Genomic DNA, 57671 nt, shown 5'->3' with positions numbered 1-57671 from the left:
CTCAGCATTTTCAAGAGAGTTTGACTCAATTACAAGTTTTTCTTCTAGCATGCTTTTTCTGACATTGTATATAAGTGAGAAACTAGATTGACCAGAAGACACGAACTCTATTCTTAGGACATGATTTCCTTGTGAAATGTTAGAACCATCAAATGTGAAAGTCCACCCTGGCTCTGAATCCATATACTCTGGATTTGCTAAAGAAATTTTATTAGATTCGATGTTTAACGTTGCATCTCCGATTGGATTATCATCTAAATAAACTCGAACTCTTGATTTTGTTGATTTAGATAAGAACCATCCTGTCAAAGTATTACTGGCTTTTATTCCACCAAGGCCAATTCCCGTTGTCATATCTCCAGCCATCCCCGCCCCTTTTCTTGTTATAGCGAGAGTATGGGTTACTTGTCGGCCATTTTCATCTTCGAATAGAAATCTCAAGAGAATATCATCAGTTAAATTAAACGTATTGAAGACAAATTCAAATCCTGCATCAGGTTGATTGTATTCTGGATAAATCTCATGGATGTCTTCTCTGTGTATACCAGTAGTTAAATCGTAGGTTTTATTGTCTATAATAACTTGCTGCCTAACTAACCGTGGGGAGCTTAATGCCCACCCTGTAATAGTTAAGCTATTTCCAACAGATTGACCTGAATAAGGAGAGTCGATGGAAAACAATATTGGTAATTCTTCTTCCAATTTGCACTCCTCCTTATCTGTCTAATACACTAGGATGCATTGGTTGAACTAATACATTGTCGATTGATATAGCTGCGCTTTGTGTTGTTGCTAGTTTTTCAATGATGAGAGATTCTTCTTTGATTGTATGGTCAAAAACGAAATAATAGTTACGGTAAACGCCATCTACAGTTTCATTTGCAAGTATTTGCTGGGCTTGTGAGGAACCTATTCGACATCTGAGGATAGGAGTTGTAATTGGTAAATTAGAAGATTTGTCTACTTTAAATCTTATATTTGCAACATATTTTCCTAAGTGGACATTATTAAGAGAGGTATTAAGAAGCGTACTCAGTAAAGTTTCATGACTTTTAGTTACTTTACCAGTTAATGTAGGGGCTGATACCTGGGAGCAATTAGCATTAATAGCCATGTTATCTGTACTAAATTCTCTGCTATAACGACTATTGAAGGAACCTTCAGCTTCTAGAGCTGCTTTTACTACCCCGCCCTTCGACTTAGATAATTTATCTGCTAGAGAGTTGGTAATCGTTGTAGCATCTGTTTTACTTAATTTAATGTCTGAGGCTAAAAGTCCTGTATCTGATTGTGTCAGATTCAAGTTAGACTTAGGTAATAACCCAGAAATCTCTTGTGTTAAGGAGATTTTTGGCGGTTGGCCATTAGTCCCAGTATGGGAATGTTTTTTTAGAGTGGGTCTTGATTCATTGTTTACCCATCCAGCCCCGCCGTATCTTTCGTCAAAAAGTCCGTTTTCTACCCTTCCAATTCTTTCTGAAACAGATGAATTTTCAATGATTGTTGCTGTATTTGTAGCCCCAGTATAAACCATAGGAGTCACACCTAATGCTCGTTGAATAGACATAACAGCGTCGTATAATGAATTTAGATATTCAGCCATTACAAAATCAGGAACTTCTCCTTCTCCTACGTTCACATGACCTTTCATATTCTTGTTTGAATCTCTTGAATCTAGGTTATTTGGGTATAGTGTCATACTTAAATCTTTGTAGTTCTGTTTATTTGTGAATTTTCCGTTTTCGGAACGATATCCTGCCATTTAAAATTCTCCTTTAGTTTCTAAGATAACCAAGAGTATCTAGATTCAAAGAAATTTTTCCATCTTTGATTAGGATACTATTTGTTTCATAATAGCCAGTTTGGAAATCGGCTGTTGTATCGTATATTTGTTGGAATGCACCATATCCCAATTCTAGTGATGAACCATTTGTACTTATATCCGCATATTTAACCTGGGTGATTGGTGAGCCATCTTTTCCATTTTGCGGATTGAGCCATTTATCACTGGTATCGAAAGCCAGTTTTTTTTCAGTTCCTTGGCCATCTTCGTAGATTATATTTAGTTCTGGAATATTTGGAGACTTGGTTTCATCAGTAGTGCTCATTCTTACTGTGAGTTTCATAATGTTGTCTGTAGTTTCATGCAGGAAATCATTAGATTTGATAAAGTCTAAATCGCTCTCCACAGCTGTAACTGCATTCGGGTCAAAGAAATCAATTCTGTGATTATAATCAAATTCTTGTTCACCTTTGATTTGAAAAGGCTGCTGAACAAGTTCAGAAGCTTCAATCGTGTATTTGAATGGCTGCTCTTTGTAACTTTTGTCGGGAACTTTTCCTTTGGCATAAATTTTATATCTAAATGAAATTTCAGGGTATAACTCTTCTGCATTTTCATAGAACCCCATCAAACCTATGTAAGCTTTAAATGTTCGTTTGTTTTCTTGTTCAATTGGAGGATGGACTAACAGGTCTTCATCTGCTCCTACACCAGATTGAAAAAAGGAATCAGGAAGGACTGTAGTATCAACATCCCATATATGAGGAAGATAGTAAATTCCCAAATTGTCTTGTTCTAGAGAGTACCAATAAGCTTCACCAAAGTTCATTTCGTCATATGTGAATTTTAGTGTTTCATTTATCTGTTTCGCATAGGAAATGAGTCTTTTAGTAGGTGTTCCATCCTTATTAGTTAATGTGTCTAAAAATGCATGGTCTGAAAGATAGTTAACCTGTATTTCTGATTTTGATAAACCTAATTCTCTTGCTAAACCATTTTTTATGCCTGAAGCTGTTGAGTTTGCAGGATTTTTAAAAACATCTAGAATGCGCTCTTTAAATTTTTCATTGGTTTCTCCAAATAGTCGTGAGAGTCCAACTAACAACCCAATTTCATCGAAAGCATTCCATACATGATGAAGAATTAAGTCGTATTGTTTTGTACCGTTGACTTCAACATAGTCGAAAGGTTGGTTTACGTCAGGATAATATTCAAAATTTACTCTCAGATATAACATACCTTGACTTCGGTCTAAAAATGTTCTCGGAGAAAGGAAGTCATCGTATGAGTAAAATTCTCTAATTGTATTGCAGTGCTTAACAGTAGTTATTGTGTTTGTTTTTTCATAGATATTAACACTTATAAAAGAGTCAAAATCTGGTATTTTTTCAGTAGCTAAAGGAATTTTATATAGGATATCAATCATGTCTGTTCTTGCAGTACCAATATAAAAATCATTTACAATAGCATCTAGTTCAATCTTAAATCTTTCTAAGCTCATTCCAAAAACATCTAAAAATTGTGCGCCATTTGATTTTTGGTCTCTAGCCATTTTCATCCATGAAGGAAACTTTTCCATGATATTCTGGGTAAATGGACTTACGTAATTTGTCATATCTGTCATCTCCTCATAACACCGTTATGGTTCCTGGTACAAATCTCTGATTACTTAAAGGAGAGGTATTAGAAATTCGAAGAGGTTTCCCGTTAATAACTAAATTAATTACCCCCATGTCTATAATCTTCTCGGAAGTATCCATAGTTCTTTGAATGATTTCGTTTATAATTAACATTTCATTCTTCTTCATTGAATTTAGATAATTTGTAATTGATGAAAAGACCTTATTTCGTATATCACGTTTCTCCATTTCCGTTGATTTATCAGTAAATTGTAATAAAACTTGTAAGTCTACCACCACCGAAATTGGAACTTCCACTTCAAATGTAATCCCTTCTGATACGGCTTCGGATATGGCGTTTTTAACTTTTTGAACTAAAGCAAATTCATTAGTTTGTCCTTGTTCAGGATAAATATAAACTGTGAAAGAACCAGGACCTTTAGAGTATTTTCTAAATTCGTATTCTGCTACACCAGAAACCGACATTATAGCTTCTTCTATTGCTATGAAATTTCCTCCTGATAAAGTATAAACGGCATTTGTGGTTCTCCTTTTTAAGTTTTCATCAGATTCGAGCTCTTCTCTTGATATTCCTACTAGTTCAGCAAGCTTGTTTAAATATTCTCCTGTAGAGGTTGATACATACGACATATCTTGCATGAATTTTGCTTGTTCATATAAAAAGTAAATTTCTTCGGCTGTTGCATCGACAATAGCTTTAGCAATCGAGCCATCTTGTGTAGTATTGATTCCTAACTTAGATTGAAGGGTTGCATACATTTCTTGAATCATTTCTTCTTTTGTTTTTTGTACTATCATTTGTAAATACTCCCTTCAATTTCATAGTAATTTAGAATTCCAATTTCTAAGTCTAAAACAAAATTATATTGGTAGGTTGTTTGTTCGTTTCTCTGCAACCGAATGTTATACATTATTTTTGTTGGAGATACAGGAACTGAATCAATTTCAAAATCAGTCGTTTTTAGATATCCTGAAGAGGTTAACGCATCTGAAATATTTTTAATTCCCTTTGCAGCTGTCTTCGGAGAGTTTAACTCACCAGCTAAATCAGAAACGTTTGCTCCAATTGTGGGATAAATACTCCAGTCAGGATTGTCGGTTCTCAAGATTGATTGAATCCATTGAAGTTTCTCATCATACCCAAAGACAGTATCAATGTCCCTTATTGGTACAGAATCCGATAAAGGCTCTGTAGTTACGTGTCCATTTGATAGTTGTGCTGAAGAGGAGTAATATAGCAGATTTCCATTATCATCAGTAACTTGCTGGCCCAAAGCTAAGTCTCCATCCGGAGTTAGTTTTAAATCTGACATAGGTATCTCCTTTCTAACCTATTTCTAGGCCTGTTTTTTTATTAACTCTTTTAAGCTATTCGTTTTCCCTTTTTTTCGAGGAAACTCTTGAATACCACTTTCGTTTAATACGTATCCATTAGAAACTAGTCCATTAGCGCTCGTAATATTCTCGACTTGTTTAGCAATAAACTGTATTCTATCCGCAAAGAAAATCAATCGCTTGTCCGATGTAAACCTGAAGCCAGCACCATTTTCAGCGAAAGCATCTATCGAACCATCATCTTTGATTCTTAAGTATGAATGGTTTTTTGGATGTTTAATCCCGACTTCTTCTTCTGTTATTCTTGAACTTTTTTGAGTTTCTTTAAGATAGTTTTTCTCAGTCGATTTTCTGATGCTTTCTATATTTTTTCTCCATTGCGGAATATCAAACGTTATATCTCCATCTTCGAAAGTTCGCTTTTCAAAACCCATGATTTTATTCCTCCTAGAATAGATTTGTAGAAGTCGGAAGATTTTTACCTTTATCAAAAACGAAATCGTAAGAGTTTTGGGCTTTCTTGATTACACTTGCTATGTACATGCTTTCTTTCTTTTGATTCCGATAAGCTAGCTCTACGTAATCCCCGGCTTTTAGACTTTCCGAAAATATACCATCCCCATATCTAGGAAAAGAAATCTTCTTAGCAGTCCTAAGAATATTGTCATTGTCTTTGTAGGTAATGTCTACTTTCCGTTCATCGTGATAAACGACAGTAACAAATCCGACCACTGCATGTTTTACTGCAGAGATAGCAGGGTCAATCAATTTTGATTTTATGTTTTGTTGAATCGAATTACTCATCATAGATTAAATCACTCTCTTCCGGATTATAATCGGTCCAATAAAGTTCATCTAAGAACATTGCTTCGTGATATTCAATAAGTTCCAATTTTTCTTTTATAGTCTGAAAAGAACCAACCAAGTGATAATCAGTTCTTTCAGTTTCAAACGCAGAAACTAAGTAGCAGCCATTAAAGTTACCATATAATAAGTTCATAGATTTTCCTCCTATTTTTAGGACCAAGGACCTTCATATATTCCTGCATTGTATAAAAATATTTCCTTTGGTGATATATCAAGATGGACATAGCCTTGTGATTCTTCGAAATCGCCACCTAGTACTATATTTGGAATACCAGCTCTGAATGCGGCATTGGTTATTTTTCTAGCATGTGTCTTATCTGCTGCTGCAATATCAATAGCTAATCCAGCGTTATGTGCATTTATTCCATATACGAGTGGAGACCTGAAACCATGTATAATATCAAGTATTCCATCACCGTAATATGATAGGAACAATTCAACTGCCTTATGCATATCTAAAGGATAATAATCAAATGTGTCAATGCGGTCTAAATGATTTAGCTGGCTATTATTTAAAGGTTTATACTCAGAAAAATCATCTTTAATAGCTTCTATTATTCTTGCATTTAGATACTCTTTTCTTTCGATAGTGGGAGGATAATATCTACCTAATTCGAAACGTCCTCGTTCGGGATGAATATCTGGGTAAGATTCCTTAATTTCACGATTCTTGACTACTTGCATGCTCATCACTTCCCTTCGATAAAAGATGCTCTGCTAACTACAGATGCGTTAATGACTCTCCATGAAACACGTCCACTTCCTGGGTCTCTTACGTTACATTCAGAAACAAGTACACTTCCATCAGAGTTTATGTGCTCAACAACTGTCACATGACCATACAAGGGGCTACTACCAGCATCACCCGGTCTAATACTCATAGCTGTTCCCACTTTGGGAGTACTAGAAACTTTGAATCCCTTTTGTCTACCAGAATCCCCCCAAAAGCCACCATTGCCCATATAGTCATCTACTTTAGAATTCAATTGGTACATACGGTTGAACACATAGAATGTACATTGACCAAATGGGTACGAACCTGATGTATTATAGTTGAATCCATTGTAGGATTTGAGTTTCAGTTTACCTTTGTACTGTGGAAAGTCTGTTTCAACTTTGTCGATTACAATCTTCATTTTCTTTCCACCACTTGGGTCTTTTCCACCATCCGTTCCTCCAGAACTTCCAGAGCTATCGGCTTTAATACCTTGTAAAGTTTTGTAGTTGTTATTAGCACTAAGTCCAAAACCTTCGTATATCTCTGCAAATGCATCTCTATACTTAGCCCCGTTATTAGCCCCTCTGACGTCGTAACCATTCCATAAGTGAGCTATATTTTTAACTGAAGTGGCTATACCTATGCTTTTGGCAACTGCAGCCTTTCCTTCAGCACATTTCATAAACATCTCGATGTTGTAGTCCGGTTCATATAATTTTTCTGGATGAGGTATGTTTACCCCTACATTTCCTGGTGTTATCTGAGTTAGCCCTCTAGAGTCTGCATCAGAGGCTTGTGTATTTGGGTTTCCCGAAGATTCCATTAAGGCAATAATTTTGACCATCATAGGGTCGATTTTTGCGTTTTTTGAATGTTTCAAAATAATGTCATCAAATTCTGCCATCTTTTTCAACTTTGCTTTTATACCAGATGTAAATGGTCCACCATTTGATGACCATGGGTTTCTAGTTGCAGTAGAGTCTGGTCCTTTGTATTCGTCTAAACCAAAAAGTTTGCTGTTACTAGTTCCTACTGAATCTAGATTTCCATCTGAATCTTCTGTACTTGAACCAGTCGCATTTTCATCTAACAGGTTTAGTTCACTCTTCATTTTAAAAACACCGAGTTCTTTTTCTATGCTTCTATAAGTTGAAGCAAAATCTCTACTTCGTTTGTGAGTATCTTCCTGCTGACTAGTAATTGTTTTTGTGTCTGAAGCAATAACGGATGCAATTTTTACAGTTCCCGTAGATAATATTTCGCTGAATAGGTCAAATACGCTCATAAAATAAGTCCTTTCATTGTTTTCTAGCATAGTTTTAACCACCACAATCTAAAAAAACAAGAGGAAATCCTCTTGTTTATTCAGACATAAAATTTAGTAATTTTGGTATGAAAGTAAATGCTAACTCATCATTCTCAGGATTATCATCCCCAAACTCCGCATTCATCCATCGGTCTCTCATGCTCGCTGCATCTCCTACCACACTTCCCTGGTGCCCATTGATACCTGCTGTTAAGGACGTCCCTTTGTACTTCAGTGGGAATATCATAACGCATTGCATATCTTGCTTAGTTCTTCGCCAAGCCTCCATGAACCCAGAAACAGCTATTTCAATTGCTGTTGAAATAATAATATTCCAAACTGTTCCAGATTTAATGAGAGTCTTCCCAATCATAGCAACCCTTTTAGTTGTCTTAACTGCGGTATTTAAGTGTTTTACGGTTGAAGCGTAGCGTACCTGTTTCTTGATGGTTTTCAAATCATTTAGCGTATCTAATGCATCGTTCATAATTGTTTGTTTTGCTAGTACATTATTAAAACTGTATTTACTGTTAAATGGTAATTTGGTAGAGAGTCCAACTAGTTTTGTTCTAAATTTGGTCGATTTGTAATTCTTTTTAGCTACTTTTACAACATCAGCAATTTCATCTATAATCCCTGCCCTACTCTGTCTCATGCTCGATTGCAAAGCAAGCATTGCCTCATCACTTAAAGAGGATGTTGTCTTAACAGTTCTTACTAGTGAATTGTATTTTTCCATGCTACCTGCTAATGAAGAAGTTCCGTTCAACCCATTTAATGATTTGACAACAGAACCTAAGTATTTGTCAGCTAACCAGTTAGATGCGCTTAAAGCTTTATCTTTGGCAAAGCCACTTACTGCTGTCGCTCCAAAGGACTCTGCCCATGAAGACAGTGTTTTTATTGTGGTAGCGGACAAGTAGTGTCCGACTCCTAGAACTATACTGTATCTTGCTAAATGAGAAGCCATGTTTTTGCCAGCAGAGGACAATTTATCAGCTAGATAAAGTAACTCGTAGTCCCAATTAACCACGTAGGCATCAGGCTCAATAATGGTGATAAATCCAGTCTCTACAGATACTTGATGATGAACGGCTTTAACTAGATGAGTGCCGTGCATATCATTTATTGTATCTGATATTGTGCAAGCATCATGAGGTTTTATAGTTGAGTCGCCAACGACAATCAACTCTCCTTTATACATATCTTTCATAAAATCACGAACTGTAGAGTGCCCATATTTCTGGGCTTGAGCTTCCGTAGTCCAATAATTTGATAGCTTCCATCTAGCTACCAATTTAGCTTCTACTGTTACAGTTTTTTGTTTATCGAAACGAATATCATTATCTGCTTGCACTACAGGTGCTACTCGCCCATCATAAGTGACGATAACGTTGGGATAAACTCCCTCTTCGCTCGCCGTGATATTGTTTTGAATTATGTTATGTGTAGAAGAATAGAAATGATGTTGCATGAATGATTTTCGTTTAGTAGCTACAATCGAACGTTTCCATTGGACGCCATCATTATCACTTCCTGGTTTATATTCGCTTCCTTCTTGAGTGTATTGAGAAAGGTAGCGATAGGTGTAAGGCCAATGTGGTTTTCCAAAGAATAAGGTACTTCTGTATTCGAATGGTACTACAGCTGCAATGTAATCAGAAGAACAGTAGGCAAATGTTTGAACAATATCCCAAACAGTACTTCCATATAAGGAAACAAGAATGTTATCTTCATCATATCCGCTTTTGGCTTCATCCCAATTTCCGCTAAGTAATTCACTCCAATTAGGCATGATGGTTGGTAATAATTTTCCTTCATCTGATTTTTGAGCAATCCATTGTGATGAAGTCCCCTTACCATTTTGGCTATAGACATTTTGCATTGTTTCTCCGTACTCATCAGACCAAAAGTACAAATTACCTTCGGGTGTTACAGCAGATTGTCCGAAATGTGAAATCCCTGTTGGTAATTCCTTATAAAAATTACCATTGCTGGCAGAGTTTACTACATCTTTAAGCCAGTTTCCCCGAGATGTGAGAAGTTTTCCTATAAATCTTGATGGTTCAGTTATAGTCAAAAGACCTTTGTTTGTATCGTCTTCATCACCAGAAATAACATTGCATAATTCAAGCCCATCTCCTTGCGCAGTTAAATTCAATACGTCTCCATAATCAATTTCTGTTATAGTACCGTTGAATAGAACTGGGAGAGCACGTGCGTCTGAGCCATATCCAAGACGTATATGAAGCCTGGCTCCAGTTTCAATATAAACTGATTCGTATAACTCTTTACGTGCCGAGAATACTTCATCTTTTGGTTTGCCCCACAAATATGATTCCCAGAATTCACTAGAGAAAAACTTGGGAAGATTTAAGTCGTCGTAATCCATAGAAGGCCGTTTGGAGGTTAGACCACCATAAACATTTGAAATTGAAACCATTGCAGTATCAGCAGCAATTTTCCTAGAACGGTAAACATCCATCGATAGTATAGCGTTGGTTCCGTAAAAGTTGTCCCAGCTACGAAATTTCGAATACCATTTTCCTTCATCAATTACTTGAACAAGATAGGATGGGAAAGCTCTAACTAAACGACCCACGTTATCATATAGAAGCATATCTGTATGCATAGATTTGAGAAGATTATCAACACCAGTTCTATCTTCTAATAAATCCGTAGAATCGCCAATAAGTGTCCAATCTTGGTCAGAGTCTGTTTCTGAAGATTCTTTTTTAGCTAGGTCTTCAGCTTTACTGTTTTGTGCTTTATCTAGTTCTTTTCCAGTGTACAACTTGTAAATTTCTGGAATTGCTGTTCCGGAAACGTCGTTGTATAGCGCAGGAACGAGAGAGTTTGTTACCGAACTATAAAACCCGCTCACAATTTTATCTAGTTGAGCGAATATCGCTGATGAATCAGGTGATATTTTTCCTCCAAGATAATCCTGAGTATCTACCCGCAAAGCGTCTACTGCCTCTTGACCAAGCTGAGTTGATGTTTGAGAAGCCTTGTCTGTTAAAAAGGGCATTCTGGTTCCAGTCACACTTAGTATTCCGTAATCAAAAGCACGAGCTCTGAACTCCAAATAATCAGATTGTAAGAAATCTTTGTAATGCTTTAAGAAAGTTGAGACAACAAATTTAACATTGTATTTCCAATCCCAAGCTAATTGTTGTGCTTGATATTTTGTTTCGACGTCCCCTAAGTATGCGCCTAAAATTCCTATTCTGTTGGCATTACGGTCTTTATCAGTACCACAGATTTTGGGTTTTCCATCAGTAAATTGCTGCCAACTACCTGTAGCATTCATAATCGCTTTAAAATAAGCCATTGCTCTTTGAAAAGGTACTGGAGGGATTTTTTTATAGCTACTACCACTTCTGATAGCAAATAACTCTTTTACGTCAGAGGGTTCTTTGGTTGGTTTGGAACCATTTTTAAATGTATCTTTTAGTTCTTTATTTGCTTTATGAGCTTTGTAGTAAGCACCATATACATACTGACTGTCATACCAAGAATATTCATCAAGGTTTTTTGCGCTGTCCGAGCGATAATGCTTAGTTAAATCTTGAGTTGATTCTGCTTTGCCAGTTATAGCATTAAATTCTCCAGGAGCAAAAGTCAAATAGTCAGGACCGACTTGCACGCAGAGTTCATATGCTATTCTCTTCCAAACTTTATCGGCTGACAGTTCTTTTCCTACACCTTCTGATAATAGCCACCGTTTATATCCTGATTCGGATTTTTGATAGGCAGCTGGGACATTCGACAAATCCCATAGGTTAAATTCACTATATGAAGGTTGCCGATTGATATCTTCTAAATATTTAAGAACTTCATTATTTAATTCGTTTCTAAAAATGACAACATTAGCCGTTTCCTCTTTTTTGTCGGAGTCCTTGGTCGCTGTACTATTTCTAGCATCACCTAATGTAGTAATCGGGTCACTCCACTCCCAATCTCTCGAATTTACCAAGTCAGATTTCGGTCCGTAAAGCTCATTTACCGCCTTAGTTGCTTCATCAGATAATTGATAAGCAACTCCCTTTTCTTTGGAAATTACAGTTGATGAAGTTGCAGAAACACCGGAAGCATCCTCAAAATCTGTCGCTATACCTAATGTGTTATCTTCGAGCATCTCTTTCAAGAATTTGCGAAGAGTGTATTCGGATGAGACGTAAAAGTCAGGGTCTAAATAAACTTGATTCAATCGGTTTTGCCATTCACCAATTTTATATTCATCTGGGGTATTGGCTTCTAATAGTGGTAAAGCTTTGACTAATTCAGATACAAATGGTAACTCCAAATCAGGGTAAACTTCTAGTTGGCGTAATTGTTTTTCTATGTAAAAGGAATCTTTACGAGGTGAGTATCCTCCATCAAAAGCTCTATTTATTAGTTCATCATCGGGGTTCGCTCCCATAAACTTATATAGCTTTTCTTGTTGTCTTTGAGCAACATCAAATCCTACCAGAACCATCTCAACCATTTTTCTGTCTGGAAAATTAGGAACAGTGCTAGTAGATACTGTTTCGGGAAGAACGTAAGATATCCCAGTCATGTTTATCAAACTGTTTTCTATTTTCATGAAACCAGACACTATGCCTTCTCTATATTGACGAATGTTTGAGGCTATCTGTCTAAACATTGAATCTAACATTGCTGCTCCATCAGTGGTTGTTTCAAATGATAATTGGACTTTGGGTGTACCTCCACCCAAATATTGTAGTGTTGGGCCATCAACATTCTGGACCTGAGCAGAAGAAAAATTATTTTCTAGATGGACATTCATACCTAATGGAATAATATTAGGTATATTCCAAGTATCGTAAATTACATTTGATGCATTCTCTGCATCTCTAACAAGTGCTATCAAATCCGAATACAGTTCATTTGATTCTGCAACCTCTTTTGAAGCTTCTTTGTGCAAATTCGTCAGTTGAGATAAGATAGTCAGATAGTTAAATGAAATTCCTTCAACATTATCGACTGGAATTATGTATAGTGTCGCCCCATCCGCTGTTACGATTGTTGTTTTATATTTTGAACCAATCAATTTGGCTGCTTCTTCAGTCAATATTGGAATCAAAGCGAATCCAAAGCTATTATAAACAGTGCTCGTTTCAGTCTCTTTGATGACAATACTTTTTAGTTCTGGAGACATAACTTTTACCAGATTTGCGAAAGCACTATTAGCAAATGAGTATCCTGACCCGTTTTGAATTAATGTACGATATTCTTTAGGGAAGAACAGGCCCTTATCCTTAGGACTAGATAAAAATCCAGAATAATCCTTAGAAAATCCAGTATTGGACGAGCTCTCTCCGTAGATATCTATTGCATTAGCTATACCAGCTTTCAACCACTCATCAATTTTGGCCTCACCTTTTTTATCTGCAATTGTTGGTTGTAAGTTGTTTTTTTCAGCTTTTCCAGCAACCAACGGGAATCCACGTGAGTGAGATTTCCATTTTTTATTTGCTTTTGCTTGAATAGAAGTCCAATTTGAAATTGCCGAAATAATTTGTTGAGCAGATATACCATCTGAGTATTTTGCTCCTGTTTCAGTCTCCTTATTGGTAAGCTCTGTTTTCATCTCGCTTGGAGTTTTCATGTTTCTTAGCTTGATTAATGCTTCTTTTCTTTCTTGCAGGTAGTCTTCGTTAACAGTTCTAAATGTAAAATCATTTGATAATTTATCTATTTTTGGAAGGTTCGATACCCACTTTTTATTATCTACAGAATCTACTAATAAATGCTGGTAGTACCATCTGAGTAAAGGATAATTGATTCTAGTTCCGAGTTTTTCATTGTCCATCATATAAGCCTCTGAGTGGAACTGCTCTAGAACCATGGTTACTTTTAGGCTCTCTGGATAATCAGCAATGGTTTCTATAGAAATATTCTTTAGGGCTACATTATCGATATGTAAAGTTTCGTTAATATACTCATTATCTATTGGTAGAAAAGGAGCTTTTTTAAACTGAGCAAGTAGTGGTCTTAAACCGTCAACGTACCAAATCGAGTTTTTCTTATCATCCAGAATATTCACAGGAGCATCAATCTCATAACCGTTTATTTCTTGTAGTGTATTGATGTACAAATCAAGTGTAAGATAATTATCGACATCAGTTGACTGAGTTAACAATGTACTTCTTGAGCGCATCACGTTTAGCTCTTCATTTTTATGAACCTTATCAAGACGAATACTTAAAGGTGGGATAGTAAGTAGAACATCACCAATTCTAACTTTGTTCTTATATTCCCATAATTCGTCAGCATAGGTAAACTCGTTATAAATATCATGGTTTAGAAGTCGGTCGTCATATGGTTTTACATATCTTTGGGAGTTATCTACGAAGTGATTAGGAGCTTCTTCAGTATAAGATTTTGAAGTGTTTTCGGCTTCTTCTTTAGAAGCACTAGAAGTAGTTGTAATACTTGGAGAGTCTGTACCTATTTCTTCAGGCCAACCAGAAACATCTATAGACTCTTGATGTTTGGTGTCTGCTACTGTGGCGAAAAGCAATTTTGATTGGTGAGCGTCCTTCTTTTCTGAAACGAGGGAGTCAGACGTTTGATGTGCGCCGCCAGAAAATCTTGCAAATGGAATGATATTTGAACCTGGATAATCAGTCTGAATTTCAAAGTTTACTAATGGATAACCTCGTAACATCTCCTTATTCACATTCAATGCAGTGAATTTCCCGGATGAAAATACTTTTTCTAATTCTAATGTTGAGTCAATTTTTGTTTTATAAACAACACCAATCGGAGTTGATTTAGAAGGATGTATGGCGAATTGTCCATTTGACTTGTACAAGCTTACCGCAAGTATTTTCGAAGTTTTAACTAATCCCATATTTTTAGTTTTAGATTCTTCGGCAGCTAGCTGTAAAGCTTCTACTGGAACCTTATACAATTCTGCTAAAAAGCTATTTGCTTGATATGTGCCTTGAGACTTAGTTACTGGAGCTTGAACTCCCAAATAATTAACTGTAATTCGTGAGCCTATTTCTAAGTTTGCTTTACCTATAGCTTCAGGGATAATCTCTCCTCGAGGCCATAAAAAGCCTGCCACTGTTGCTGTAACGTAATCTCCTGAATCAACATTTGCAGTTGTTCCCTCAAGGAATACCCAATACTCATTAGGCACATCTGAATTTATAGGATTAAAAGAAAAGTCAATATTAGCATTATGCAGTGATGGCGATTGTTGAACAACCTCATAATTTGAAGAAGGAAATGAGATTCCTTCTTCAAAAATAGTTATTGGTCTATAAGAAATAGTTTTAGTAATAAATTTATAAGTCTTTTCTGAAATCTCGCAATAGGCTGGTTTATCACCTAAAAAGTTTAAAGCGATAAATCGATTGGTAATATCTGAAACTTGGTGCATTCCAAACGTGAAAGGATATTTTTTTATATTCGCTGCTGCTTGTGTAAGAAATCGAGCTAATCGTTGTCCCACTGGTGATGAACCAGCAGGACCAATTGTAAAATTCATTGTTGAATTTACTACGTTCTCAATATTTACGCTAAGCAACCAAGGAGATGTTTCTGTTTCCTTTGAAAAAGCGACTATGACCCCATCGGTTACATTCATATATTTCCTCCTAAATTAGAAACCCATAGCATTGTTGACATTTTTCTCAAACCAAGCTTTATTCAGGGTTGTTGTATTGTCATTCACGTTTACGTTCATATTCATAGAGACACCTGTCATTTGGGATATCTGCTCGTTAATAATAGCAGCAGCCTGGTCATGTACTAAGCCACCAGATGAACGTACTTTTAGTGAAATACTCTCTGAATTAGGTGTAACCCTTGCTGTAGGACTCGTCAATAATAATGATGGATTTACTTCAACTTGAGTGGCTTCTTGTTGAGCCTCATTCCCTTCAGGGGTTGGTTCTCTTCTAGCCATTGCTGAGGCAGCCCATATTCCACCAATTACAGCGCCTGCCGTCAAGAATCCACCAGCTGAAGATTTCATTTTGTTAGCACCTGCGGCAACCTTGTCTGCCATATCATTTGCAGCTTGGGAAGATGAGTTCATTATTTTTTTCCCTCTTGAGGAATTTAAAAACTCATTCCAGTTATCCAAACCTGTTTGTTTAAAGGTTGTTGTACTTGTAGATATATTTCTAGAAGAATCTGTAATAATATCAGTATTTAAAATATCTCCTATAGAAATACTATCCGTATTTCCCAAAATGTCTTTTAATCGACTATCAATTCCAGCTATCTGCCTTGAGGGTAAGCTTGTATCATACATCGATGAAATGTCTTTTAAAGCCTCTGTTGGAATTCCCGTTGGAGATAAGAAGTCTTTTCTTATTGTGCCTAAGTCACCATGATATCCTAATTGGGCATTTTTCCCGACAGCTTGATTAGTTAAAGCAAAGTCATTAGCTAGCTCATATAAATGTCCCTTATAGTTTTCAGACGTTACATCTTGAAAGCCACCCTTTTTCAATGCACCTATTAGTTTGTCTTGAGGGAGTAAAGAGTCAAAGTATTCAACTGCCTGGTTTAAGCTTTGCTTATTATTGTATTCCAAGCCTTGGATGGTATTCATGGCCTTAGACATGTTGTTTCTATAATTTATGTAGTCCTCTGAACTAGTTCTTCCAGATTTAAGTAGCTCTCCAACATCTTTTCCATCAAAAATACTGCTCTCTATATGTTTAGTTCCGATTGGCATTTGAGCAAAGACATAATTCAAAGCATCAGTTCTTCTTCGCAAGTCTGCTACTTGAGTATGTGAAAACTGATTAGTCGCTAATAATCTATCAGCTACTACATCAACAGCAGCGTTCTGTCTAGCAGTGAAGTTATTGACTTGTCCGATAAAGCTTCCTTGTTCGTGAGATACAATATTTAGAAATTCATCACCTATGTTGTTGCTTCCATAGTCGTTATACTTAATTCCCGAAGATAATTCTTTCATCAAATCTCCGACAGATGTTAGCTCACTTGAACCTATACTTCCAAGTTCAGAAAGAACATGTTGTGGACCTAATTGTTTAACCATATTAAGTTGATAATTGGAGACTTTTCCTAACTGGTCATTAATTAACTTAGCATTCTCTGGTTTGTTGTACATTGATAACATACTGTAAATATAGTCACCATCAAAGTCACCATTCATCAGTTTATTTGTCATCGGACCAATATTCATATTTGATTTTGCTCCTGACTCCAGAGCACTATCCAAAACTAATCTTCTTGCTTGATAGGAGTCTGAACCAGTTGTTGGTTGTCTTGAGAACATTGCATTCAATACAGCAGTATTTTCTACACCATTACGAACATCTAAAGCTTGTACTATTTCTTTAGTTAAGACGTCTGTATTCATCTTAGATAAATCAGCAACTGATATTCTGTCTTTCAAATCAATTGCTTCAGCAATAGCCAATTCATTCCCTGATATCATTTTTCTGAATTCTTTCGGAGATATAGCCACAGTTGCTTCAGCAGCTTCATTCCTTAAAGAAAGACCAGCAGAAGTTCTTTCATAAGCAATAGATACATTTCTAGAGGAAGCTTTAAATGCGCCAGACATTTCTTGAGAAACACCTATTGCACCCTTTTCGAAACTCCCGGAACCCGTACCAGTTAAATATTTGTTCAATAATGATTGATGCTCCATGATGGAATCATTAAAACTTTCAATAGCTTTTCTGGATATAGGTCCATCTTGATTTAACATTTCAGTAGCATTTTGATATATAGATGCCTGGGAAGTCTGTATAGCTTTTAAATGAATTTGAGTATCTTTATCCAAAACAGAAAGTCTTTCAGGTTTAACATCTATCATCGGAATATATTTGGCGCTAACTCGAGCCTCTTCAGTGGCAATATTAGGAAGTTTCATAAACATAGCTGATTCACTTCTATTGGCTGCAGTCATGTTGGTTGCTAGGTCACCGACAGTTTGCGTACCATTCTCAAGGGTGATATTCATGCTAGAAGGCATCAATATGGTGTTTAGTGCTTCCGAAGTTCCTTGTCCAGGCGTTTGTCCAAAACGTAACTCACTATACATTTTCTTTTTTGTATTGGACATGTCGATATGAACGGCACCATTATAAGAAGTAGCAGCTACTGATGTAGGTGTATCGAGAGGAGAACCGGAATAACCACCTGAGACATCAAATATTATGGAGTTTTTTCGATGAAGTGGGTCTATGCCTTCACGTACAATCTTTTCATGATTTATAATCTGAGAAGCTATTGTTCTAGCTTCCTTGTGAGATTCAATATCCATAATACTTGTTGGAGTTTTGAAACGGTTTAGAATCTCATCAGCAACTTCATTATTAACTCCTGATTTAGACAACGTGTTTTTTATGGCCAGATATTCTTTAGAAGAGGTCTGAGCTTTTGAGGACGCCCCACCCCATATTGCGACGTCATGGAAAGCCACTTCGGTATTCGTAACGTCCCCTCTAATGTTCAAGCCATGTTCTTTTGAAAAAGAATCTAAGACCTGTCCAAATTTTGAAGCCGCTTCTTTGTTTCCAAGTATTCCTGCATTACTAAAACTTTCAACAAGTGATATTCCATTGTTTGATGTCTGATAGGAAATCTGTCCATCCAATCCAAGCTCTCTGAATAATGGTTTCATTGTCTTGTTCAATACATTTGTCTGAACAGCTGTATTGGCTAAGTCTTGAATAGTAGTCTTGCCGATATTTTTTTGTAAGGCACGTGGTAGACTTGATAAAGATTTTCTGCCCTCAGCAACATCTATCAGAGAACTTTGAATTTGTTTTCCAGCCGTGTTAATTAATTCTAACTGATGGACACCTCCAGCGCCTTTTGAGAGGCCCGCTGCTGTTCCAATAAGGTCAATGTCAGAACCAGCAATTGCATCTACAACATAATCAGGTAATATGTTTACGGTAGCCCGTTGACCAGATTTAGTTATAATTTTGTCAGAATTATTTAAACCTAATCTTTCTTCGTATCTAAAAGCTTGGAGTTTTGCATCATAGCCGGTTATTTTGTAATCTTTGGTTTTAATTCTACTTTTTTCTGTTTGATAGTCAGCTGTTTTACCGATAGTTACCTGACCATTTTTATCTAGAAGTCCATACTTATCTAAATAATCGTGATGAAGACCGCCTTTATTAAAGTCTAGACTATTTGTAAAATCATAATCAGTATCTACAAATCCATGTTCTATTAGGAAAGATTTAAAACTTCTATCAATTTCTGTTCCATTTAATTTTATATGTCCTGCATTTACTCTGGTCATAGAATCAGCCATGCTTTTGCGCATAATCATTTGTCCATCAAATGTTGATGCTGCAGATGCTTCATTCAGAATTGCTGATACTTTTTCATATTCCTTTTGTTTAGCAGCAATTTGATGCTTAATAGAAGGATTACTGGTATCAGCCAGCTTCAAAGTATTTATTTCTTCCATAAGCATTGAACGTTTCTTGTCAAAGCCAGCCAATTTTTGACTGATTTGTTCATCATTCATTATACGGTGAGTCATATTTAAATGTGAAGTTTCATTGTCTGCTCCAAAGTATCGACCAGCGTTTGAAACCATACTATTGCCCACAACAGATTCGGCTTGAAGTCTTGAATACTGACGATTAAGCATTAGTCTACTAATAGTTTCTTCTCTATCAATAGTGGCGTAATTTAAAGCTTTTTCTACTCTTTCGTGAGATGTTGACTGGAACATACCTCCAGGAGTTAATTTCCTAACATCTAATCCACTATAGATACCTCTCCCTGCATTTTTTCCACTAGTCCCGTTAACGCTAAGCTTAACGCCATCCTTCGAACCAATATTATTGTTGAAAAAATCTGTAAAACCGAAATTCATTTGACTACGCAGATTATTAAAATCGTTGATAGATAATCCATATTCTTTTGGTGCAACGTCAAACCATTTGTTAATTTTAGGATTGTTCTTTCTTTGTCTTTCAAAAATTGCATTCATTTCAGGATGAGTCTTTGCAAGCCACTCATTAACTGCTTCGCCTGTATCAAGTTGCATTCCCATTTTTGCATTCGACAAAGGGGATGTTCTATGACGCTTATGTTCTGAGCTCTTGTCTCCTAAAAATGCTCTTTCAGATAAGGATTGAGTAGTACTATAAATTTGTCGATTTACTCTTGAATTGGCGACATCCTGATAGGAATTAAATTTTATACCATTAGTTCTTAAGCGATTAATCTCGCTTCTCATATCGTCTGGCAGATATTTCAAATCTTCAAGGAATTTTTGTGATAAGTCTACATATCTTTGGGCAGATTTTTCTCCCTTGTAAAAAAATCTGTTTTGATAGTTGGTACCTTGGAAAGAAACTGTGTTATTGCTAGTTAGAATAGGCAATTCTATCTGAGAAACAGACCTCGAACTTCTCAGGTCTTTTGCCTGCTTACCTACTACTGTTCCAGATTCACCAAAAAATAACATCAAACGATTTGTTGTTTCATCTTGAAAAATTGACGTTTCAAATTTATTTCTGTCGAATCCGTTTAAGATTTCATTTAGTGAGTTAAAGTACGCATTTTTATTGGAATCCTTATACAATCCGTTTACTTTTGAATTGCCCCGAATCATTGCATGCATTTTATCTTGAAAGTCAAAATGGTCTGTAACAAAACTTGCGTTAGCCACTTCAGCAGAAATCCTCGCAGCGCTCGCTCCGAAAGTTCCTGATGAAGAAATTGTACTCATTATTTCTTCTAAACTTTGTGTTGCCCAAGAACCGAACTGATTTTTAGCATAGTTAGAACTTTTTGAGCGGAGTCCATTTGAAAATGCAGTTCTTCTAATTGGTTCTGTAACTTTCTTGTTTATATGTACTTCGTTCAAAGCTGTTGGAAGCTTACTACCATTTTCTTGAATAAAAGTAGATATTTCATTAGCCAATGTTGCTGAGACCTTGTTTTGATTTTTTAAATCTTTTCTTATTCTCGATGTAAAAGATTTGACCTGGTCTTGAGATAGAGCTCCGTATCCAGAAATATCTGTAAGGTAGTCTTCCATTCTCTTCGAAATACTTGCATGATTACCTGAGCTACTTAAGCTGAATATTTTATTTTTTATTGAATCAGTTGTTGTAATATCTAGATAATTTACTTCCCCTCCTACACTCCTTGGTAAGAAAAGACCGTGTCGCTCTTGAACATCATAAATATCTGCTCCATATGCTTCATGATATTTTCCAAACATTGATTCAACTAAAGCATTTCTTTGTTGTTTTGAATTTCCATTCTTTGTAGCGTAGGCCATCGTTTCTTCAGCGAATGGTCTGATATCTGTTAAGGTTTTTTCTAAGTCTACAACACTACGGATTTTGTCGTATGAGTAACGATATTGAAAGTTATCTAGATTTTGACCATCAACTGCTGCTTTATGTACATCTCTTATCGCTCTTTCTTGAGCATTTTTGATTGAAAGGTTTGGTTCGGCTTCTTTAATCTGTGCAAGTCGAGCTTGGTAGTTGTCTAGATTTTCATACATTTTCTTTATATCTGAAACAGCATCATTTGTATGATTATTTTGAGATGGTTTGACAACTCTATCCCATCTTCTTCTGCTATTATCTTTTCTTCTCGATAATATAGAAAGTGCAGAGTCAGTTGAAACATTGTTTGAACTGAAGTATGACCCCAGTTGACCCATCGACTCGGCTACGATAGCTGAATGGTCCCCTGTATCTATATTTTCCAGGACCATCATGTAATGGGGAATTTTATCTGCTCCGAAAGGAACATTTTTTAACTGTTGTTTTATTCGATAAGAATTCCCACCAATAATAGCAGGCTCTCTTCCAGGACGAGACATTTGCCATTGACCATCCTGACCTTTAATCATCGAGACATTATAGATACCTCTGTGATTGTTATAATCTGCACCTGGCGTATTTGTATAAGTTCCAGGGCCCCTCTTAACATGAAAAATTGAATTCGTACTTAGATAATCTTTTTTTGAATTTTTAGCTATTGTTTGTGATTCCCTAATGGATTGATTTACAATGTCAATATTTGCCGAAACATCGACAAATCCTGTATGGGCGCCATCTAGTATTTTCCCAGTAGAATTGAAATAAACGTTACCCAAGTTCATGTTAGACCCTAATGCACTATTCTGGTTGGGTAATAAGTTCATCATCTCATAGGAATCTAGTTTTTTAGCATTTTGGTACGTAGCCCATGTTTGACGTCCTTTATTCTTTGTTTTTTCATTGGACATCAATGATTTTGATAAAGAATAAATACCGAATTGGTCGAAGTTATTGATATTCTGTCCAGCAACACCAGCACCTTTTATCGCTGAATTAAAAATATCAGCTGTAACATCGATGGGCGTTCCGCTTTTAATCAAATTGAAACCCTTTCTGATTGTTGGTAAATCCTTTTTAACAGTTAATGCACTGATTGAAGTTGGGGTTGCACCTGCGCCATCTAATGAAATGTATTCCATTCCGTTAAAAGTTTGTTTAGATGTTTTAGCTTCTCCGTAAGAAAACAGGCGAAGTAACAATCGTCTGTCATCTTGGTCAATAGAACCATTTGTCAATGAAAAAGGGTTCTTATTAATTGTGTTCAATAATCCTTCAATATGAGTTTCCATTTCTTTTTTTGGTTGGATTAATATTGAACCAAAGTCTGAAGTTTTATGGAACCTATTATTTTGAAACTTTGTTTTTTGAAAAGCAAGCTCGGTAGGAGTGAATGGTGAAGGAAGACTAGAAAAATGGTTCTGTTGCGGCATTTTCCCGATTGTTTCAAAATCGTAGAAGACAAAGTCTTCTCCATCAACCATATTGCTAAGTGTTCTTTCGGTTTCAAGTGTGCTTCCAGAGCCTACACTTCTCCTAATATCGCTTGAAAATATTCCTAATGAATTATTATTGTTATCAATATCATTTTTGTTTAAATAATCTAATACTTCAGACATATGTGTTAAGTCTTGTACTGGTTCGATAGTTGTTGATGAGAATATATTTTGTCCACCAAAAATATTTCGTTCTGGGATTTTTACCATCGTTTTTACCTCCTTTAAAGTAAAAATAGAGAGAGCCTAAGCCCTCCCTATTAATTGCTAAATAAATGATTGAAGATTCCTTTTTTTACTTCCTCTGTCCGGTCTTGATTTATATCGACATCTGCATTGAACGATAATTGAGATGAAGGCGCTGTTTGCATAGAAACAAAAACATCTTTCAGGCCCGCACCTCTCAGTGCGTTTTCTAGTCTTCTAATATCAATATTTTGAGATACCGTGGGAGTAAATGGTTCTATCGCTGATACATTACTTTTCGCTGCTCGTTCTACATCATCGTCCCAGTAGTTTGCCTCCGTCAGAGTCATTCCTTCTTGAGACATTACTTTTACTTTGATGTCATCTAAGCTTGTACTCGCTTGCCATCCTTCCCAGTCTCTTCCTGGTAGATAATGGTCTTCAAAGAAGTCTTTTAAATCCTCTTTTTCATCAACTTCCATATTGAACATCTGTTGATAAATCCGCCGTTGGTTTTTAGGAACCATCCGAATGATTTCTTGTTTTTCTTTTGGCGAGGCTTTTAAGAATTCTGTGAAGAACTGGCGGTCTTTTGCTGGTAATGCTCGATAGATTTTTTGGAAGTCTAAAGAATCTTCAGCTCCATACAAAGTTGATTCCATTTGTTCTTTGTATCTTAGAGCCATAGCAGTATATGGGCCAACTTGCTCGAAAGACCTGTCATTATCTATTCCGCCCAATTCAGAGCGAATATACGACAATTGATTGTCTATTAAGTCTTGATTACCATAACCACTTTTTTTATCGATTGACAACCACTTTTTCTTAGATTCAAGGTAATTTTTCTGTTTTTTGTTTCTTTTACCGAATTTTTCTTTTTCGTTTAAGTAAGAATCAAGATTAAATCCTTCTTCAGATTTTGCTAAAAGTTTAGCTTTCTCGTAAAGTCCGCTGTATTTGATATATTTCAGCTTGTCAAAATATTCATCTATATCTCGTTCTTTTTTGCGTCTAGTAGGCAACCATACAGAATCATCGGGACTAGCTGCATGAATTAATGCTCTAGTTGATGCTCCTATGCCTGACAACAATCCTAACCCTAGTCCCCAATAGGTTTTATTACTTCTGGCCATCAGTCTTCCAACGCCATATCCTGTGCCAAATGCTAATAGTGGGTTGCGTGCAATATTTGTTTCTGCCGCAGGAATTACCCAATCTTGTATAGGATGAGCCCAATCTCGCCAAGCCTTCGAGTAGATATCTTTCCTGTATGCTTCTACAGGAGATTGTACTCTCATAAATTTGTCAGCAACGATACCAACAACAGGAATATTCGGTAATAGCCGATGAGTCGTCCACTCGCTTATCTTACCAACAGTAATCTCAGACTTATCATACAGAGCCTTTGTAGCCACCGCAGACCCATCATCTTTTATTGAGACAGTTTCTTTAGCATCCATGTTGGCCAAAGCGTAGTTTAAGTTCTCATTCTTTGTAATACCATACATGCCAAAGTAATTTCCCTCTTCTCCATGAGGGGTATATACAACTGCTCTCATTGTATCCATCATGTCTTTTCTGACCCGTTTGCTTGGGTCTGCATCTAGTTCCACTCGAAGCTTTTGTCCGGGTTTTATGAACTGGTCAATCAAGTTACGTCTTTCAGTATCAGTTGATTTGACTTGGACACCAGCTAGTTTTAACGGATTATTCCCGTATTCTTCAGTTAAGAAAGTATTTGCGTCAATAACTCTTGATACGGTAACAGTTTCTTTAGTAGTTTTTAATTTATCATCTATAAATTTTGTAGGATAAAACAGTCTTTTCTTTTTCTTAGCCGTCACCTGATTCCTAATTTCACGATATTCATCTGTTTCTTCTTCTGAGAGAAGACCGTTTTGAGAAAGCAAGCTAACTTCTCTTTTCGATAATCTGAACTGGTCCGAGTAAGGTGCAATATCCGAAAGTATTCTATAGCGGTCTAGAGCTGAGTAATTTCCCTCTGCATCTTTCTTTACATTGTAGAGTTTCTCGTATGCTTCTCCAGGTAATCTGGCTTCACCATGAGCAATCCTAGAATAAGGGTCTCCATGAAGGAAATCTGTAAAGTATTCAGGACCAGGCATCCATCCAGGCATCGTATTACGTATCGGATTATAGTAATTTCTAGCAGTATCTCGAGGTAAATATCTACGGAATATTTCTGAGATATCACCACCTAATCCTCCGAGCTCCATGTCCCAGAATTTTTTATTATTAGATGACATCAATGTAGAGTCTTGTAAAGTTGGATTTTTTCTTGCTTCTTCCCATGAAAGACCACTTTTTCCTAAAAATCCAAACAAGCCACCCATTTCACTAATGTTATACAATACTTCACGGCCAGAACCAGAAACTGAAAAGGCATTTTTATCAGTGGCAGAACTCAAATCATAAACTGTACCAGGGTCGATTAAACCAGAGGGGCTTGCAATATAAGACCGAGAAGTCATTGTATTTTTAGAAGCTAAGCTTTTGTTCATCTGGGAAATTGCTCCTCTAATATCTCCCTTATATGAACTCATCGCATTTGTTTGTCTCTTAAATGAACGATTTCTTGAAGAACTTGAACTAGCGATAGATTCAACATATCCAGATTTGCCTCCGACTTCTACACCGTCATCTAAGGACTCTTGGTCTATCTCACCATCTTCATCAATTATCTCAGCATTAATTTGATTTCCAGTGAAGCCTATCCCACCACCAGGTGACGTAGAGATAAGTCCACCGGAATCCATAGAAGTATAGCCTTCAATCAACCTTTCATTGTACATTCGAAGATATTCTTCATGAGCTTTTTCAAGTTTTGGATTAATTCTGTGAGGTTTTAATATACCTGACACAAGTGAATCTACAGCTGGGCCAATCAGCGGAATGTTTTGTAATTCAGCAAAACCTCCTGTTATTGCAAAAGGACGGTCATCTTTATGTTTGTTTTCATAATGATACGGGTCTGTAACAAAGTGCTTAATAGGGTTGACCATAGGATGATTTGACCAATATTCAAACTCAGAGCCATAAGCGTTTTCTGAGAACATATAGTCAGATTTCATTTTTCGATACCAGTTTGGTTCATACCTATCAATCTTATCTCCGATATATGGAGAGTTGGACCCTATTCCCCACCACCTACCTTTTCTTATTGCATCTTCTCCTGAAGTCCAATATTTGTTTTCTTCATCTTGGTCCCTGGTTCCAAATGCTCCTAAAGTAAGAAAGTCCGCTGCTTTGCCTAATGGTGTTTCTGTCAGTTGATTTGCATAAGGGAATAAACGTGCTATGTTTTTCTTCATGCCGGTTAACCCAGTAAAGTCACTGATTCCAGCAACATCACTTCTCATGTTCACATAGCCATCTGCAAGATTATCAGATATTCGGTCTCCTGTGATGCCATCTACTAATTTAGCACCTGTTAGGATAGCTGCTGGCATAGCTATTCGTCTCAAGGATTGGTTCATTAAAATACTTTGGAATGAACCTTTCATATGATTTGGCAAACCAAGTCCTACATTCGTTAAGGCTGTGTCTAAACGGTCAGCAAAGAAATATGAACCTGCAGTACTTGTCGTGACAAAATCTCTGTCATGTGCTCCAGCAAAAAATTGTCTGAAATAATCAGCTGTTCCTGCAACTCCAGAGTACCCTTTTGAAAGGGCATCTGTAGAAGATGCATTTACATACTGTTCATTAATAGATTGTATTAGCCCCCTGTGTTTTTTTATCGGTGTGTAAGAAGCTGTATCTCCGATAATTTTTCTAGTCTTTTCATTAGCAGGTCCGTATCCTATAAAAGGGTCGGACTGTCGTAATGTTTCTACGAGGTCTGCCGTTTGAATAAAATCAGATGAATAGTAATCTGAAAACTGTTCTAAACCTTCTAGAGCGATTTGTTCTGTACTAGAATTAATCTTGGAATTGAAATACTTTAATTTTGAATGATGGTTTAGTGCCATCAATTCTTTTTGAGTTTGACCATTAATCCCATAATCTGAGACTAAGTTAGACATCAAGTCTCCGATAGTCATTAAATTACCTTCGGAATCACGAGCACTTGCTATTGCTAATTCTTGAAGTAATCTTTTACTGTCTTCTATAGAACTGACTGTTTTTCGCTGTGATTTTTCGAATGCAGACACTACAGGGCCGCCCAAGAATTGTGGCACTAATTCTCCCGCAGTTTGTGTCTTTCGAGTTCTTGAGTCTTTCAAAAAATCAATTGCATTAGAGTCATACCTTTTTACGGTTTGTGAAATCTGGTCTTCTATATTTCCTATAATACTATGTTCAAATGAATTGGAAATTTTATTGGGGGAATTTTGTGCCAAAGAAATTTTCGCCATTGCACTAACGACTGATTCTTCGTCAAGCAAAGTGTCGAAATTAAGATGAAGCCCATAATCCTGATACTGATTGTTTAAAAAGGAACTTAAACGCTTATTTAAGACGTTTTGAGACTCGGAGGATAAGTTCTCTGCATAATTGTTTATTAACGATTCAGCAGCTCCTACGAAGGTTTTAGCACTATCTATATCCAGGTCTTTTCCTGAAGAAGCGAATAGATTCTTTCCAAGATTTCCACCGTATTCTGGATTATTAAACTTATTGAAGAAACGCTTTGTTTTTCCATACATCGATTCGGCATCTTGCCCTAATCCAAGAACATCTTTAATTGGATTACTTGTATGTGAGTCAGAAGCACCGTTGATTCCCTTTGCGAGTCTTTCATATATGTTTCCGCTAGATGGCGCTAATGTAAGTCCATCCTCAATAAGCAAAGTATCGAGTTTTTCCTGAATCGCGGTATTAGCTTCTTGAAAGTTTTTTGCGCCTTTAATAACATTTGAGTCCATCCGATACACACTATCATGAGAAAATACTAAGTCTTCTGAGATAGGTAAACTTTCAGAACGCATATCTGAGATAAACTCACTCGGTCTTGTAGGCAATTTGCTGGGATTTATGAAGTCGAGAGTTTCACCAGCACGAAATAGTCGGTATGATGGGGCCTCTTTGAGAGAATCAAATGTCCTTGTTTGAGCGATATCATATGGATTGAAATTCATTACTGGAACTTGAAGATTATCTTGTATGAATCCTCTTCTAGCCTTCTTAGCCGCATCTTGTCCCGTAAAGTCTAGAACTTTACCCGTTTCAGGATTTATATAGATTTGGTTTGAGAATACATGTTGTTCTAAATCTGATTCTTTATACCCTAACTTTCTACCTTTAGAATAAAAAGCATCAACGCCTGAATATTCTTTAAAGTTTCCAAGTTTATCTACTTTTTTTAGAGAGTATGAATCTGCTATCGTTTTCCCATTTGGTAATGTGTATTTTGTCGCTTCATCCATACTCACTGGTTTATATCCAGATTCTGACAAGTTCAATGTTCGTTGTGAACGTTTTGCTTCTTGTGTGGATTTCAATAAAGAATTAAACTCTAAAGCTTCCATCTGAACACGTTGAGAAGCATAGGTATTCTTCATGAAATCAATTGTGTTTCCTTCATCACGAGTAAAACTTTTATATTGAGCTACATATTTGTCAGTTTCTTTATTGGCATGATTAATTATTTTCCAGACTTCATCATTGTAGCCTTGCTTGTTATTTGAATAGTCTTGTAGCTTTTTCTTTAGTCCCTCTGAATGGTGTAAAGAGTCTAGAAATTCTGAAACATCTTCTTGTGAAGTATTTTTTGATAGAACTTTTTGTGCACTTCTATTATTTATTGCATCACGTAGTATTTCTGCATCTCTATTAGTTACTGAACTAAAGGCGTTTTCTTTTAATGCTGCATTGATATGGGAGGAAGCCAGACTCTTCATTTGATTCTCTCTGGCGATTATATGGTCTCTAATAGCGGAACCTTGAGTTGCTTGATGAATTCTAGAAACGTCGGTTGGTAATACTCGGTTTGGGCGTGCGTTTACAAGGCCTCTTTGTTTAATTCTGTTGTTCAAAGTTCCATCAGTTAGGCGCCCTCTATTTTGAGCTAAACGAAGTAAGCCAGGGTCGTGACCAAACGTATCGGTAATACCACTACCTATTGCTCTAGTTGAAGTAGCAAGCTTTGACGCTCTAAAAGCATCGTCCACTTGTAATGAAAATTGAGAAGCTTCCGAAAGAAATTTTCTGCCAACGCCCTTCTTGTTAAGAACATTGATTGAAGCTACTCCAATACCAAGTGCTACTGCCTTTTTAAAAGGGCTATCTAACAGCGATGCTTTCTTCTCTTCTTTATTATCATATTTGCCCATTTATATCCTCCACTCTTCCTTGCCTATTTATCACCAACGAGTTCTAAAGTAAATGTTGGATTATCAACATTGATTAACCACTTGGCATACTGGTAATACTCGAACTGCCTTGATAAACTCCATGACCTCAATTCCTCAAATGAATACTCTGGGAATGCTTTTTTTATAGTTAACGGTAAAAGTATTTGTAAAGAAGAAATCTCAGTACTAGCGTTTTCAAGTTTTTGCTTGATTGTTTCTCCGTCCCACCATACTCCTGCATCGTTAATTATCGCTTTAGCAAGGCTTTCTACATAACCAGCGGGAATATTTTCTGACCAGTCTTCGATAACCGGGTCTAAAACATATTCTCTACAAACGGCTTCTTGTAGGTCATAAATATCTGGGAATCGAGTTTCTAGTTTCTTAAAGTCCTCAATTGAAGGAATTCTGTAAATGAAATCTTGGTCATAGATTTGAATGAAATAAACGTCATAATATCTTTTTTTGAATTCATCAATCGCCATCCAGCTCTCTTCGTTAAATGATAAATCTGATTGAGCTGAATTTAAGCTTAAATTTTCCTCTGGATTCATTCAGTTTTCTCCTAACTAAAAAAGGATGGGCGAATGCCCACCCTTCATATAATTGTTTATAATTTCATTGATTGAACATTGTTAGTGAATCCAGATTCTTCAGAAATAACTTCTGACAATAAAGTTGCAATGCCTGCTCTACCTAAGCGGAGTTCTTTTGCAGCATTTTTTGGATAGACTACACATTTTTCACAAATCTTTTCTTCACGGAAGTATGAATCCGCATTTTCGATTCGCATGATTTCTCTATATTCTAGTCGTTTTAATGGTCGCCATAAATAGTAGCTATCAATGATTCGAGTCATAAAGAGTTCTCCGCCTGTTTTTACCTTTAATTCTTCAATTTCTTCTTCATTAGGTCCTCCAGGAAACAAGCGACCATCATCTTCTTGTTCATTCAAATCTTCAACTATTTCTTCCACTTCTTCATTCACACCATCAATTAAATCAGTTGCTTTTTTACTTTTTTTCACCATAATTCTATCTCCTCTTATTATGTAGTTTTTTAAAATTTATATGTGTATTTTTCGTCTAGGGCTGTAGACACTACACCTTCACCATCAACATCTTTTGCTAAGAATGAGTATGTTTCTTGAATAACTTGTCCATCATTTCCAACAACTTGAGAAATATTATAGATATGAACTTCATTCAAGATTCTGTAGGTATGATATGCTGAATTACCTGAACCAAGGTTCCTTAGACTATTTTGAAAATCAACATCATTTGCATCGGGTGAATATTCAATTCTTATATCAAATCCTAATGATTTCAAATCCTCTGTATCTCCTGAATAAAAGTGAGAATCTTGATATCTAGTATTAGATACTGTTGAGTTGTAGTATTTTTCCGAGCCCCAAAGAGAGTTCTTTAAATCGGCTTTTAAGGCCGCAGCTGCTGCTGAATCTTTTGCATTCAGAATCATTTTTATGTTTTCATCTGCACTAGAAACATTGGTGTATGAGGATTCTGTATTGGCTACTCCCTCATCTGTAGTTGAACATAAGGCTTTAAGTATGTCTTGTAAATACCCTTTTGTTACAAAATTCATAGAAAATTGTCCTTGGACTATTCTATTTCCTCTTGCGATTCGGTCAAATGTGTAGGAATTGAAACCATAAATTGGCTGAACATTTTCGTTCATCTGAAATTGAATTGATGTCATCTCTTCAATTTCTTTATTGTTAAAAAACACACGAACATTTGAACCTGAGAAATATTCAGAGGAAGAAGATTTTGACGCATCATATTTATCATTTGAGTAATAGTTCGCCATAGTTTTTCATCCTATCCTTTTTCGTATATATTAGGTTCCATTGCACGAATATCGTCAGCTAAGAACTGTACTGTATTTTCCGTAATCATATCTTCAATAGACATCACTTGTCCTTCTGAAGCTATTTTCGCTCCGTAGATTATCAATTGAGCAGATTGTCCGTATTCATTTAGAAAAGTTATGTGAATATCAAAAGGTGGTAATTCATCGGACAAAATACTGTAATCTAAAAAGTTTGATGAACTATCTTGAAAAGCTTTGTGTAAGGCGGCTACTAAGATATTCCTATCAAATACTGTAAAAATAATTGTGCCTGCTACGGTTCTAGGACCTCTTGTGTGTCCAACAGGTTTTGCCTTACCCAATCGATAAACAGGAGTTGTGGGCCGATATGAGCTATAAGTGATAGTTTGACATTCACCAATAGTAATTGGTCGTCCGCCTTTGAAAACAATACTGACTATTGCATCAGCACCTGAAAAAGAAGTATATGTATTATTTACTGAATAGGAGGCCTCGGTAAACTTGGCATTGTAGCCTTTATTTATCTTCTTTTCTTTTTTATTTGATGTATAACTAGTTGATGCTCCTGTTGAGTCAGTAGATGAAAGCAAAGACATTTTTTGATGATAAGCAAAGTTTTCCCAAGGAGTTTCTCCTTGATTAACTTCTAATCTTTGGTCAATGAGATTGTCGAAAATTGAGTTTTTATCAATCATTTTTCTGCTCCTTTCTAACAAAAAAGGGACCGCTTGGGCCCCTTTAACGGTAGATAATTAATCGATATTTTCGTATTTGTTTTCAGATAAATCTTCGATAGCTCGAGCAACGAATGTTACTGCACGCTCTGTGGTAATGTCATCAACAGACATCCCCATGCCCTCATTTAAGCATTCAACACCGAAAATAATCATAGAAGCTGATTGCCCGTATTCATTCATAAATGTGATTGTGATATCGAATGGAGGAATCTCGTCTGTGTAAACCGGATTTCTTTGAGTTTGCCATTGAGAAACGATACTGTCTAAAGATTTTCCTGCAGCAGCAGACACACCTTCAGGAGCTGTTCCAGTTTTGTGGATAGAGCTAGTATTTAAACCACTTGCATTAATTAAAGATTGGCTTTTAATTTCTTTTAAGCTGTCTCGGTCAAATACAGTAAATACTAGTGAACCTGCGATACCACGTTTTCCACGAGAGAATGATTTTGGATTTGGGTCTCCCATAGTATAAATTGGGGCTTTCTCACGGGTTACAGAGTAAGTAATTGACTGTAATGTACCGATAACTACTGTTCCGATTGTTGCAGTAATGTCAGAACCAGAGAAAGAAGTATATGTTTTAGAGTAATCGCTTGATTGAAACATACTTATATGTACCTCCTATTGAGTTGTTGCGTGGGTTAACCATCGCATTTATTTGTTGCCCAGTGGGCTAAGAATCTCCGCTAAGAGATTCTTATAATTCATTAATTTACTCAGACGTGAAGTTTGTCGGGTCTGACAAACCAATTGTTACTGCGATGTTTCGCAATTCAAATGTTGGTTGTACAGTCAATTTAATAACTATACTGTCAAATTGCTCACCGACAGTTAAAGCAAATGTTGCATCGGAGATTGCACCAATGTTGATACTATTGTCTATTACTGACTTAATGCCAGCTTTTAATGACGAGTAAGTAGGAAAACCAGTAGTGATGCCGATATAGCTTTCACCAAGTTCTCTGATTTCTTTCACTAAAGAGTTAATGGCTCTAAGTGTAGAAAGTCGAGAGTAATCAGATTTCTTAGTTTCTTCACCAATTTTGATGTCTGGAGAAGTCGTAACGGCGTCAACTACAATGACGTTTCCGTTCTTAATAGTAAATACAACGTATTTGTTTCCAATCAAGGAGTCGATTTGACGCTGACTAAACATCCAACGCAATGTACTTACTGATTTGATTTTTTGATTAGTAGGAGCAGTTGTGATAGGTAATTGAGATACTTGGGCAGCATATACTGCCGGACCTAAAGCCCATTTTGCTTTTAAGCTTGTTTCTACCATTACTCCGTGTTGTGGCCCAACGATAACTTGTAAAAATTTAGAGAATTCATTTTTTTGCTCAACCAAAGCTGAAACGTAAGTTGCAATATCTCTAGTACCAAATGCAGTCGGTGGTTTAACTCCAATGTAGCCAATGGTTTCATTCGAAGATAAGCTTTGACGTTCTGCATAGGAAGCAATTAGATGACCCGGTGAGCCAACATATTCAGTAGTTGTTTTACCTTCACTAACTTCTTTTTCAATCGCTACGATACCTGGAAGAGATGGGAAATCTGTCTTATCATCTGGTTGAGTAAAATCTGTAACTGTTAATTTATCCGTCAACTCATCAGCATATAATCCAGTTAACACCACATGGTCGAATTGCAAGTCAATCATGTATCCATTAAGTTGATTGTATAGATTCAAGAATTTTTGTTTAGGTGTTGCACCTTTCAACGCTAACAAGTAGACATTGGCTTTAGATTCATCCATAGCTGCTTGCCATTCAATAGCTAACTGGTTGTCTACACCGTTAACTGAGAAATCTCCGAAGCCGGCTCTTAAATCAGCAACTGTTCGAACTAGAACAGGTTCGTCGGGAGTCGAAACACCCGTTGGAACATCGCCAATAATTAGTAATCTAGTTCCAGAAACTTGTGTTGACGTAGATAGTTGTCCATCGAGTAATGTAATATCTACACCCGGAATGTTTTTGTATGTTGGCATCTTTTTTCCTCCATTTGAGTTTATTTATAAAGATTTCTCTTTATTTTTTTTGGGATGGTAGTTTGTTTTCTTGAGCTAAAGTTTCATAGAGACTCTTTGCCTCAAGGGAGATAGTTTTGATTGAATCGACATTTTGTTGAGTAATATTCTCTAACCGTAAGAAGTATTCTAAATATCTAGTTGAGGTGGTTTCTTTAGTGTTAGAAGTATCAAGCAACTTCGTTCTGTTTTCGAAAATAAGTTCCTTTAGACCTTGTTCTCCTAAGTAACCTTTAAATGTGTCTAATAATTCCATAAAGCGGTTAGTTAACAATTCTGTTTCTTCGTTAGAAGTTCCGTAAATATAAAAACCTACTTTACAGTCCATTATTTGTCCTAAAAATCTTGTCTTTTGACCATCTATCGTTATTTCCTCTCGAAATCTTGGTTTAATTTCTCGTGTATTTTTACCGATACGCCCTGGAACCATAGATTTTAGTTCATACACAATTTGAGGGAATACAGAATTTTTACTGTCGGTAGATGTCGGAGAAGTTTCAGTAAATACACCCCATTCATCTCCCCAAGCGCTATTCAGAAGTACATATATATGGTCGGTGAAATCGTCAAAAGACATTTTCTTTTCGGATTTCAAGAGAGGAGTTTCCATACGTTTACTGCTCCTTTTCTATCTTCAATAGAAAACCCAGCTTGAATACTATGAGTCTCGTTATAAAGTGAGAGATTTACTGAAAGATTTAACTCTTCAGGGTCATCAATATCTTGAATTTCTGGGAAGTTTAATGAAAATGTTTGAATTAATTGTTGATTGGTAAACTGACTTAGATAGGAAGTGATTTGATTCGAGAGAATTGCGGGGTTGTATACTTCTTTTTTCTTATATCCAATAAATGAATCAAAGATTTCTTTTAAATCATTTACAATAATTGAAACAATGCGTTGATTATGTAGAAAACTTAGTACTGTTCCTTCTTTTCTGCTGAAACTTTGAGCTCCAAAAGGAACACAATTCCTACGAATACTCGGAACACAACATATATAACCACTACTTTGAAGAATAGCAATACTACTTTTTGATATTTCTTCTCCATAATATGGATTAGTCATTTGTTTGTTGCTTACTGGTTGATAGAAAGGGGTCGAGATGAATGTAGCAGCATAATAAGGAGAAATTGGTATTTTTGTATTTTGATAGAAACTGTCACCGACCGTAACTTGCAAATGATTCATGTGTGAAGCATTACGTTCAGAAGACAATCCTAGTAAAGTCAGCCTGTCTAAATAGCTATTGACGTCTTCATATGGGTCTATTGTTACCTCACCATCTTCACTCATCCATGTGTTTGGTCCCGTTTTAAAGTACCATTCTGGAGGATTCTTTAATCCAGGTACAGGACTTGTGTTCATTAATGAAAAGACTTCTCGTCCACATTCTTCTGACTTTGCTTGAGCAAATCTTGCAATTATCGAACCAGCTTCAGGGAATGAGTCGTAATAGACATCTGTAAAAACCATAATCTCTGAGTTGATTAATTGAAGCGCAGGTTGAAAACTCATACTGTCGTCCCCAATTATTCCTGAGAATAGCTTTTCCCAATAGTTTGTTTTGTGTGTTTCGAATAAGGTACCTTCTTCGAGAACATAGTTTTCTTGAGAGTGACTATTTAGAAAGAGATATTCTTTCTGTTCTACAAAGTAATCGGTACAGTAGCCATTTTTGAGGTTGTTTGACAATACTTCAACAATCCCTAATGTTGCATCTCTGTTAATTGCGTCGGTAAGTAAATCTAGAGTCGGATAAATGTCGAAAGAGAATGTCCGTGTCTCAATATTTTTTATCTTTGAATCTACTATAGGACCATTTTCAGTCGTCAATTCGTACTCTTCATAAATAGTCTTTTTAATGGTGATTGATTTGAATCCTGTTTGAATGGCTATGGTCCGGTCTTCATCACTTGCACCTACGGTTATCATTCTGATAAAAACTTCGTTGTCTTTACTCAATTCAATACTTCCATGCTCACCATTCAACCTATAAATACTAATTTTTTCTCGAGCAATTCCTGCCTTCTCTATAGCGTCATAGGAGTAAGCCATCTGATTTTCACCTAGTAAAGAAAATACATCTGTGTCTTTATTTAGAAAGAACGGTTTACAGACTGGACCATCTGAGGCCATACCAATTAAGCAAATGTTTTGTTTCGGGATAGAAGTCATTTGGTTGTCATAGATAATATCAGTTAATTTCATCTATTCTCACCCTCTTTCTTCTGATAATTCATAAAAGACTTTATTGTTGTCTTGCACTATCTTAAACCCTCTAATTTGTTTGTTTATGGGGGTATCTTTGACATATGCTTTATTAAAAATCAATTCCCCACCTTCAAACCTTTGAGGGTCGATATGCGCTATTTGGTAAATGCCTTTGCCTGTATATATTGGAGTATCTCCTTGCCATTCAACATCTATAATCAAATCATTTTCCGTAAGAGTTGCTTCTGGAAGAAAATAGTATGCCCTCGTTGCGACCGAGAGACCACCATAAGTATTTGTGGCAGTAATCAAAGGAAGAGTAACAGGAACTCCAGAGTCTATATCTCTGATTTTTTGTCTTGTTATAGTTGATACGTATCCAAGACCGTAGCAAAATGGACATCTACGGTCAGCGGATTGAGTTTTTTCGTCATAGCAACTGCATCTTCTTTTTTTGTTTTGCTGAAGCAAAAGGATATCGTAACCATATTTACTGATAATTTCTTTATATTTGTTTTTTAAATCCACGATTATCCTCCTAACTCATTAAACGGGACTCTGGTCATATGGTCAGGATACGTTGCACCATATTCGTTGGATGATGCTCTTATCGAACTGCTCATTTTTGCAAAAGTAACTGCTTTGGCAGATGATTCCAACGGTGTCTCCCACTTTTCCATCTCTTCTTTTAGAAGCCCAAGCAAATCGACTAATTCACTCGAACGAGAAGCAGATTCTTCAACTTGTAAATCACCTAGTTTAATGTTTTCAGATTGTCCTACAGTATCTTTCACAACTAGATTGAGAACCAGCATATAAGCAGTTTTATATTTAATATATTCAACAACATAATATGGGATACCCGAATCCTTCCATTTTGCAGAGTCGGAAGTAGTGTTTCCTAAAAATCTTGCATACAGCTGATGGGAAAGCTCTGCGATTACTTTAGATATTTGTACGTCATCGAAGGAGGACGAGAAATTGCCGAGAATTGTTCTAATCGATTCGATGCTTGCAAAAAAATGCTCCCATATTTTTGTAAACTGAATGGTCTTGGATTCTCCAAGATTAACAGTCGGGTTTTCCGAAGAATGTATATTTTTGGAAAGAATTAATTTGTATGTTTTACCCGCCTCAAATTCAAACTGAGGAATAATTCGTAAGGTTTTTTGAGGAGTCTCTGTTAAGGGAATAGTGTATTCGTAAGACTTGATTTCGAATAGTTCAGCCATGAATTCGTCTGTATCCGCATCTAATATTTGTAAATCTTCATGTGAAATAGAACTAAGATTTATATCTTCTGAAAATACTACTGCTAGCTTATCTAAGTTTTTAGCGATTGAATTGTTTTCCGGATAGGTTCTTACAATGTTTAGATTAAAAGGATTTGTGGGGAGCGGGATAGGTGGCTCTTCCTCAATAACGATAGATTTCTTAATGTAAGTACTAGAAGAAGTTTCCTCTCCTTTGTCGAGCTCATGTTTTATCCAAATATAATAACTACCTGGATTAATCTTTTGAGGTATGTCAATTTTGTTTTCCGTTGATTGAATTGCATAATCTGAATTACTCGGCCATATATATTTAGCAATATCGTCCTCAGAGCTTCTTAGAGAGACTTTAGTTCTCTGACCTACAGAATTCCAAGACACGGAAATGTATCCGTTAGAAGCTTCGACAACTACTCCAGATGGCGTTATAGCTTCTGCAGAACTCGGCGTTTCAGCTTGGGTTCTAAATGTGAACGAAGACAACCTGTCGTGTTCGGTCTGAACTATACTCATCGGACCGACAGCCCCTTTCTTAACGTAAAGGGTATAACTAGTATTTTGGTCTAAAGGAGATGTTGGGATTAGCTCCAAGGTTTTTGTGATGTTCTCGTACAAGTATGATAGTTTAATTACTTCACCGTTAACTTTTTGAAGGAAAATTGTGTTTTCGTTAAGGGAATCAACTTTCATAGATTCAGTAAATACAATGCGAATCGATGGCATTAGAACAATATTCTCTGCATTTTGCGTTGGATAGACTTTGGATACTAAATTTTTTTGCATCGAATACTACCTCCCATCGTTTACTTAGTTAATGTTTCTGGAACTTCGATATTATTTTCAGCTAGAAGAGCCAATAAACCGTCAATAAGAGTATCTTTCTCTTTAACGATTTTATTATGCTCTTTTGTCACTTTTGTTTTGTCTGCTTTTAATGCTTTAACTTCTGCATTAAGAGCCTCAATCGTAGTATTAAGCTGAGTTTCTTTCTCCAAGAATTCTGCAGCTGCCTTGTCTTCTGCCTGAGTATCTGATTTTACTAGTTCTTCTAGTTGCTCTGTATTTAGTTCTGCAGGGTCTAATTTAGTGGCGGTTACGGACTCAGCTGGAGATAACGTTCCTTTTAGTAGAATTAGTGAATTTAATCTTAAAGAACGTCGAATGCCTGTTAAATCTTGGTCTTCGTTGATTTGAATAGGGTGATAAGCTTGATTTGGTTTAAATACGATACCTGTGAATGAATCTTCCCAACCTGCGCCTGTATAAAATGGACTTACTGCTACTACGATATTATTACTCATTAAGTTTTCCTCCTGTTATATGAAAAAAGGAGCCCTTCGGAGGGCTCCCTTTAGGGTCTGGAATTTTTTAGTTTAGTAATTAGAGTTTAGGTCTTCTCACTAGATTTTGTCGTGCTGTTTTGCTTCTTCACCAACATAGTCAGTTGGTAAAGCCATTTCAGCAAAACGACGTTCTGGTGCTGGATAAGTCTTAGCAAATCTGATGTTTTTAGCAACGGCGATACCTAAACCACCATTTAACACGCCAATGCCATAACGCTCTTTTAATTTAAGAGCTTGGATATCACGTGTTGGGTCATCAAACTGCTCTGTAGAAATTTCATCTTTCACCAACAACACTCCTACGTTGTTTCGGTCAACCAAATAGAAGTCGAAAGTCATTTCTCCTTGGTCAAAAACTACATATGGACTAAACATTACATTAATACCCAAAGCATTAGAAGTGTTGAAATTTCGTGGGTCAGTCCCTGCAACACCTTGGCCAAATGCAGCAACAGAAGCGCCTTCTAACGCTGCGTTTTTAGCGAACAAGCTCCAGCATAATGGATGCATGATAATGTCAGTTGGGTTGAATCCAGCTGCCATAATTGATACAGCCATGTCGATAATATCTTCAGCTGCTAATGTTCCATTGTAATTTCCATCAAAACCACGACCTGTAGGATAACCATCTTCACCAGCAGCGAATAACTTACCGTCAAACACTACATGTCCATGACTAGAGAAATGGCGGAACATATTTTCTTCTTTCAATCGAGCCAATGCACGACCTGCTGCCTGTAAGTGTAAACCAATTACATCCCAAGAACTGTCAGAAATCATTTCGTCAGTAATACTGATTTTCAAACCGTATTTCTTAACTCGAACATCGACAGTACCAGTTCCATTTTTAGTTAGGTTCAATGTTTGTTCTGGGTATTCTTGGCCTTCAGCGACTTCAGAAGCTCGGATAGCTCCAAAATGGATGAACTCCATTGAACGTCCTTCAGAAATTTTGATTTTCTTGAAGAATAATGAAGCTAAGTATTCAGCTTCGGCTGCTTCTGTAACAACTTGTTGGATTACCTTTGGCATTAGAATGCTAGCATCTTGTGAAGTCAAAGCTTCCATGACTTTAACTGATTGTTTTGCTTCAGAGATATTTAAGACAGAGTTTGATGTAAATGAGCCAGAATATTGTGCGATTTTTTCTGTCTGCTCTGTTGTAAAAGTGGTTGTTTTCATTTATGAGGTATCCTCCTTGAGGGATTAGTTTTGAGGTATTGGGTTATAAACCCAGAGGGTAGTCCCGGCTAAGTGCCGGGAGCGAGGAGATTCAAAGATTATTTTTGAAGCAAGATACGAACAGCACCAGTAGAACCAGCGTAATCCCATTCAGTAGGTAATCCAGCAATTGGGTTAACAACAGCGTCAACAGCTACGGCTACATCTTTGTAGGTACCAGGAGCTAAGTAGAATGCGACAGTATTAGAATCAGCCATAGCTTTAATGTCATCAGCTCTTAATTTGACAATAGTGTCATCTGTTCCGTCGCCTTTAGGACCGACCTTTTTAACTGTTACTTCGACTTCGTGCAATTTGCGAATATTTAGTTTATGCTTCACTTTTACATAAACCATTCCCTCATTGTCTTTATCTTCGTTAACAGTTAGGACACCAGTTTTCGTATCAAGTTTTGTGTTTTCGTTAACACGAACAGCTTCAACATTTTGGTCGTTTTCTTTTAACGACAAAGAGATACGTTCTTGAGCTCGGAAGAAACCATCAGTTAAGAACGGAATACCGCCAGGTTTTACTCCACCTAATTGTTTTAAGAACTCAGGTTTCCAACCTTTAACGGAATAAGGAGCACCATACGGATAACCTTTTCCACCAGGAGAAGCTGGGTTAGAAATTTGTTTCATATATGCTTGAAACTCTGCATTGTCAATGTCCATGTAATATTGCAAGAATCCCATTGGAGGTAGGTCACGAGTAGCGTTCCAAACCTGGCCAACAATCATTTGCGCATTATGTTTCGCTTTATCAAATTTCTTGAAATTACCATTTGACCCAGAAACAACATAGTCACCAGGGTTTAATCCGCCGGTAGTTCCATATGCAGCTCCAAATCGCATCGCTTTTGCATATTGTTCTGCTGTAGCTAGTTCCGCATGTTCAAACAGTGGTACTTCGATATAGTTACGAGTTAATACTGTTGCTCCAGTGCCTTCCATAGCACCACGACGAGTTTCATAAACATTGTGTTGGTTCAAACCAATAACTCGTTCTGACTCTTCAGTTGCGACTTTAATTGCTGTAGCTGTAAAACCAGTTCCCCGGTTGTATTCAGCTCCTGCTGTCTCAACGATTTTACCTTTAGGAATAACAACAACTTGATTACCTTCTGGACCAAATTCATAAATGAATGGGTCGAATTGGTTATCTGCTGCCACCACGAATTTTTCTGCTGGGGCATTACCTTCTGATACGACTAAATTAGTGTGAGATTTACCCACGGTGCCGTCATAAGTAACACCTGCATTGTATGTATTAGGGAAAAGTGCCATCTTAATGTTTTCCTCCTTGAGAAAATAGTTTTATGTTCATTTTGTTAAAATGTTTTTTAAGAAAGAGATAGTTTGTTCTTGTAGCTGTTCTTTGGTAATTTCTTTTTTATCCTCAGCAGCTTCAGTTGCTTTACCTGCGGGATTTTGAACTTTAGTTACTTTACGCTCCGTAGTTGTATTCATATCTGCTTTCTTAGAATTTTGTGCTTCAGTTAAGCGTTCTTGGATTTTTTCAATTGCTAGTCCATTCAGCTCTTCTGACAATTCTTCAATTGCTGCACCTTCCGTTAAAGCCAAGATTAATTGAATACTTAATTCACGGACGTTAGTATGTTCAGTGTTTAAAGCTTCTTGCATGTCATCAATTGTTTGATGCAACTCTGCGAGTTCTTCTTCTGAAATAATCTGTGTTGATTCGTCCGCTTTATCATCATCTGCAGAGGATTCTTTTGTACTATCAGCTGTTTCTTTTGTTTCTTCATCTTCGGATGTTTCTGTTTCAGTATCTGTTTCAGTTTCCTCAGTTGTTTCTGTGTCTTCTGTAGCTGTAGTATTTTGTTCTTGTTTATCCTCAGAAGTGATATCGTCATCAACTGTGACATCTTTTGGCTTATCTGCTTCTTTTTGAGTAGAAAGAATGGAGGCTACCATTGTAGCGAGTTCTTTCAGTTGCTGTTCATTCAAGTTTTCAACCCCTTCCGTTACTGAGTTTTCAATATCGTTTGTTTCTTTGTCTTCTAAAGCTTCTGTAAAATTAATAGATTCGTTTGATTCGACGATAATTGATTTATCTAACTTCGTGATTGTTACCGGCTCTTTATTATTGCTATTTGTGGCTTCAGTGACTTCAGTATCTCCATCAAGGATAAAAGAAGATTCTGTATCAACAACCATCGCATCTGAATCCGCTGGAACGTTTACCCATGAAACTTCATCAAACTTGATTTCACCGATAATCCACTGGCATAGTTGGTCATCATAAACTTCACCTTTGTAATGTCCGCAAAATCCTTCTTCTGCTATATCTGTATGACAAATATTGCATCGGACATGAGAACTTTCTCCCCCAATAGACACTGTCATAAGACGTCCATCTTTAATTGCTTGGATAGCGTCAGGACTAGTAATTTTGGGATATAAAATAATACCAGGTCGTCCAGCTTGTGTAGTCTCAGAAAAGACTGCTTTCATAACTCGACCCGTCGCTTCTGTAAATGTATCGTGGTTGTATATAACTGGTTTTGGATAAGGTCTAACCCAGGAATAAACACCAGTACCTTTTACTGCATCACCTTTAAGTTCATGCGCAGGATAAATTGTGTCATTACGAGTTGCGCCTGCGTGAATTGCCTCTATTTTTGGAATAATGAATCCTGCATCAGTTACATAAGTACTTTCAGCTAGCTTCTCTCTTCCTGAAATTAGAGGTTTCATGGTCACAGATTCTATAAACTTTCTAGGGTCTGTATTTAGCTTTGGGAATTTTAAATGATTCGCCAAATCGCTACCTCCTATATTTAATTTTCAAAGAAACTACTAACTTACAAAGCACGAGCAGTTAGGATGATAAGGGGGAACTTTTTTAAACCAGCCATCTTCTCTTGTGAGAGTTTGAGTCTTGCATTTTGAGCAGTCACTGTCATTAATACTGATAGTTACCTGTTTATGACCTTCGTCAAAAAGATTGATGCAGTCAGCAAGATTTTTACCGAAAGCTGTATTAAATTCCTTGATATCACCTATACGACGACTAAAAGTTCCGAAAATTGATTCTGTATAGACAGAAGGGTTTTCTTTCTTTTCCAAATTGAGTAGACGACTTTTTAGTGAGATAAATAACCGTTCTACAGTTTGTTCACTTTCGCTTCGTAAATAGTTGTTTATTGATTTTAGTTCTTGGTAGGTTTGAGATGATGTTAGAGTGAGGTTCGATGTAAGAGATGTTGAAGCTATCGAAAGAATGGTTGTTGTAACCTTTTCTCTAGCTAGTTCGAGGCTGAACCCGATAGCACTTTCAACAGAATTTTGTTTCGCAATTCTTTCATTGAAATCATCACGAATACTAATCCATAGTGACTCTAATTGATTAGAATCAGCTTTTTGATTTTCTAACAACGTGAATTTAACCAGTTGATGTTCTTGGGTCAATACCTTTTTAGAAACTTTTTTCTCTTTTGTTTGTTTATCTGAAGGAGAATCTTGTTTACCATGCTGGTTTTCTGGCTGATTAAGGTTATCAACTACGTTTTCAGCACTTGAGGATGAGGAATTTGAGGTTGTATTTAGCATAAAGTGGAATCTACTGAGGTCGTCTGAAGGGTCATAACCCAAGTTTTCTCGAAGTTCATCGAAGCTTATAGCGTTATTATTATACAGATTGATTTGATGATTCTCTCTGGCCATTTTGGCAGATTGTTCTATTTCGATGAAGTTAAAAGTTACTGCATCGTCGAGGTTTAACACGGGGTCATATCCACCCTCGTATAATATCTCATTAATTAATTGATGCTGAATTTGGGATTGAAATCGTCGCTGAAAGTCCTTAACGAGGTCGTTTAAATCCGAGTTTTGGTTATCTGCTGTAGATTTATTAGCAGAACCACTTATACCCATTACTGATTCAGACATTCCCAGTCCTGTGAAAACTCTTTGTCTGAAATAAGATAAGTAACTGGACACATCCATAGCTGCGTTACCGTTATTGACAGTTTCAATCTTATGGCGCTCAGGTAAAACATGAATTTCATCCAAACGCATTTCTGAAAGCTTTAGGGCAGTTTCCTCTATTTCTTCATCGGTTGCTTCGTAGCCTTCTTTTTGAGCACCTATCGTATATGTTGTCAGGGGAAATAAATTTCGGTAAATCAGTTGAGAAACATTTTCTTCGATATTTCGCAGAATCAAGACATCGTCTAATACGTTTTGAAAAAAGGGTACTCCGAAAGCCATTCCTGTAGGTCTTCGGTAAACTAAATGCCCTACATTTTCGGGTTGAAGGTCGATTGTTTCACTTCCATCACTTGCTACTTGGTACGTCTCTATTTCGCCTAAAGAATCTCTTTGTACCTGAAAAAACCTAGGACTAATTGGGAAGACTCCTGAAATAGGTTCTCCACCGTAATAGCCAGTAGCTTGAAGTCCGCCAAGATTTTCCGTACCTCTCGCTTTCACTATTGGAGCATTTGAGAAGAGAACAAAGTTATCGCTCAATTCGGTAATCAAATCATCGAATGACATATCTGTTGCTTCTTCCATCAATTTCAATCTAGTTTTGACATAATTTAACGTATCAGCATTACGCCCCTTTAGTTCGTAACCACTTTTAAGCATTAGTGTTGATACTGTATCAATCGCTCTTCTAATATAGCCATCCGAAGAATACGCTTGATAAACAGTTTCTAAATCTACAGGAGACTCTTCGAAACTACCCGTGTTTCCTCCTAAAGCAGGAGTTACTTTTGCCACTCTCGTTGCGCTTGGGTCTCTTTTCGAAGAACTGCTTTTGCCTCCTGCTTCATCTAGCTGATACTTTCGCTCATTAGTGATACGATTGCGATTGGCAGCCCAAAGGTCTCGGATATTCATTTTATGCGCTCACCTCTCATTTAAGATAGATAATTTTTATATGTTGCAGCAGTTGGTTTACCCTTTTCATCCACTAGCTCAAAGAGTTCATTACTGAAGTGAAAGCTTTGTCTAGCGTCATCTTTGTCAAAGACGTTCTCAATTTTTGCTCTTCTCAGATTAGCGGCTTCTTGATTCAAGGAAAAATACTCCTGAGCTCTGGTTTCTTTCAGTTCGTATAGCTCAGCCATTCCTTTTGTCACTTTGTTTAGATACAGAGTCGTATCTGAGTTTTGATTGCCATTGAAAAATGAAAAGCGATGTTCTAAGTCCGCAACAAATTGGTTGAATAATCGCTCGTCTAGTTCATAATCATCTAGCAGCACATCTCTATTAGATACACTGTAGGTATTTCTAAGCTCATTTTTGATAGTATTCTTTTTATTGTTCTCAGAATCTACCGCCAATTTAAGCATTACAGTTGAGCTAGTCAATGCTTTCTGCATATCTTCTTTTGTTTTTGTAATTGAAGACAAGGGTAATAAAAGATTAGACCTATCATTGAATGTCTTTCGGTCTAGATTAGAAACGATTTCTGAAACAATTATCTCGGTTTCCATATTTTTCATTTGTATTGTTTGATAGGCATTTCTTATGGACAAATCTGTGTTCATAACTTGGGTCTTGTAACCTCTAATTTGATAGGCATTATCTTTTGCTGATAGTATCCCATCAGAATTAAAAAGCGATGCTTCCATAAGGTCTTTTTTTGCTATAGTTTCCCTTTCTTTTAATTCATCCATAAGTTTCTTTTGAGTTTGTTCTGCCTTTAAAAGAGTTTGTTCCCATCCTTCTTCATTCATATCTAAAGCAACATCAAATAAGGCTTTGTTTATGAAACGTTGGATATATTTTTCAAGATGGCTGTATTCAATAGAAAGTTCAACTAAGTCGCCAAAAAGTTCAGCTTTTAAATTTCCTTGTTCGCTTTCTTGCACTTCTTCCCAAAGTTCCACTATATAGGCTCCGCTTGGATTATTTATGTGGTTTAGAGCATATTCGTAATCCCCAATTGATATTTGACCATTGCCTTGAAGCCCTAATGATTCTTTACTTTCGTTAAGACTTTTTAGATAGAAACTATCTTCTGGTAAAACGACTAAATCCTTGAGTTCGAGTCTTAGGTTATCAATAGTTTGGTTAATAGTTTTCTGAATATCTTTAAAGTTTTCTATCTCATCGGTTAAAAGACCAGTGCCTACTTCTTTATCATCAGATGCAGAAGGAATGTATTCCTCAATCTCTGTATCTGATTTAAGGAACCCACCGATTACTTTGCTTGAAGACACGTCTAAATTAGGACGGTATTCTAACGGACTAATGGTTTTTTGAACTAAGTTCGAGTTCTCTTCATTCATGTATATCACCTCAGAATATAAAAATTAGCCCCAAGATTTTAAACTCGGGGCTATTGATACAATATTAAATATCACCAGGATTTCCTTTTTATTGGTGCCCTTCTTTTAGCAAGTCGTGAGCGGTCTCCCCAATTTGACCCCATTTGTGCAGACGTTGATTTTGTATGACCCACTTTGACCTTTTGAAGAGGTGGTTTTCCGGGTTCATCCCAGTCAGATTCCCCTTTTATTCTGGCCGAAGCAGCTTGTCTAAGTCCGTCCAATGTTGTGGGCATGGAAGAAGGGATGGCTCTGGTGATTGTTGCTTTTTTAATCTTATGTATTGTATTAACAAGGTCTGGATAGTTCTCAAGAAATGCGAATAAAGCAAACATCATGGCATCCAAACTATGTTCATCCGTTGAGCTAAAGACAGGCTCTTGTGTTTTTGAAGAAAGCCTAACCACTTGGTAGTTTGTCATCTGTCTTCGAATGGTATCTTCAGTTTCAATTGACGGGATTCTCAATTGACCACGTTCTAATAAGATTTTTGTATGGTTAACAATGAATGGTTTAATTGGTTTTCTTTCTGTGATACGTGTTACTGGGTCTTTTACATTGTAATAGGAACCTAAGTGAACGCCTTTTACTTTATCACCAAGTTTTTCTCTTAGTAACTCAATCTGGTATTCCCCTGCCCCTCGGTCACAATATATTGCGAATGGTCTGTATTGTTCATCTAAGGCTTGAATTAGTTTTACGGCTTTATCATAATGCATTTCACCTTTTGAAACTTCTAGGCGATTAATTACTTTAAATCTTCCAAATCCGTTGTCAATCTCACCCATTTCTGGTCTGGGACGTCGCTTGTCATAGGGGTCGTACTCTACTACAACTATATTAGTTGCAGCCCCATATTTATCCCAGTCGACACCGATTGCTACTAATCCATTTCTATCCAATGGTGTCTGAGATAATCGATAGCTCGATGATGCTGCTTCATCTATCATATCTTTATCAAATACACCTATCATCTCTGAACCGAATTCAGCTAATACTTCGTGTTCATAAGCAACAGCCGAAAATTGTTTTTTTAGTTCAGATTCCATAGATTCTGACCAATTGGGGTTAACCATCGTCGGGAAATAAAACTCTTTCCATCCCTCGGCGGTTTCTCTGTCGTAGGTCTTCGGATTGTAGATATATCCTTCGGGCGTGTATTTGGGTATTACTTGCTGGTCTTGGTTGAATTTCAGTTCAACACATGTTTTATAGAACATTCCACGTCGACCAGTTGGCGTAGAAGCTATCATGATTCCAATTTCTTTTGGATTTTCTAAAGCAATGGCTGAAATAGTATCAAAATCCGCATCCGACATATAGTCAACTTCCTATTTGGTTCAATGCTCGTTAGGCATTTCTCAGATTACTCTGAGGTTCAGACTATATCATCATCTTCTTGAATGAGGTCCGAATGGTTATGTTTTATGTTCCACTTAGACTTATTGACGTCTGGTCTATTTACTAAATAGCCAGCTTTAGTATCCATGAACAAATCAAATTCTTTTCCTTGAAAATCGTAATACCATAACTTCGTATTTTTATTTGAGAATTTCAAGTTCTTTACACGAATTTTTGTTGCCATAATCATTCTTTCTCCTTTCTCGAGATGCCTTGCGCTTCGGAAACACTGTTTCCTATGCGATTAATTAATCGGCTTACTAGTCGTTGCACTTTCAAAATAGGTAGCCCATGCTTCTTGAAATGACGATAATGGTTCAGCAAAAATGCTTTGTACCGGATACATTTTAGAGTAGTTTTCTTTACTAATTGTAAAAGGTACATCATAGAAGGTCTCATGTCCTCCATCTTTTGCAATATACATTAGTATTGTCACGTTTTTATCGTCTATATCAACAATTTCATCATAATTGAAATTTACATTTTCGCCATCAACATCGTAATAATACCAACGTTTACCTATTAAGCTTAGCTCAGTATTGCCCGGTTTTTGGTAAGCAATAGTTGTTTTATGTATATCATTTATTAATTTTTCGTTCAAAGCTTGTAGAGGGTAATCAACAGAATCTGAGTTGAAAATTCTGTCTGTAGGTTTGTATTCCTTAAAATGAACCATTTAACTATTTCCTTTCCGGGTTTCACTGAATTCACAAGGTTATCGACATACGTCACCGTATGAAGGGACAAAGTTTTATCCATGTAGAGCCAGTCAGCTCTTTGTCCCCGTAAACTACCACCTTCACTACCTGATTTGGTACCAGCAGTAAAGAGTTTTATTACGGAGCCATTTTTGAATGCTATAAAGTACGGATTTTTTGTTTTGGATTTGATTGATTGTGCTAAAATTTCATTACTCTCGATGTTTTTAACGAGTTCATCGAATATCAGACGAGCCTGGTTATCATACGGAGTAGCTACCACACACACAGAACCATTAGGGTTTTTGCCCCCATTACAGGTAAATGCTACCCATAATATATGTGCAATCATGGTCCAGGTATTATGTACATAAAAGTCTTCAACAACAAGATTTTGAGTTTCAGGAACAAAAACATCATAGGTTTGTTTTTTTCCAAGAGGTTCAATACTTACTATCTGGTCATAATATATATCAGATTGAGCAATTTCTTTTAAAATATCCGAATTGTATTTTTCCCCTAGAAAAAGGAGCTTATCTTCTTGGATTGTTTTTGCACTGGATTTCCTTAGCTTAATGTTCTTTCTAGCTACTTCATTTTCAAGGTATTGACCACGTGGGATAAGTAAAGGCCTATCTTCTTTTGAGATTGCAACCACATAAACATCCTTATAGTTGCGTATAGCCTCGGGCGCTATTTCATTATAAAAAGTAACTATGTCAGAGCACTTATAAATCATCATTTGAATATAAGGGGCTTTATTTGCTATTCTATTGACCATGGAAGCTTTTATTCCGAATCTAAGCAATAGATGACTCAAATCGAGTAGGAAATCTTTATTTCTGCCACCATATCCAATTTCGGGAGTTTCTCCAGCAAATGACCATCCTTGAGAATCATAAATAGCGGCCAAAAAGATGCTCAATTTTAATTGAGTATATTGATAAACTTCGGAAGGAATTCTTCCACCTGATTCTCTAAATAGCTGGATAACTTCGTTAGATTTAGACCTATCAATCAAGTAAAAGAGCTTTTGACTCTTTTGAATAAGTTCTAACCCTTCTTCACCACAAATGCGGGAGATATCTGATAAAACCTCATCATTTTTGATTTCGATTGTAAGGATATTGGCAGAGGCTTTGCAAGAAGTAGACAGATAAGCTAAAAGTTTTACAAAGTTATTGCTTCTTTGGTCATTACTGCCAAACACTCTGAGATTCTTTGGAGTTGCTACAAATTCGCCGACATTTAAATCTTGAACTTCTACCCAACCATCCACGGTTAATAACGGGTGATTTTCGGTCAGTTTGATTTCGTTTCCTCGTCTTGTTGATACTTTATATACAGGCTTCATGCCATTGTCTTCGATTTCGAATACTTCAGTAAATACATTCTTAGGTTTTTCTCCCAGTGATACTACCTTAAATGATTCTCTCTGGTCGTAAAGATTTTTTACTGTTTCATATCTTCCGTCCGCAAGAAGAATTCGTTGATTTTCTTCTATGCATTTTCCGATACGACGTCCACATCTTAATACTTTACGATTATGGGGATGTCGAAGAATCTGTTCTTGATACCATCGTGGAGGGTCTGAAAGGTGATGCTTGGCCCACTTAACTGGGTCTTTCATAATTTTCAGCATCTCCGTCGAATGCAAACTAATATTGTCTTCTATCTCGGACATAAAAAAAATCACATCCTTTCGGGTTGAATACAACCCTTAAAGTGTGATTTGTCAACAACTTGGAATTATTTTTCTCCAATATCGAAATTTGTAAAAAACCTGTTTACAAGCTTTTCTGAAGATTCGTCTCCCTCGTTTGCTTTTGTTTTTAGATTATTTAGTGTTTCTTTATCTCTAGTAGATTTTGGTTCTCTATCGAAGTCTTCGTCATCTTTTGAGTCTGAGCTATCACTTTCAACTTTATTATTAGGTGTGTAATTTACAGGTGTATTTTGTACATGTACTGAATCTTGGCTAAACTTATGAGTTGCTAAATATTCTGACGATGCCCCGTTAATTAATTCGATTCCTGATTTTTGTAAATAAGCTAATGTTAATTGAAAGTCTGTAAACTCATGTCTGACTTCTTCAGGTATTGAATGATACAGTAATAATGCCCTCTGAATGTCCCTAGAAAGAGTAGATTTACCTCTACCCTTTCCTCCTTTAAGCTCCGAAACAAGTTTAGAAAACTCTGGACTCTTCTCACTATTAAATACGAAGTTTTGCGTTTCTTGAGCCATTTAACTTCCTCCTAAATCATTGAAGAACCAAGTTTATAAAAGCCACTAACTCCCGCTGTCTGTGTATTCTCAGGTGTTTTGATGTCTTTTGGGTCTACTCCAAAAAGATTAATAAACTTATCTTTGACGATATTGACGCCTCCGCCTGTGAGAATAAATACATCTATACGATTCTTGTCAGTTAATTGAGCATCAATCTTGTTAGTCATTTCATTGACAAATCTTGTTACTGCTCTATCAGCTTCTGTTGAAATATCGATAATCTCTCGTTTTGAATACGTGATTTTCATCCCGTTTTTAAAGGCTTCTTCTACTTCGGTTCTTGTAATTTGTAAGTTAGCATTTTTACTATTTACTTCTTTTAACACCTGGTTATAAATGGTCTTCATACCTTCTCTGAATGTTTGACTATCTTCTAACCTCTTCCCTCTTTGAAAGATATCAAGGATAGTCGTTCCTGCTCCGAAGTCAACGATAGCAATTCTATCCTCTTCAAAGTCGGGATGCAGGTCATTCCCTTGCATGTAAATGTCTAGAACAGTTCCTAACGGTTGCTCCATTATATTTACTGCCTTGACATTGATGATATAGTCTACCCCATCTCGAGTAACCAAGTGCTTGCGTTTGAGTGATTTAACTAGATTTTCATGATGCTCAGTGTTTACTTCTGATGAAGGAAGTCCTGCTACAACAACTACATCAACAGTTTCTCCAAAGTCACTTGCTAATTCAGCAAGAACAAATTCAAACAACATTGTAAAGTACATTTGTTCATATCTAGCTTGAGTTTTATAAGTTTCAATTAGTTTATTTGGTTCAATAAAATTGGGATTGCTTATCTCAGTCCCCCATACGTACTCAGCATCATCATTCGCTTGCTGATATATATGGTAAGTCTCTCCTCTTTTCTTGTCTTCAAATAAACCTTCCTCTCCTATTGCCGATAAAGGTGCTAAATTTGAAGGTGCTAGAAGTTCTCTTACGGAACTTTTAGCTTTTACGAATCCGTTACCCAAATCTACTGCGAATACTTCTAGTTTTTTGGCCATAAAAAAATTCACTCCTATAGTATTTCTTTTTTATAAATACATCCTATCAAACTAAAAGTAATATTTCAATAGATACAGGTGTATTTTACAGGTGCATTTAACAAATGTTCCTAAATTCTTAGGTGGCTCTAATAATACAGGTGTAAAAAGCATATGTAAAAAGCAACTGTAAAATTAGAATAAATGTAGTAATAAAAAATTAAATATAAAAAACAGTAAATAGTTATTTCTTATAATACTTAAAATAATAAGAAATTTTAGAAATAAAAATATAAATATGATTTTAAATATAGTTCTATTTAATTTCTTAAACAAATTTATAGTTAAAAATAAAAATAGATATATCAATAATAAATACAATAAAGAAATTCATAATAAATTATCTAAAACTAAGCTTAATAATAGTAATAAAACTAACAATAAAAAAAGAAACCCAATTTTAAACGGATTTCTTCATATAATTATAAATATATTTAACAATAAAAAACGAAATAATATATTAGTGATTATTATACGTAAAATGTTATTCGTAAAAACGAATAGTAAAGTATGAACAAATAGTAATAAAAATAGAAATATAAATATATTTAGGTAATTAATACAAAAATTATTGAAAGTTACCGGCTTCCATAGGGTGACAGCAATCGTGCTTCGCCACCTAGAGCGGACCTGGCGTTGAGTTTATTGCCCTGAATCTGTTGTACAGCTGCCTGACGCATTGTTTGAGCCTGTTGTGTATCGACATAACCGCCACCAACAAAGCCTCTACTTTGAGACTCTAAATCCATACGCATCTGTTCTCCACGTCGTTGTCTAAATTCATACGCTCCTTTTGCGCCGGCGTATATTAATGGTGCTGTTTCAAACGCACCATACAATAATGGGTTTGTATAAGAGAAGAGGGTAGAAGCTGCTGCTTTTGCCGCAGAGCCAGCTAATGAACTACCGTTAGCACGACTTTGCTTGTAATCTGGAATAACAGTAGCAGCAACTCCTACAGAGCCGAGAACTTTCATAGGATTATTTTTAATTCCTGATATTGCTTTACTCGTTATAGAAGAAATGTTTGCCAAATTTTTCAACTCCTATCCATGACGTTTATTGTGCATTCCAAACAACATAGAGCCATCGGCGCCCAGTGATTTATCCACCTTAGCATCTGATGTCATGGCTGGAGCTTCCACAATTCCCATCGATTGCTGAACGTTCTTTTTTGCACCTTTAGTTACTGCTATCAAGTTATCCATATTATTAGTTCTTGCATTTGTTGGACCCAATAAGGCATCAACACCATTTTTAGGAGAACCACCTCCAACAACAGCCAATCCTCCACCGACAACACCTGCAGTTACTAATCCAGTAGTTAATTTATTTGCTGAATAACCAGTATAGAGATTTTTCAAGCTTTGTTTAGCTTCTTTCTTTAAGAAGACTTTTTTTGCGATTCCTGAGGCTTTACCTAATTTTGACATAGAAGGGACCTCCTAAATTTTAGTATGTCCGTTAAGACCATTTAGTGTTTGTGCCATTCTTGAATTTTTGAGGGTGTCAGTTAATGTAGAGGCTGATTTAGTCATACCTTGTTTAACATTGTTAAATCCCCTTGTTACTTGTTCTTTTGAAGGTACACCAGCGGCTTTTATTCCTGTTGAGATTGTATTTATTCCTGCACCATAGACTGCTCCTCGACCGGCAGAGTCCCAGAAGTCATCTCCAGTTACTACAGAAGAAGCACCGCCTACTGCAGCTCCTGTAATAGCGCCTCTAAACATCGTTTTCCCAACTCCAGCTGCTTGAACTCCTTTCCAAGCGTCCATGCCGTAATCCATTGAACTTCTAGCACCGGCTTTTGCTATTTGTCCTGCTTTCATTGCGTTTTGACGTAATCCCATTCCAGCCTTTTGGCCCAGTGGAATACCTTGATGCTTTAATGTTCTACCTTGATTGGCTAATACTCTTGCTCGTTGAGCAGCTGGTACTGATAAGCTACGAGCTTTTGAAGCAGTTACTCCAGCTGCTTGACCGAGTTTCTGACCTAATCTTTTTGCAACACTTATACTCGCCATTTTACTTACTCCTATCTAGTGTATTTGGAATTTCCCATATTTGTATGTCCTATTCTTTGATTGAATAAGTCCAAGGGCATTTGTCCAAGTTGATTGGAAAGCGCCTTTCTTGGATTTTTTCTGTGATTCATTTGGTCCTTTTGTTGTTTTTTTAGAGCTTTTAAATCTGCTCTTCTTTGATGCTTTACCTGTTGATGTTCGTTTATCTTAGAGCCAGTATCAATAGCAGTTCCTAAAGCAATATACCCAGCAGATATCTTCATTCCTAAAGACATTGCCTTACCTATATCAACACTGTTTGTTCTAGCAATAGCTTTTTTGATTACTCCAATTTCAGACATAGCCAACACCTTTCATTCAGTAGAAATACCGATTAGTTAAAGGGTTTTGTTCGACGAAAAATTTTTTTTGAATTACCCTGTGCAGTGTACAAACTATTCACCGCCCATTTCTCTTTGCCTTAGTACATATTCTGGCTCTTCAATTTCAACCAATTCTTCAAAGTCAGCTTCAATAGGTTCCTCACCAGACAATTTGGCCTCTTTGAGTATCTTAGCGGCATATGAAGAAGGGTCTAAGTTGGCGGATATCCGTTCACCTGACTTATCTTTTCTAGTCGAATTCAACAGTTCTAATGTTCGATTTCTTTTTGTTTGAATTTTATCTTTATAGATGGCTGCTTGAGAAATCTCTTCTTTGTAAACTTCATCTCCACTTTCTGTAATAGACTGGAGTACGTCTTTTACGAAGTCACCTTCAATAGCCATCTTGTTCTCAGCTCGGAGAATCTGTACTTCATAATCAATTAAATCTTTGAGTAAAGACAAATCAACTGAGTCATCATCTCCAATCTCTAATTCAGTTTTGTAAGCATCGTATCTAGTTATTATCAAGGAGATTTCAAGAGGACATCTTTCTCCGAGTGTACATAAACCCGCTTTTAAAATCGGACAGACTGGTGCATATTGACATTGTTCTTCTTTACAAATCATAGGTATTGAAGAGTATAGTCCGTGTTTCGTCTGATACATCTCTACACCTTGCTGAATCGCTTCTAATCCTTTAGGAGATAAACCCCAAACGTTTTTTTCTGGTACAGCAATAGGGGCGGGGGTAGGGGGTTGTATTAAATCAGCTTTGTCTTTTAGTGCTTGTAAAGATTCCACACGCTGGTCGATACTATTTTTTTCATTCACTGGACCTTATGCCCCCTTTTTATATACTTCGTGAACCTCAATGTTGTTAATGCCAACTAAATCTATCTTTAAGAAATCAATCTGTTCAGTCGGCTTATTTATTTTATTAATTACAAATCTGTGATTGTTTATTACATTCTTTTTAGTTTCCTGTTTCGAAACCTCTCGATGATGATTATTTCTAAATCCTTTAATAGCCATTAAGCTTTCCTCAATTCTTTTTTCAGATTTTTTGCCAAACTAACTTTTTCTCAATCATTGTGTGATTGTTTATGTTTTTATAGCATGTAAGTCGACCTCTTCTTTTGCAATTTGGACATTCTATACAGAGAGTCGGATAAAAAGCAGGGGAGGAGAGAGGTTCTAAATGACTTTTAAACTTATCAAAGTCAAAATGCTCGCATCTAGTCTGTGTATAAGGGACAGGCTTTAATCCGAATATTTCTTTTAAACCGATTTTTTTTAGATGCTCGATAATTGTCTTGACCAATAGATTCACCCACTATTCGATTTGTCTGAACGAAATCTAACCATTCGCATTCAATATTTCAATCCCTAATAAAAAAGAGGGAAAAGTCCCTCTTAAGTACGATAGCTAGAAAACAATTTGGAATGCATAGATTACCGCCTAGTTGTTCGTTTAAAGCCTTTTGATATTTTTATGTACAATTTACTTATTGCATCATTTAAAAGCCCTCTGAGCTATTCTGGTAGCAATAAATGGTTAAACTGCCGAATCCATTACTTGTTGTTGAAAAGTAAATATTTCAAGAATTTCAATCCATACTCTTTGTAGAGAAAGCAAGTCACAATATACGTTTTTTTACGTAAGATTTTTTTAGGTAGAGTTTGTCATTTGATAGAATGATTTTCTTCTACAATCAGCAATAGTGAGATTTATTTAATACTGAGGTACAGGCCCATTTGCTTTCAAATTTGCAGAAACAGTTTCCTCTGGAGGGAAACAAGAATGGGTGGAAGGGAAGCTGCCAACTGTAAAGCTGTCATCTATTAGAATAAAGCGAAGGTTTAACTCTGAATCAGAATATCCTAATATTACTGGAGTTTCTGCTTTGAACTTTTCTTCCGGCATAAAGAATTTCATAAATGGTTGATACAGAGACTCTTTATAATTGGGTAAAACAATGTATTCTTTGTTTGGCTTCATGTACTTACCTAGTTCAATCAAATTTAGTTTGTAGAATTGGGTCACTCCACCAATGTTGTCTTCATACTCTCGTATATGAAACTGGGAACTAACTCTCACTCTTGCCTCCCCAATTTCTTTCAAGCCTAAGTCATCTTTACAAATTATTCTCATTACTTCATTTTCATTATGGTATAAAACTATTGGTTTCATAGACGATTTCCTTTCGATGTGGGGGGTTAGGGTAGGGAGAGAGAATGGAAGGTGGTATCGTCCAATTGTGTCTCCAACAGGGACAAAAGTTCTTCTTTAGAAGAGGCCTTTGTGGCTAAGTCGATTAATTGTGTTTCAGCTTCAGTTCGTTTGATTATATTTCTGTTAAAGTATTGAGTTTGCGCATCTGCCCAACGGATATTACCTCTGACGTAACCTCTAGAATTATCGATTCTATCGATAGAATAATCAGGGAAGGGTTTTTCACCGATTTCTTCGAAGAATGCCCAAGGGTCCGTAATAAAGTCTGGTTCAATCTTTTCTCCATACTCAATTACTTTGTCATAGCGCTCGAAACTCGGTGATTTAGGATTAGTTGTTCTATACACCATTCCTCTCCAGTTTCCGTACCAAGGTTCATGTGATGCCCCATGGGTTTTATTTAATGAGCTTGCACTAAGTACCCTAAGACAACCGCATGACTTTAAATCTCCTCTACGAAGTTTGGTTCCAGGTAATGAGACTATGTTTCCACACTTGCACTCACACTTCCAAAATGCGCCTCTTCCACTGGAATTGTCTTCGTCCAATTCGAGAACTTTCAGCCAGCTAAATTTCATACCTTGGATATCAATCCGTTGTTTTTCGTAGCTTTCTTTCCGCAACTTGTTACTACAAGATGCACACTTTTGGGCCTTTAATCTAAGAGTGTTTGCTCGAGTAGAAAACTCATTGCCGCATGCGCATTTACAAATCCAATATTTGTTCTTCTTAGTCGATTTATTGAAATCTAAGCGAAGTACTCGGACTCCATTTATAATTTGGTCTGTATAATCTATCGTGTTCGTCTTTCCTTCCTCCTATCTTTCATCTTTTCTTTTTAGTAATTCCATTTAATCGTAAAGTAAAGAGGGTTCTTGGTTATATTTTTTAAATTATTCGTATTTATATTTAATTTTAGAAATAAAATTTTATTAAAACGTCTTCGGCAAGATAGTGTGCAGGAAGGGGGAGGAGAAAAAGAGCCTTATCAACTAAGATAAGACTCTCCAGATAATGCTATTAATCAAGTGAAACCAGTTGGACATTTCCTAGACCAGGAATGTTAAATGTCTGAGTCTTCATCGAACCAGGTACGTTTTCTTTATCGGTTTTTGAATCTGCTAAGGAGGCAAGTTTATTTTCGATTCCTAAGCTCATAGCTTTTGATAGAATGCTGTTTAGAGTTTCTTTTGCAGCAGGAACTGCTTTTTCTTGTAGCAAAGAGCTTAGAAAATCAATCTTTTCATCGACAGCCTTGAAATTTTTTGATACTTCGGAAATTTTCTCTTCTGAATTCCGTGTAAGACTAGATAATAGGTCGATAAAACTCAATTCATTTTGCTCATCTTCAGAATCGGAAGGTTCTTCAAGTTTGATTCCTAACATTTTTACAGCTTCATCTTCAGTCAACTCATGAATACCATTTTCATCGACTGCATACATCACGTTTAATTTTGAAGGATATTCTTCGATGTCCTCATCATTCTCGAATTCAAAACCCTCTTCATAATTAGGGAAATTCATTTGGTCTTCAGTTTTAGACGACTCTAGTTCTTTTGCTTTTTCTCCAGCAACTAGCAAAGCATCAAAGAATTCAGTAATCCGGTTTCCAAGAGCTTCTTCTGAAATCTTTTCTTCACTAGCTTTGTCATCAGAGTAG

Annotated in this window: 44 protein-coding genes (2 of these 44 only partly in view); all 44 read right to left on the bottom strand. The window is 36.5% G+C overall.

Translation table 11 applies throughout. The annotated features are described in order from the left end of the window. Positions 1–702: the 5' portion of a hypothetical protein gene (locus tag IGI72_RS19045; RefSeq protein WP_438755343.1), read on the bottom strand. Its footprint begins 2154 nt before the window's first position; only the first 702 of its 2856 coding nucleotides appear in the window; it begins with the start codon at positions 700–702; the stop codon falls past the left edge of the window. A 13-nt stretch (positions 703–715) separates the two neighbouring features. Next, entirely contained in the window at positions 716–1762 is a 1047-nt protein-coding gene (locus IGI72_RS19040; RefSeq protein WP_413155989.1) for a hypothetical protein, read from the bottom strand. 13 nt (positions 1763–1775) lie between these two features. Further along, a complete protein-coding gene (locus IGI72_RS19035) occupies positions 1776–3398 on the bottom strand; it encodes a hypothetical protein (protein WP_438755342.1) in 1623 nt (540 codons plus the stop codon). Positions 3399–3411: 13 nt separating this feature from the next. Next, positions 3412–4221 carry a baseplate J/gp47 family protein gene (locus IGI72_RS19030; RefSeq protein ID WP_413155990.1) on the bottom strand — a complete coding sequence of 270 codons (810 nt, stop codon included), beginning with the start codon at positions 4219–4221 and terminating at the stop codon, positions 3412–3414. After that, a complete protein-coding gene (locus IGI72_RS19025) occupies positions 4218–4736 on the bottom strand; it encodes a hypothetical protein (protein ID WP_086373425.1) in 519 nt (172 codons plus the stop codon). Before IGI72_RS19025 ends, IGI72_RS19030 begins: the two co-directional genes overlap by 4 nt. A gap of 24 nt (positions 4737–4760) precedes the next feature. Beyond that, positions 4761–5192: a hypothetical protein gene (locus IGI72_RS19020; RefSeq protein WP_438755341.1), complete on the bottom strand. Its 432-nt coding sequence runs from the start codon at positions 5190–5192 to the stop codon at positions 4761–4763. 13 nt (positions 5193–5205) lie between these two features. Continuing rightward, positions 5206–5565: a hypothetical protein gene (locus IGI72_RS19015; RefSeq protein ID WP_086373427.1), complete on the bottom strand. Its 360-nt coding sequence runs from the start codon at positions 5563–5565 to the stop codon at positions 5206–5208. Then, on the bottom strand, positions 5555–5758 hold the full coding sequence (locus IGI72_RS19010) for a hypothetical protein (protein ID WP_086373428.1): 204 nt from the start codon (positions 5756–5758) through the stop codon (positions 5555–5557). The genes IGI72_RS19015 and IGI72_RS19010 overlap by 11 nt, the downstream gene beginning before the upstream one ends. Before the next feature lie 17 nt (positions 5759–5775). Next, on the bottom strand, positions 5776–6315 hold the full coding sequence (locus tag IGI72_RS19005; RefSeq protein ID WP_438755340.1) for a hypothetical protein: 540 nt from the start codon (positions 6313–6315) through the stop codon (positions 5776–5778). Then, positions 6315–7658 carry a CHAP domain-containing protein gene (locus tag IGI72_RS19000; protein WP_438755339.1) on the bottom strand — a complete coding sequence of 448 codons (1344 nt, stop codon included), beginning with the start codon at positions 7656–7658 and terminating at the stop codon, positions 6315–6317. Before IGI72_RS19000 ends, IGI72_RS19005 begins: the two co-directional genes overlap by 1 nt. A 46-nt stretch (positions 7659–7704) precedes the next feature. Further along, entirely contained in the window at positions 7705–15258 is a 7554-nt protein-coding gene (locus tag IGI72_RS18995; protein ID WP_438755338.1) for a hypothetical protein, read from the bottom strand. Between the two features lie 15 nt (positions 15259–15273). Beyond that, positions 15274–22680: a hypothetical protein gene (locus tag IGI72_RS18990; protein WP_438755337.1), complete on the bottom strand. Its 7407-nt coding sequence runs from the start codon at positions 22678–22680 to the stop codon at positions 15274–15276. Between the two features lie 50 nt (positions 22681–22730). Beyond that, on the bottom strand, positions 22731–28952 hold the full coding sequence (locus IGI72_RS18985; RefSeq protein WP_438755336.1) for a hypothetical protein: 6222 nt from the start codon (positions 28950–28952) through the stop codon (positions 22731–22733). A gap of 23 nt (positions 28953–28975) precedes the next feature. Continuing rightward, a complete protein-coding gene (locus IGI72_RS18980) occupies positions 28976–29527 on the bottom strand; it encodes a hypothetical protein (RefSeq protein ID WP_438755335.1) in 552 nt (183 codons plus the stop codon). Positions 29528–29583: 56 nt separating this feature from the next. Beyond that, complete coding sequence (locus tag IGI72_RS18975) at positions 29584–30003, bottom strand: hypothetical protein (protein WP_413155891.1); 420 nt, start codon at positions 30001–30003, stop codon at positions 29584–29586. 29 nt (positions 30004–30032) lie between these two features. Then, a complete protein-coding gene (locus IGI72_RS18970; protein ID WP_086373221.1) occupies positions 30033–30803 on the bottom strand; it encodes a hypothetical protein in 771 nt (256 codons plus the stop codon). A gap of 11 nt (positions 30804–30814) precedes the next feature. Then, entirely contained in the window at positions 30815–31522 is a 708-nt protein-coding gene (locus tag IGI72_RS18965; RefSeq protein ID WP_217808283.1) for a hypothetical protein, read from the bottom strand. 57 nt (positions 31523–31579) lie between these two features. Continuing rightward, complete coding sequence (locus tag IGI72_RS18960; protein ID WP_438755334.1) at positions 31580–32170, bottom strand: hypothetical protein; 591 nt, start codon at positions 32168–32170, stop codon at positions 31580–31582. A gap of 106 nt (positions 32171–32276) precedes the next feature. Continuing rightward, a complete protein-coding gene (locus IGI72_RS18955) occupies positions 32277–33557 on the bottom strand; it encodes a hypothetical protein (RefSeq protein ID WP_086373223.1) in 1281 nt (426 codons plus the stop codon). A 40-nt stretch (positions 33558–33597) separates the two neighbouring features. Continuing rightward, a complete protein-coding gene (locus tag IGI72_RS18950) occupies positions 33598–34206 on the bottom strand; it encodes a hypothetical protein (protein ID WP_086373224.1) in 609 nt (202 codons plus the stop codon). Beyond that, positions 34188–35807 carry a hypothetical protein gene (locus IGI72_RS18945; protein ID WP_086373225.1) on the bottom strand — a complete coding sequence of 540 codons (1620 nt, stop codon included), beginning with the start codon at positions 35805–35807 and terminating at the stop codon, positions 34188–34190. Before IGI72_RS18945 ends, IGI72_RS18950 begins: the two co-directional genes overlap by 19 nt. 6 nt (positions 35808–35813) lie before the next feature. Continuing rightward, complete coding sequence (locus IGI72_RS18940) at positions 35814–36338, bottom strand: hypothetical protein (protein WP_086373226.1); 525 nt, start codon at positions 36336–36338, stop codon at positions 35814–35816. A gap of 2 nt (positions 36339–36340) precedes the next feature. After that, complete coding sequence (locus IGI72_RS18935; RefSeq protein WP_438755333.1) at positions 36341–37864, bottom strand: Ig-like domain-containing protein; 1524 nt, start codon at positions 37862–37864, stop codon at positions 36341–36343. 20 nt (positions 37865–37884) lie between these two features. After that, positions 37885–38382, bottom strand: a complete 498-nt coding sequence (locus IGI72_RS18930; protein WP_438755332.1) for a hypothetical protein — start codon at positions 38380–38382, stop codon at positions 37885–37887. Between the two features lie 99 nt (positions 38383–38481). Continuing rightward, entirely contained in the window at positions 38482–39606 is a 1125-nt protein-coding gene (locus tag IGI72_RS18925) for a phage major capsid protein (protein WP_139843253.1), read from the bottom strand. 98 nt (positions 39607–39704) lie between these two features. Then, positions 39705–40931, bottom strand: coding sequence for a hypothetical protein (locus IGI72_RS18920; RefSeq protein WP_086373229.1), 1227 nt, complete (start codon positions 40929–40931; stop codon positions 39705–39707). A 36-nt stretch (positions 40932–40967) separates the two neighbouring features. Beyond that, positions 40968–42431 (bottom strand): hypothetical protein, encoded by a 1464-nt coding sequence (locus IGI72_RS18915; protein ID WP_438755331.1) that lies wholly within the window; start codon positions 42429–42431, stop codon positions 40968–40970. 36 nt (positions 42432–42467) lie between these two features. Beyond that, positions 42468–44516, bottom strand: a complete 2049-nt coding sequence (locus IGI72_RS18910) for a hypothetical protein (RefSeq protein WP_438755330.1) — start codon at positions 44514–44516, stop codon at positions 42468–42470. A 20-nt stretch (positions 44517–44536) separates the two neighbouring features. Then, the gene (locus IGI72_RS18905) at positions 44537–45913 is read right to left on the bottom strand and encodes a hypothetical protein (RefSeq protein ID WP_438755329.1); all 1377 of its coding nucleotides are present in this window, start codon (positions 45911–45913) and stop codon (positions 44537–44539) included. 71 nt (positions 45914–45984) lie between these two features. After that, entirely contained in the window at positions 45985–47271 is a 1287-nt protein-coding gene (locus tag IGI72_RS18900; RefSeq protein WP_086373233.1) for a hypothetical protein, read from the bottom strand. 59 nt (positions 47272–47330) lie between these two features. Further along, a complete protein-coding gene (locus IGI72_RS18895; protein WP_139843254.1) occupies positions 47331–47537 on the bottom strand; it encodes a hypothetical protein in 207 nt (68 codons plus the stop codon). Between the two features lie 60 nt (positions 47538–47597). Further along, on the bottom strand, positions 47598–48029 hold the full coding sequence (locus tag IGI72_RS18890; protein WP_086373235.1) for a hypothetical protein: 432 nt from the start codon (positions 48027–48029) through the stop codon (positions 47598–47600). After that, positions 47951–49681, bottom strand: a complete 1731-nt coding sequence (locus IGI72_RS18885; RefSeq protein ID WP_438755328.1) for an LAGLIDADG family homing endonuclease — start codon at positions 49679–49681, stop codon at positions 47951–47953. Before IGI72_RS18885 ends, IGI72_RS18890 begins: the two co-directional genes overlap by 79 nt. A gap of 119 nt (positions 49682–49800) precedes the next feature. Next, positions 49801–50298, bottom strand: a complete 498-nt coding sequence (locus IGI72_RS18880) for a hypothetical protein (protein ID WP_438755327.1) — start codon at positions 50296–50298, stop codon at positions 49801–49803. Between the two features lie 11 nt (positions 50299–50309). Next, a complete protein-coding gene (locus tag IGI72_RS18875; RefSeq protein WP_086373238.1) occupies positions 50310–51347 on the bottom strand; it encodes a plasmid segregation protein ParM domain-containing protein in 1038 nt (345 codons plus the stop codon). A gap of 617 nt (positions 51348–51964) precedes the next feature. Beyond that, positions 51965–52420, bottom strand: coding sequence for a hypothetical protein (locus tag IGI72_RS18870; protein WP_086373239.1), 456 nt, complete (start codon positions 52418–52420; stop codon positions 51965–51967). A 12-nt stretch (positions 52421–52432) separates the two neighbouring features. After that, positions 52433–52819, bottom strand: a complete 387-nt coding sequence (locus IGI72_RS18865) for a hypothetical protein (protein ID WP_086373240.1) — start codon at positions 52817–52819, stop codon at positions 52433–52435. 12 nt (positions 52820–52831) lie between these two features. Further along, complete coding sequence (locus IGI72_RS18860) at positions 52832–53413, bottom strand: hypothetical protein (protein WP_438755326.1); 582 nt, start codon at positions 53411–53413, stop codon at positions 52832–52834. Positions 53414–53424: 11 nt separating this feature from the next. After that, a complete protein-coding gene (locus tag IGI72_RS18855; RefSeq protein ID WP_438755325.1) occupies positions 53425–53754 on the bottom strand; it encodes a hypothetical protein in 330 nt (109 codons plus the stop codon). Positions 53755–53847: 93 nt separating this feature from the next. Further along, entirely contained in the window at positions 53848–54609 is a 762-nt protein-coding gene (locus IGI72_RS18850) for a hypothetical protein (RefSeq protein WP_438755324.1), read from the bottom strand. 6 nt (positions 54610–54615) lie between these two features. After that, complete coding sequence (locus IGI72_RS18845) at positions 54616–54810, bottom strand: hypothetical protein (RefSeq protein ID WP_438755323.1); 195 nt, start codon at positions 54808–54810, stop codon at positions 54616–54618. Positions 54811–55510: 700 nt separating this feature from the next. Beyond that, positions 55511–55969, bottom strand: coding sequence for a hypothetical protein (locus IGI72_RS18840; protein ID WP_438755322.1), 459 nt, complete (start codon positions 55967–55969; stop codon positions 55511–55513). A gap of 26 nt (positions 55970–55995) precedes the next feature. Next, positions 55996–56358 (bottom strand): hypothetical protein, encoded by a 363-nt coding sequence (locus IGI72_RS18835; RefSeq protein WP_438755321.1) that lies wholly within the window; start codon positions 56356–56358, stop codon positions 55996–55998. Between the two features lie 673 nt (positions 56359–57031). Beyond that, positions 57032–57671: the 3' portion of a hypothetical protein gene (locus IGI72_RS18830; RefSeq protein WP_438755320.1), read on the bottom strand. Its footprint extends 257 nt past the window's final position; 640 of the gene's 897 nt are visible here — the last part of the coding sequence; its start codon lies off the right edge, out of view — the gene reads right to left on this strand; the stop codon is at positions 57032–57034.

Origin of the sequence: Enterococcus sp. DIV1059_2, assembly GCF_051713685.1 — a bacterium.
In the GTDB taxonomy this organism is placed as follows: domain Bacteria; phylum Bacillota; class Bacilli; order Lactobacillales; family Enterococcaceae; genus Enterococcus_D; species Enterococcus_D casseliflavus.
This window is presented reverse-complemented; position numbering and strand designations above follow the sequence as displayed.

What these genes read in the sequence shown, in the direction of transcription:
- IGI72_RS18930 (WP_438755332.1), bottom strand. Translation starts at nt 38,382, where the DNA reads ATGAGTAATAATATCGTAGTAGCAGTAAGTCCATTTTATACAGGCGCA.
- IGI72_RS18865 (WP_086373240.1), bottom strand. Translation starts at nt 52,819, where the DNA reads ATGTCAAAATTAGGTAAAGCCTCAGGAATCGCAAAAAAAGTCTTCTTA.
- IGI72_RS18895 (WP_139843254.1), bottom strand. Translation starts at nt 47,537, where the DNA reads ATGGCAACAAAAATTCGTGTAAAGAACTTGAAATTCTCAAATAAAAAT.
- IGI72_RS19005 (WP_438755340.1), bottom strand. Translation starts at nt 6,315, where the DNA reads ATGAGCATGCAAGTAGTCAAGAATCGTGAAATTAAGGAATCTTACCCA.
- IGI72_RS19035 (WP_438755342.1), bottom strand. Translation starts at nt 3,398, where the DNA reads ATGACAAATTACGTAAGTCCATTTACCCAGAATATCATGGAAAAGTTT.
- IGI72_RS18890 (WP_086373235.1), bottom strand. Translation starts at nt 48,029, where the DNA reads ATGGTTCATTTTAAGGAATACAAACCTACAGACAGAATTTTCAACTCA.
- IGI72_RS19015 (WP_086373427.1), bottom strand. Translation starts at nt 5,565, where the DNA reads ATGATGAGTAATTCGATTCAACAAAACATAAAATCAAAATTGATTGAC.
- IGI72_RS18975 (WP_413155891.1), bottom strand. Translation starts at nt 30,003, where the DNA reads ATGGTGAAAAAAAGTAAAAAAGCAACTGATTTAATTGATGGTGTGAAT.
- IGI72_RS19040 (WP_413155989.1), bottom strand. Translation starts at nt 1,762, where the DNA reads ATGGCAGGATATCGTTCCGAAAACGGAAAATTCACAAATAAACAGAAC.
- IGI72_RS18880 (WP_438755327.1), bottom strand. Translation starts at nt 50,298, where the DNA reads ATGGCTCAAGAAACGCAAAACTTCGTATTTAATAGTGAGAAGAGTCCA.
- IGI72_RS18945 (WP_086373225.1), bottom strand. Translation starts at nt 35,807, where the DNA reads ATGAAATTAACTGATATTATCTATGACAACCAAATGACTTCTATCCCG.
- IGI72_RS18875 (WP_086373238.1), bottom strand. Translation starts at nt 51,347, where the DNA reads ATGGCCAAAAAACTAGAAGTATTCGCAGTAGATTTGGGTAACGGATTC.
- IGI72_RS18965 (WP_217808283.1), bottom strand. Translation starts at nt 31,522, where the DNA reads ATGATTGATAAAAACTCAATTTTCGACAATCTCATTGACCAAAGATTA.
- IGI72_RS18960 (WP_438755334.1), bottom strand. Translation starts at nt 32,170, where the DNA reads ATGTTTCAATCAAGCGATTACTCTAAAACATATACTTCTTTCTCTGGT.
- IGI72_RS18950 (WP_086373224.1), bottom strand. Translation starts at nt 34,206, where the DNA reads ATGGAAACTCCTCTCTTGAAATCCGAAAAGAAAATGTCTTTTGACGAT.
- IGI72_RS18935 (WP_438755333.1), bottom strand. Translation starts at nt 37,864, where the DNA reads ATGCAAAAAAATTTAGTATCCAAAGTCTATCCAACGCAAAATGCAGAG.
- IGI72_RS19030 (WP_413155990.1), bottom strand. Translation starts at nt 4,221, where the DNA reads ATGATAGTACAAAAAACAAAAGAAGAAATGATTCAAGAAATGTATGCA.
- IGI72_RS18855 (WP_438755325.1), bottom strand. Translation starts at nt 53,754, where the DNA reads ATGTCTGAAATTGGAGTAATCAAAAAAGCTATTGCTAGAACAAACAGT.
- IGI72_RS18925 (WP_139843253.1), bottom strand. Translation starts at nt 39,606, where the DNA reads ATGAAAACAACCACTTTTACAACAGAGCAGACAGAAAAAATCGCACAA.
- IGI72_RS18980 (WP_438755335.1), bottom strand. Translation starts at nt 29,527, where the DNA reads ATGAATCCAGAGGAAAATTTAAGCTTAAATTCAGCTCAATCAGATTTA.
- IGI72_RS18845 (WP_438755323.1), bottom strand. Translation starts at nt 54,810, where the DNA reads ATGGCTATTAAAGGATTTAGAAATAATCATCATCGAGAGGTTTCGAAA.
- IGI72_RS18840 (WP_438755322.1), bottom strand. Translation starts at nt 55,969, where the DNA reads ATGAAACCAATAGTTTTATACCATAATGAAAATGAAGTAATGAGAATA.
- IGI72_RS19025 (WP_086373425.1), bottom strand. Translation starts at nt 4,736, where the DNA reads ATGTCAGATTTAAAACTAACTCCGGATGGAGACTTAGCTTTGGGCCAG.
- IGI72_RS18910 (WP_438755330.1), bottom strand. Translation starts at nt 44,516, where the DNA reads ATGAATATCCGAGACCTTTGGGCTGCCAATCGCAATCGTATCACTAAT.
- IGI72_RS18990 (WP_438755337.1), bottom strand. Translation starts at nt 22,680, where the DNA reads ATGGTAAAAATCCCAGAACGAAATATTTTTGGTGGACAAAATATATTC.
- IGI72_RS18905 (WP_438755329.1), bottom strand. Translation starts at nt 45,913, where the DNA reads ATGAATGAAGAGAACTCGAACTTAGTTCAAAAAACCATTAGTCCGTTA.
- IGI72_RS18955 (WP_086373223.1), bottom strand. Translation starts at nt 33,557, where the DNA reads ATGCCAACATACAAAAACATTCCGGGTGTAGATATTACATTACTCGAT.
- IGI72_RS19020 (WP_438755341.1), bottom strand. Translation starts at nt 5,192, where the DNA reads ATGGGTTTTGAAAAGCGAACTTTCGAAGATGGAGATATAACGTTTGAT.
- IGI72_RS18885 (WP_438755328.1), bottom strand. Translation starts at nt 49,681, where the DNA reads ATGAAAGACCCAGTTAAGTGGGCCAAGCATCACCTTTCAGACCCTCCA.
- IGI72_RS18920 (WP_086373229.1), bottom strand. Translation starts at nt 40,931, where the DNA reads ATGGCACTTTTCCCTAATACATACAATGCAGGTGTTACTTATGACGGC.
- IGI72_RS18900 (WP_086373233.1), bottom strand. Translation starts at nt 47,271, where the DNA reads ATGTCGGATGCGGATTTTGATACTATTTCAGCCATTGCTTTAGAAAAT.
- IGI72_RS18860 (WP_438755326.1), bottom strand. Translation starts at nt 53,413, where the DNA reads ATGGCGAGTATAAGTGTTGCAAAAAGATTAGGTCAGAAACTCGGTCAA.
- IGI72_RS18985 (WP_438755336.1), bottom strand. Translation starts at nt 28,952, where the DNA reads ATGGGCAAATATGATAATAAAGAAGAGAAGAAAGCATCGCTGTTAGAT.
- IGI72_RS18970 (WP_086373221.1), bottom strand. Translation starts at nt 30,803, where the DNA reads ATGGCGAACTATTACTCAAATGATAAATATGATGCGTCAAAATCTTCT.
- IGI72_RS19010 (WP_086373428.1), bottom strand. Translation starts at nt 5,758, where the DNA reads ATGAACTTATTATATGGTAACTTTAATGGCTGCTACTTAGTTTCTGCG.
- IGI72_RS18995 (WP_438755338.1), bottom strand. Translation starts at nt 15,258, where the DNA reads ATGAATGTAACCGATGGGGTCATAGTCGCTTTTTCAAAGGAAACAGAA.
- IGI72_RS19000 (WP_438755339.1), bottom strand. Translation starts at nt 7,658, where the DNA reads ATGCTAGAAAACAATGAAAGGACTTATTTTATGAGCGTATTTGACCTA.